Annotated in this window: 48 protein-coding genes, 1 other RNA gene and 1 pseudogene (1 of these 50 running past the window's edge); 5 read left to right on the top strand and 45 right to left on the bottom strand. The window is 45.6% G+C overall.

Features of this window, described 5'->3' with window-relative positions; all coding sequences use genetic code 11:
* Together L6I86_RS12410 and L6I86_RS12405 are read right to left on the bottom strand one after the other, a co-directional pair.
* On the bottom strand, positions 1–442 hold the 5' end (the start) of the coding sequence (locus L6I86_RS12410; protein WP_236287501.1) for a glycoside hydrolase family 15 protein. Its footprint begins 653 nt before the window's first position; only the first 442 of its 1095 coding nucleotides appear in the window; its start codon is at positions 440–442; the stop codon falls past the left edge of the window.
* Between the two features lie 73 nt (positions 443–515).
* A pseudogene (locus L6I86_RS12405) lies at positions 516–1017 on the bottom strand (YpuI family protein).
* Between the two features lie 180 nt (positions 1018–1197).
* Between L6I86_RS12405 and L6I86_RS12400 the strand changes: the two are divergent.
* On the top strand, positions 1198–3117 hold the full coding sequence (locus L6I86_RS12400) for a S8 family peptidase (RefSeq protein WP_236287499.1): 1920 nt from the start codon (positions 1198–1200) through the stop codon (positions 3115–3117).
* A gap of 118 nt (positions 3118–3235) precedes the next feature.
* Here the strand turns inward: L6I86_RS12400 and rnpB are convergent.
* The 25 genes from rnpB to rsgA all read right to left on the bottom strand — a co-directional run bounded on the left by rnpB (position 3236) and on the right by rsgA (position 24254).
* Positions 3236–3650, bottom strand: an RNA gene (gene rnpB, locus L6I86_RS12395) — RNase P RNA component class A.
* An 86-nt stretch (positions 3651–3736) separates the two neighbouring features.
* A complete protein-coding gene (locus L6I86_RS12390; protein WP_236287497.1) occupies positions 3737–4846 on the bottom strand; it encodes a Nif3-like dinuclear metal center hexameric protein in 1110 nt (369 codons plus the stop codon).
* Complete coding sequence (locus tag L6I86_RS12385) at positions 4822–5586, bottom strand: tRNA (adenine(22)-N(1))-methyltransferase (RefSeq protein ID WP_236287494.1); 765 nt, start codon at positions 5584–5586, stop codon at positions 4822–4824. The genes L6I86_RS12390 and L6I86_RS12385 overlap by 25 nt, the downstream gene beginning before the upstream one ends.
* 3 nt (positions 5587–5589) lie before the next feature.
* Positions 5590–6420 (bottom strand): hypothetical protein, encoded by an 831-nt coding sequence (locus tag L6I86_RS12380; protein WP_236287491.1) that lies wholly within the window; start codon positions 6418–6420, stop codon positions 5590–5592.
* Between the two features lie 122 nt (positions 6421–6542).
* Positions 6543–7658, bottom strand: a complete 1116-nt coding sequence (gene rpoD, locus L6I86_RS12375; RefSeq protein WP_028558036.1) for an RNA polymerase sigma factor RpoD — start codon at positions 7656–7658, stop codon at positions 6543–6545.
* A 37-nt stretch (positions 7659–7695) separates the two neighbouring features.
* Positions 7696–9543: a DNA primase gene (gene dnaG, locus L6I86_RS12370; protein WP_236287489.1), complete on the bottom strand. Its 1848-nt coding sequence runs from the start codon at positions 9541–9543 to the stop codon at positions 7696–7698.
* Between the two features lie 48 nt (positions 9544–9591).
* Positions 9592–10056 carry a YaiI/YqxD family protein gene (locus L6I86_RS12365; RefSeq protein ID WP_236287487.1) on the bottom strand — a complete coding sequence of 155 codons (465 nt, stop codon included), beginning with the start codon at positions 10054–10056 and terminating at the stop codon, positions 9592–9594.
* A 91-nt stretch (positions 10057–10147) separates the two neighbouring features.
* On the bottom strand, positions 10148–10960 hold the full coding sequence (locus L6I86_RS12360; RefSeq protein ID WP_236287486.1) for a pyruvate, water dikinase regulatory protein: 813 nt from the start codon (positions 10958–10960) through the stop codon (positions 10148–10150).
* 177 nt (positions 10961–11137) lie between these two features.
* On the bottom strand, positions 11138–11887 hold the full coding sequence (recO, locus tag L6I86_RS12355) for a DNA repair protein RecO (protein ID WP_236287484.1): 750 nt from the start codon (positions 11885–11887) through the stop codon (positions 11138–11140).
* Positions 11888–11935: 48 nt separating this feature from the next.
* A complete protein-coding gene (locus L6I86_RS12350; protein ID WP_082593664.1) occupies positions 11936–12088 on the bottom strand; it encodes a YqzL family protein in 153 nt (50 codons plus the stop codon).
* Positions 12089–12180: 92 nt separating this feature from the next.
* Positions 12181–13080: a GTPase Era gene (gene era / locus L6I86_RS12345; RefSeq protein ID WP_056609724.1), complete on the bottom strand. Its 900-nt coding sequence runs from the start codon at positions 13078–13080 to the stop codon at positions 12181–12183.
* A 6-nt stretch (positions 13081–13086) separates the two neighbouring features.
* The gene (gene cdd / locus L6I86_RS12340; RefSeq protein WP_056609726.1) at positions 13087–13500 is read right to left on the bottom strand and encodes a cytidine deaminase; all 414 of its coding nucleotides are present in this window, start codon (positions 13498–13500) and stop codon (positions 13087–13089) included.
* A 32-nt stretch (positions 13501–13532) separates the two neighbouring features.
* Positions 13533–14237, bottom strand: a complete 705-nt coding sequence (locus L6I86_RS12335) for a diacylglycerol kinase (RefSeq protein ID WP_056609727.1) — start codon at positions 14235–14237, stop codon at positions 13533–13535.
* The gene (gene ybeY, locus L6I86_RS12330; RefSeq protein WP_171635240.1) at positions 14237–14773 is read right to left on the bottom strand and encodes an rRNA maturation RNase YbeY; all 537 of its coding nucleotides are present in this window, start codon (positions 14771–14773) and stop codon (positions 14237–14239) included. Before ybeY ends, L6I86_RS12335 begins: the two co-directional genes overlap by 1 nt.
* 18 nt (positions 14774–14791) lie before the next feature.
* Complete coding sequence (locus L6I86_RS12325; protein WP_236287479.1) at positions 14792–17020, bottom strand: HD family phosphohydrolase; 2229 nt, start codon at positions 17018–17020, stop codon at positions 14792–14794.
* A 39-nt stretch (positions 17021–17059) separates the two neighbouring features.
* Positions 17060–18025, bottom strand: coding sequence for a PhoH family protein (locus L6I86_RS12320; RefSeq protein WP_056609732.1), 966 nt, complete (start codon positions 18023–18025; stop codon positions 17060–17062).
* 7 nt (positions 18026–18032) lie between these two features.
* Entirely contained in the window at positions 18033–19226 is a 1194-nt protein-coding gene (yqfD, locus tag L6I86_RS12315; protein WP_236287476.1) for a sporulation protein YqfD, read from the bottom strand.
* 37 nt (positions 19227–19263) lie between these two features.
* Complete coding sequence (yqfC, locus tag L6I86_RS12310) at positions 19264–19542, bottom strand: sporulation protein YqfC (RefSeq protein ID WP_056609736.1); 279 nt, start codon at positions 19540–19542, stop codon at positions 19264–19266.
* Between the two features lie 154 nt (positions 19543–19696).
* A complete protein-coding gene (locus L6I86_RS12305) occupies positions 19697–20158 on the bottom strand; it encodes a hypothetical protein (RefSeq protein ID WP_236287474.1) in 462 nt (153 codons plus the stop codon).
* An 18-nt stretch (positions 20159–20176) separates the two neighbouring features.
* Complete coding sequence (gene floA / locus L6I86_RS12300) at positions 20177–21166, bottom strand: flotillin-like protein FloA (protein WP_216626290.1); 990 nt, start codon at positions 21164–21166, stop codon at positions 20177–20179.
* 14 nt (positions 21167–21180) lie between these two features.
* Entirely contained in the window at positions 21181–21846 is a 666-nt protein-coding gene (locus tag L6I86_RS12295) for an NfeD family protein (protein WP_236287472.1), read from the bottom strand.
* Positions 21847–22008: 162 nt separating this feature from the next.
* On the bottom strand, positions 22009–22452 hold the full coding sequence (locus L6I86_RS12290) for a GatB/YqeY domain-containing protein (RefSeq protein ID WP_171635233.1): 444 nt from the start codon (positions 22450–22452) through the stop codon (positions 22009–22011).
* A gap of 8 nt (positions 22453–22460) precedes the next feature.
* Complete coding sequence (rpsU, locus tag L6I86_RS12285; RefSeq protein ID WP_028558020.1) at positions 22461–22634, bottom strand: 30S ribosomal protein S21; 174 nt, start codon at positions 22632–22634, stop codon at positions 22461–22463.
* 114 nt (positions 22635–22748) lie between these two features.
* Positions 22749–23099 (bottom strand): histidine triad nucleotide-binding protein, encoded by a 351-nt coding sequence (locus L6I86_RS12280; protein ID WP_236287470.1) that lies wholly within the window; start codon positions 23097–23099, stop codon positions 22749–22751.
* A 90-nt stretch (positions 23100–23189) separates the two neighbouring features.
* Entirely contained in the window at positions 23190–24254 is a 1065-nt protein-coding gene (gene rsgA, locus L6I86_RS12275) for a ribosome small subunit-dependent GTPase A (protein ID WP_236287468.1), read from the bottom strand.
* 190 nt (positions 24255–24444) lie between these two features.
* On the opposite strand from rsgA, the gene L6I86_RS12270 reads away from it, so the two are divergent.
* On the top strand, positions 24445–26367 hold the full coding sequence (locus L6I86_RS12270; protein ID WP_236287466.1) for an FAD-dependent oxidoreductase: 1923 nt from the start codon (positions 24445–24447) through the stop codon (positions 26365–26367).
* 83 nt (positions 26368–26450) lie between these two features.
* Here L6I86_RS12270 and L6I86_RS12265 read toward each other — a convergent pair whose 3' ends face one another.
* Entirely contained in the window at positions 26451–28388 is a 1938-nt protein-coding gene (locus L6I86_RS12265; protein WP_236287796.1) for a stalk domain-containing protein, read from the bottom strand.
* Positions 28389–28774: 386 nt separating this feature from the next.
* On the opposite strand from L6I86_RS12265, the gene L6I86_RS12260 reads away from it, so the two are divergent.
* Positions 28775–29872 carry a CapA family protein gene (locus tag L6I86_RS12260; RefSeq protein ID WP_236287464.1) on the top strand — a complete coding sequence of 366 codons (1098 nt, stop codon included), beginning with the start codon at positions 28775–28777 and terminating at the stop codon, positions 29870–29872.
* A gap of 115 nt (positions 29873–29987) precedes the next feature.
* Here L6I86_RS12260 and L6I86_RS12255 read toward each other — a convergent pair whose 3' ends face one another.
* The 6 genes from L6I86_RS12255 to L6I86_RS12230 form a co-directional block, all read right to left on the bottom strand.
* The gene (locus L6I86_RS12255) at positions 29988–31091 is read right to left on the bottom strand and encodes a chymotrypsin family serine protease (protein WP_236287462.1); all 1104 of its coding nucleotides are present in this window, start codon (positions 31089–31091) and stop codon (positions 29988–29990) included.
* A gap of 220 nt (positions 31092–31311) precedes the next feature.
* Entirely contained in the window at positions 31312–34794 is a 3483-nt protein-coding gene (locus L6I86_RS12250; RefSeq protein WP_236287460.1) for an AAA family ATPase, read from the bottom strand.
* 103 nt (positions 34795–34897) lie between these two features.
* Positions 34898–36079: an exonuclease SbcCD subunit D gene (locus L6I86_RS12245; protein WP_236287458.1), complete on the bottom strand. Its 1182-nt coding sequence runs from the start codon at positions 36077–36079 to the stop codon at positions 34898–34900.
* A 45-nt stretch (positions 36080–36124) separates the two neighbouring features.
* Positions 36125–40096: a helicase-exonuclease AddAB subunit AddA gene (gene addA, locus L6I86_RS12240; RefSeq protein WP_236287455.1), complete on the bottom strand. Its 3972-nt coding sequence runs from the start codon at positions 40094–40096 to the stop codon at positions 36125–36127.
* Between the two features lie 21 nt (positions 40097–40117).
* On the bottom strand, positions 40118–43648 hold the full coding sequence (addB, locus tag L6I86_RS12235; RefSeq protein ID WP_236287454.1) for a helicase-exonuclease AddAB subunit AddB: 3531 nt from the start codon (positions 43646–43648) through the stop codon (positions 40118–40120).
* A 358-nt stretch (positions 43649–44006) separates the two neighbouring features.
* Entirely contained in the window at positions 44007–45380 is a 1374-nt protein-coding gene (locus tag L6I86_RS12230; protein WP_236287452.1) for a class I SAM-dependent rRNA methyltransferase, read from the bottom strand.
* A 120-nt stretch (positions 45381–45500) separates the two neighbouring features.
* Here L6I86_RS12230 and L6I86_RS12225 point away from each other — a divergent pair, with 120 nt between their 5' ends.
* Entirely contained in the window at positions 45501–46532 is a 1032-nt protein-coding gene (locus L6I86_RS12225; RefSeq protein ID WP_236287450.1) for a Na/Pi cotransporter family protein, read from the top strand.
* On the opposite strand, the gene deoC is transcribed toward L6I86_RS12225, so the two are convergent.
* The 5 genes from deoC to prmA form a co-directional block, all read right to left on the bottom strand.
* The gene (gene deoC, locus L6I86_RS12220) at positions 46495–47175 is read right to left on the bottom strand and encodes a deoxyribose-phosphate aldolase (protein ID WP_236287448.1); all 681 of its coding nucleotides are present in this window, start codon (positions 47173–47175) and stop codon (positions 46495–46497) included. The two genes, L6I86_RS12225 and deoC, sit on opposite strands and share 38 nt — an antisense overlap.
* 246 nt (positions 47176–47421) lie before the next feature.
* Positions 47422–48756, bottom strand: coding sequence for a tRNA (N(6)-L-threonylcarbamoyladenosine(37)-C(2))-methylthiotransferase MtaB (gene mtaB / locus L6I86_RS12215; protein ID WP_236287446.1), 1335 nt, complete (start codon positions 48754–48756; stop codon positions 47422–47424).
* A 6-nt stretch (positions 48757–48762) separates the two neighbouring features.
* The gene (locus L6I86_RS12210; protein ID WP_236287444.1) at positions 48763–49530 is read right to left on the bottom strand and encodes a 16S rRNA (uracil(1498)-N(3))-methyltransferase; all 768 of its coding nucleotides are present in this window, start codon (positions 49528–49530) and stop codon (positions 48763–48765) included.
* A 125-nt stretch (positions 49531–49655) separates the two neighbouring features.
* Positions 49656–50327 (bottom strand): site-2 protease family protein, encoded by a 672-nt coding sequence (locus tag L6I86_RS12205; RefSeq protein WP_236287442.1) that lies wholly within the window; start codon positions 50325–50327, stop codon positions 49656–49658.
* Positions 50328–50337: 10 nt separating this feature from the next.
* Positions 50338–51312 (bottom strand): 50S ribosomal protein L11 methyltransferase, encoded by a 975-nt coding sequence (gene prmA, locus L6I86_RS12200; RefSeq protein WP_236287440.1) that lies wholly within the window; start codon positions 51310–51312, stop codon positions 50338–50340.
* A gap of 207 nt (positions 51313–51519) precedes the next feature.
* On the opposite strand from prmA, the gene L6I86_RS12195 reads away from it, so the two are divergent.
* Positions 51520–52326 (top strand): glycerophosphodiester phosphodiesterase, encoded by an 807-nt coding sequence (locus L6I86_RS12195; RefSeq protein WP_236287438.1) that lies wholly within the window; start codon positions 51520–51522, stop codon positions 52324–52326.
* An 81-nt stretch (positions 52327–52407) separates the two neighbouring features.
* Here the strand turns inward: L6I86_RS12195 and L6I86_RS12190 are convergent, their stop codons facing one another.
* The 6 genes from L6I86_RS12190 to L6I86_RS12165 all read right to left on the bottom strand — a co-directional run bounded on the left by L6I86_RS12190 (position 52408) and on the right by L6I86_RS12165 (position 57425).
* On the bottom strand, positions 52408–52683 hold the full coding sequence (locus tag L6I86_RS12190; protein WP_236287436.1) for a hypothetical protein: 276 nt from the start codon (positions 52681–52683) through the stop codon (positions 52408–52410).
* The gene (locus L6I86_RS12185) at positions 52683–52832 is read right to left on the bottom strand and encodes a YfhD family protein (RefSeq protein ID WP_236287435.1); all 150 of its coding nucleotides are present in this window, start codon (positions 52830–52832) and stop codon (positions 52683–52685) included. The genes L6I86_RS12190 and L6I86_RS12185 overlap by 1 nt, the downstream gene beginning before the upstream one ends.
* 94 nt (positions 52833–52926) lie before the next feature.
* The gene (locus tag L6I86_RS12180) at positions 52927–53718 is read right to left on the bottom strand and encodes a hypothetical protein (RefSeq protein WP_236287433.1); all 792 of its coding nucleotides are present in this window, start codon (positions 53716–53718) and stop codon (positions 52927–52929) included.
* Positions 53719–53730: 12 nt separating this feature from the next.
* Positions 53731–54939 carry an ABC transporter permease gene (locus tag L6I86_RS12175; RefSeq protein ID WP_236287432.1) on the bottom strand — a complete coding sequence of 403 codons (1209 nt, stop codon included), beginning with the start codon at positions 54937–54939 and terminating at the stop codon, positions 53731–53733.
* Positions 54936–55613 (bottom strand): ABC transporter ATP-binding protein, encoded by a 678-nt coding sequence (locus L6I86_RS12170; protein ID WP_236287430.1) that lies wholly within the window; start codon positions 55611–55613, stop codon positions 54936–54938. Before L6I86_RS12170 ends, L6I86_RS12175 begins: the two co-directional genes overlap by 4 nt.
* An 81-nt stretch (positions 55614–55694) precedes the next feature.
* Positions 55695–57425, bottom strand: coding sequence for an alkaline phosphatase (locus L6I86_RS12165; protein ID WP_236287428.1), 1731 nt, complete (start codon positions 57423–57425; stop codon positions 55695–55697).
* Positions 57426–57671 lie beyond the last annotated feature (246 nt).

Genomic DNA, 57671 nt, shown 5'->3' with positions numbered 1-57671 from the left:
CTGTTATCTCAATGCTTTCCCTGAACTCTTCCAGAAGTGTCGTATGACCAGTTATGCGAATATGTTCGACAAGCCCCCAGATCCAAGCGCCGTAACCATCCAACTGAAAGTGACCCCATTCAGAATGATCATCCCGCCCATCCAAGTGATACCTTGTCCCCAAAAACTCGGAACGATCAATCCATTCCCTATTCTCGTGTTTTCGCAATAGCTCCGTTAGCCGCGGACGTTTGTCTTTCAGAACACGATGCACCCAGCGATAGAATTGTTCCGCACTTTTCGTTTCTCCTACACGATCCATCGCATTTGCTATAAAAGTACCATCACGAAGCCAACTATAGGAATAGGTTGAAAAAAGAGGAGAAGCTACGTAACCTCCGCTAGGATGTTGATTCAGCTTAATGATGTCCTTGCTAACGCTGACTAAATGTTCTAGCTTCATAAGATTTCCTCCCTTTTTATATGAAAAGGGATGCGTTGTGGCCGCATCCCTTTGTAGGTTTCTTTGTAATTGATTAAACTTTTTCGCCTTGCATACGGCGTTGTGTAATGTAATCTGTTTCATAATAAGCAAGATCTTCACGAAGCTCTTCGAACACCTTGGACAATTCGATCGTTAAATCACGTACTTCACGTGATGGTTTCTTGCGGAAACGAATCGCATCTTGTCCTGTGTAAGCGTAACGACCATCTTCGGAGTAGCACTCGTTCTTAGGATAGAAAAAGGTATTAACACATGTATGGTATACCTCATAGAGCACTTTTTCCGAAAAATCAACATTACAAAGTAGGACGTCTTAAGCTAACGCCCAATTTCTCATATGCCACTTCACAAAAAACTAGAAGATGACGAGTATCTTGTAAATACCCGCGGTAAAATTCATCCATTGCTGGATCATTTTCCACATTTAACAGTGAGAGGGAATGTTGATTAAGAAACAGTTCCATTTTGGCCGTCGTTTCTTTGAGTTTCGTACGCGTGGAATCACAAACATTTTTCACATTAAAAACAGCCATGTTAGAAGACCTCCTATAATTGCGCTACTTCTATCCTACCATAATTTATCCCGAAGTGGTATATGTAAAACACCAGTTACCATGCATAAAAGATACCCGCTCGCCTAACCCTACTCTTAGATAATATGTTTTTCATTAACGAGTTGACCTTTTTCTACAAACAAAAAGGAGGGCATGATCATGTGGCGTTATCTCTCCACCATTGCGGTTGTTCTGGGATTAGGAGTTATCCTCTTCCCTCATCAGCCGGGGCAACGTGCTAAACCTGGTCCTGAGGTTTACAGTGCCAAGTATGAAACAACGTCCAAGCTTGCGCTATTAGAACAAGATGTAAAGCTTACAGATGAACTCTGCAGAAGTCAATGCGCTATCGATTATACGACCATGCTCAGTCAGATCGAGAGCGGTGAACCTGTAACCAATGTGTTAAAAAACATGCGAACTCACCATGAGAAAATGGATGTGCTTGTGTGGTCAAAGCGCGGCCAAACTTGGGAGCAAGGCATCAAATCGGGCGAACTCCCCACTGCTTATACTGACCAGGCCGCAAACTTTTTGAAGGAAGCGAAAGCTGCGGTAGATGGGGGCAAACATTACCAATCACCTAAATTCGGTGCTGGACATAACGTTTACTTCGTCCAAGGTACTCCTTCAACAAATGGTCAGGATTCACTTATTGGGGTCATACATCAAGATGTACTCGCACAAGTCACCGATCATCAGATGAAAAATTTAAGACTTGAACCTTATCCCAACGAGAACCGTTGGAAAGTAAAAGCCGTTGAAACGAATACACTAAATGAGAAGATTGTCGATCATCCCGAAGATAATCAAGGGACTAGCCACTATCAACAGAATGAAGTCGTCGTCCGTTTCAAAAATGATCCAACAGAAGATGAGCTCAATCAAATCAAGAAGGAAATCCATGCAACATCTGCGCAAAAATTAGGCTATACCTACGTTTTCCGCACGAATGATAGAGACGCCAAATCATTGATCGCTTATTTCGGTAAATGGAATGTTGTTTATGTTGAACCACACTTTCTTTATATGACCAATGATTACTATGACGATCAAGAACATAAAGATTCAAACCCATCCAGCACCAATTCAAATAGCAATCAAACACCAGTCTCTACAAACTTCATACCCAATGATAATTTATATCAAAAATATCAATGGAATCTGCCGCTGATCGAAACTTTACAAGGCTGGCAGCTAAACCGCGGCGCTGATAATGTCATTGTAGCCGTTGTGGATACGGGTGTAGATCTGGCACATCCAGACCTTCAAGGACAATTATTACCTGGTTACAATGTCATCAGTGGCAATGATAATCCACAAGATGATGTTGGACATGGTACACATGTCACAGGCGTCATTTCAGCTCTTGTCAACAATCAGCTAGGCGTTGCGGGGATGACTTGGTTTAACAAAGTGTTACCCGTTAAAGTACTGGATCAGACAGGTGCAGGCAGCACTTATTCGGTAGCTCAAGGGATCATTTGGGCAACGGATCACGGTGCAAAAGTCATGAATCTCAGTCTAGGCAATTACGCAGATTCAGGATTTCTCCATGACGCTATTCAATATGCCTATGATAAGGATGTCGCACTCATCGCGGCTAGCGGAAATGACAATACCGAACAGCCTGGCTATCCAGCCGCTTATCCTGAAGTATTTGCAGTTGCCGCTATAGATTCACAGAATGAGAAAGCACCATTCTCGAATTATGGCGACTATATTGATGTGACTGCGCCTGGTGTTACCATCGCCAGTACGTATCCGAACAATCAATATGCTGCCTTATCAGGTACATCCATGGCTAGTCCCCATGTGACAGCACTCGCAGCCTTGATTCGATCTGCAAATCCCAATCTAAAAAATACGGACGTCTATGAAATTATGAGGCAGTCCGCTCAAGATCTAGGCGACAAAGGTCATGACAAATACTTTGGTTATGGGGTCATTGATGTCGTCAAAGCACTTGAAATGGCAAAGCAGGATACATCACCTTTGTCCTACTGGCCACAGGAACTAGCGCGCCAATTACATCTTGTACCGAAGAAGTATGCGGGCAGCTTGGGGCTTGAGAAATAGAACACTCACCACCTTCCATGCACAGTTAAAAACCTTCAAACCCTAGTGGGATTGAAGGTTTTATTCATTTTAAAATTAAAATACCCGCAAAGCCGAAGCCTTGCGGGTAACCGACTGAGTGGAAAGTTTGCCGTAAGCCGGGTTCTGTACTTCCAGTGGTCGTAACGGGCGTCTGCTCCCCTGCCACTATTGAAGCGACAATCATCTATCTAGGCTGTACATTGCTGCACAGCTCAAGCGACCAACCCGAACGCGTCTCAGGCTAAGACTGCTGCCTCGAAAGCAGCTAGTGTTCCATTAGGTCTTGCTCCAAGTGGGGTTTACCAGGATCTATGTCACCATAGAACCTCGTGGTCTCTTACACCACGGTTCCACCCTTGCCTGTGCTATATTTCAAGCCATCGGCGGTCCATTTCTGTGGCCCTATCCTTCAACTCGCGTTGACTGGACGTTATCCAGCACCCTGCCTTATGAAGCCCGGACTTTCCTCTCGCTATGGCTTACCCATAGCCAGCGATTGTCTGTCAAACTTTCCATTGCATAGGCTAGTATACTAGGAATACCTTCGAATTACAACACATGATCGTTTCCTTTCTTTCCAGAAGCAGCCGTAAGCTGCCTAGACGAATTGAAACGGCTCCGTGTTAATCGCGGATGCGAGCACCTGCGTATCTGTCTTGGAAAGCTGCGCGGCGAGATAATCCGCGACGCCGCGCTTCATAATCTTCTCGACGTTATGCCCAACGTCGAGGAGGGCTAACCCTGCCGCGAGAGCATCGTGTGCGGTGTGGTAGTCGATGTCCCCGGTGACCAGCACATCGGCGCCGGCAAACATGGCGTGCCGCATGTAGCGGCCGCCAGAGCCACCCAGCACGGCCACCTTGCGGATCGGCCGTGATAGATCGCCGACGACGCGCACCGTCGGCACGTCGAACACAACCTTCGCGTGCTCCGTGAGCTCGCGAAGTGTCATTGCCGCGGGCAGCTTGCCCACGCGGCCCAAACCGAACACTCTACCCTTGAGGTCCATCGGGTAGAGGTCATAGGCCACCTCCTCGTAGGGGTGGGCCTTCAGCATGGCAGTAACCGCTTTGCGCTGCACGCTAGCGGTTACGATCGTCTCTACGCGTACCTCTTGTACACGTTCCAGCTTTCCAACTTCCCCGATAAACGGAGTTGCCCCTTCCTGCGGCAGGAACGTACCCGTCCCGGGGATATTGAAGCTGCAGGAGCTGTATTGGCCAATACCGCCTGCCCCAGCCTTAAATAGAGCATCCAACACGACTTGATGATGCGTCTCAGGTACGAAGACTACAAGCTTCTGCAGCTTCTCTGTGTGCACATCTTCCAAGTGCGTCATTTCGGTTAGGCCAAGTTGTTCCGAAAGCAAGTCATTAACGCCGCCTTCTGCCACATCAAGGTTCGTATGGGCTATATAAACGGCGATATCATTCTTAATTAATTTTTCATATAAACGACCTGCTGGTGTTTCTGTCTGCAGATGAGCCAAAGGTCTAAAAATAATCGCATGATGCGCAATGATAAGGTTGGCCCCAACTTCAATAGCCTCATCAACAACGGCATCTGTCACATCAAGTGCAACAAGCACTTTCGTGATCTCTTTTTGAAGTGAGCCTAGCTGTAGGCCGATCTTATCATCTGCCATCGCGTAATGCTTCGGAGCCAGCTGTTCAAACAACTGGATTACGGTTTGACCTTTTGCAAGCACGCAAGTACCTCCTTTATTTCATGCATTTCTTGGCTAACTTGCTCTGTTTTTGCAATAGATGCTTCTGCTGTGGACAGCTTTAACTGATCTACGATCATGGCAAGTTTCTTCAGTTCACTTTCCCACTTCATAAACCAGACCTCAGGCGCCTCATTAATTAAATAAGGCCCCATCTGCTGCAAGCGTTCCTTCGAAACAGTAACACCACCTGGAAGAAGGCGCTCCTCATAAAGCGCTTCTAAAGTTCCGCGTTCCTCTGTATCAGCGGTCACCGCCGTTAATATCTCATAGATTTTGCCGTCTTCTTCAAGAATAGTCTCTGATTCCAACTTCCAACCATTAGCCAGAAGCCAACGGCGCACATGATCTTCACCCACATTCGGCTGTAAAATCAAATGCTGAACACCCGGAAGCTTTGATTTACCTGCCTCTAGAATGCTCGCCATCAAGCTTCCGCCCATGCCAGCGATTGTAATGACATTCACTTCGCCAGCCTCAATTACGGCAAGACCATCACCCGATCTAACTTGAATGATCTTAGATAAACCACTTTCGAGCACCTGTTTTTGCGCTGCCTCGAAAGGTCCAGGGTTTACTTCCCCTGCTACCGCAGCTACAATAATCCCCTGCTGCGCCAAATATGTCGGCAATAAAGCATGATCCGATCCAATGTCGGCTACTTTCGAACCCACTGGCACGCGGTCAGCAATCATTTGAAGTCTTTTCGATAATTTAACCATATGCTACATTACCCACTCTACCCATTTTTTTCGCAGCAAAAATAATGCTACGCCTACTGAAACTAATTTGGCCGTAAATGATATTTGAATGAGACGCGAGCTCATTTCTATATCCACAAGGAAGGTCATCGCCTCAGGAATAAACCAAACCAAGCCTCCTACTAGCATGAGCACGCTAGCCGCTTGTTTATTCGTGTGATGCGCAAGCCAAGCCATCCATATGAGTACAATACTCACAGGAACCCAGCTTAATTCTAATGAAAACCAAGCAGGATGCTCTAATTTTTGTATCAACAACCAACTATAAGTCCCTACAAGCCCTAGCCATCCACAAATTTGGAAAATCGCCATTCGACCAATCAAGCCATTGAATAACCAAATACAACTGCAAAATGCCAAATAACCAATATACGTAGTTGACGTATGAATACCCGACAAATCCATTATATGTAGCCCCAAAAGCAACATAGCAATAGATGCAATGCCGCACAAGACATAAGCAATGACAGGCGTACGACTAAATTGTCTGTATGCGACTGCATAACAAATGATGACAAAAAGTGTGGAAATACCAATTTGCATTGGCAATCCAAAAGAGTTAAAATTAAGAGCAGATAAGGCAAGAGCGGCAATTACCGCTAATGCGAACAACCATATTTTCCAATTACTGTTTGTTACAGCCGTAGCCGAAACACCTAAAAGTGAAGCAGGTTTAGGGGTCATATCATCCACATACAAATTCATTAGAAAATCGCAATAATGCTCGGGAAGCAACTTGCTCCGGCGCCAATGATCGATTTCTCTTACTATTACTTTTCTTCTCTCAGCATCCATCTATTCGCTCACCTTCCTAGCTACTTTATCGGTGATTCAATGCTCAGATTTTAGTAAATTTTTTATGGAAAATCCGCAAAAAAAGACCCCGCCGAATTTGGCAGGGCCCACTCCAAGCGATTTTATTCCAAAAAGTCTTTCAAACGTTTGCTACGGCTTGGATGTCTTAATTTCCGCAAAGCTTTTGCTTCAATCTGACGGATCCGTTCCCTTGTAACACCGAATACTTTACCGACTTCTTCTAATGTTCGTGTACGTCCATCATCAAGTCCGAAACGCAAGCGAAGCACATTCTCTTCTCTTTCAGTTAACGTATCCAGTACGTCTTCAAGCTGTTCTTTCAGAAGCTCGTATGCCGCTGCATCCGCTGGCGCTAGCGCCTCTTGATCCTCGATAAAATCCCCTAAGTGTGAATCATCTTCTTCACCGATCGGTGTTTCTAAAGAAACAGGCTCTTGTGCAATTTTCATGATTTCACGAACTTTATCCGTGCTTAAATCCATCTCTTTAGCAATTTCTTCTGGCGTAGGTTCGCGCCCCAATTCTTGCAGCAATTGACGAGAAACACGAATCAATTTGTTAATCGTTTCAACCATATGTACCGGAATCCGAATCGTTCTCGCTTGATCCGCAATGGCGCGAGTAATCGCTTGACGAATCCACCAGGTCGCATAGGTACTGAATTTGTAACCTTTGGTATGGTCGAACTTCTCCACAGCCTTAATAAGACCCATATTACCTTCTTGAATCAAATCAAGGAACAACATGCCGCGGCCTACATAACGTTTGGCGATACTTACAACGAGTCGAAGGTTAGCTTCTGCTAAACGACGCTTCGCTTCCTCATCCCCATTTTCAATACGTTTTGCCAACCCCACTTCGTCTTCCGCGGAAAGAAGCGGTACGCGACCAATTTCTTTCAAATACATCCGAACTGGATCATTAATTTTAATCCCCGGCGGCAAAGCCAGATCATCATCGAAGTTAAATTCATCGCGCTCATTTTCTTCAGGATTCATCGAATCTTCGTCCGATTCATTCCCCACATCAATACCTTGCTCGGAAAGTTGTTCAAAGAACTCATCGATTTGCTCAGGATCCTGATCGAAGGGAGCTAATTTCTCCATGATATCCTTGTAAGTTAGTGAGGACCGTTTTTTCCCCTGTTCTATAAGTTGGTCTTTCACCTGGTCCAGGGTCAATTCTGTCTCTAATTCTGTACGCTGATCATTCGCCATGGTACGGACTCCCTCCTCCCTAGTCATGTCAGTTTAGCTAAGATGACTTCAACCGTTTTTCTAGGGCAATAATTTCAATTGCAATTTGTGCAGCTCTAAGATGGTCTCCCTCGCGTACTGCGCGAGCTTGTTCTTCTTTCTTGCGTTCAACTTCTTCTTGCATTGGAACTTTGCGAATTTGGCGAATATAGTCGTCAATCACTTGTTCGTTTAGTCCATGACCAGCTCCCATCATAACGATGGAACTAGCCAAGCTCTCCAGCTGTTCGTCTTGCAGCATGGCAATGTATCGGCTTGCATCGGGCTCTAAATACTGAGCGTAGTAAGCATATAAATAAGCAGCTAAGACTGCGTGAGCTTCAACATTAAACTGGTCACCCAATTGCGCTTCAACATGAGCGCATACATCACGATCGTGCATCATTACAGCTAAAATTAAACGCTCTGCATTATGATATGCGGGTAGTAGCGAGGGCGTTTTTTTCTTTGTTCGTTCCGCTGGTCTCCCATTATTCATAACATTATTCCACAGAATTGGTTTATTATCCCCATCTGGTCGGTTTTTTTCCGATTGTAATAAGATTTCATGGAGATCTAACTTCATGGCTTCATAAGAAGAATCCGGAAACTCTGAGGCTAACTGTTTGAGATAATGTTCACGTTCCATTGGAGAATGCAACTGGCTAATTAATTTCACAGCGGATTGCAGATAACGTAATCGTTCACCGTCCTCATGCAATTTAAAATTTTTGCGGATATATAAGAGCTTATATTTCATCGATGGCACGGAAGCTCCAATAATCTCCCTTGCGAATCGGTCAAACCCATATTGACGAATATAATCATCAGGATCTTTGCCATCTGGCAGCATCGCAACACTGACTCGGCTTCCGGTGTCTTCCAATAAAGGAATACTCTTGAAAGCTGCAGATTGTCCTGCATTATCACCATCATAGCAAATGACGATTTCATCCGCGTTGCGGTTCAGTAAGGCAGCATGCTCTTTGGTTAATGCCGTGCCCATCGTCGCAACACCATTGGTAATCCCCGCTTCCCACGCTTTGATCAAATCCACATACCCTTCGAAAATAACGGCTTGTTGAAGTTTTCGCATATTCGGCCGGGAAAGGTGTAGATTGTACAAAGTTCTGCTTTTATTGAAAAGGATGGATTCGGGACTATTTAAATATTTGGGTTGCGCATCCCCCATGGCTCTGCCAGCAAATGCGATGACCTTGCCTGTAGAGTCGCAAATAGGGAACATGATACGTTCACGGAATTTGTCCACGTACCCATGACCTTCATGTTTGGCGGAAATCAAACCGCCTTTTTCCATTAGAGCTAAATCAAATCCTCGTTTGTCCAATTGTTGAACAAGCGTGTCCCACATTAACGGTGCGTAACCAATCTGAAACGTATCAATCAACTTATCTGAGATTCCTCTAGAGGTCAGATAGCCTTTCGCCGCTTTACCTTGATCGGTATTACCCACGACATAATGATAGAATTTGGCCGCAAATTCATAGGCCTTTAAAAGGGTGGCTTTTTCTTGCTGCTGCTCATTCTGCTCGTCAGATACTTCTTCCCAAGTTATTGGGATATCTGCGTCTTCTGCAAGCTTCGTGATTGCTTCTGCAAAGCTTAAGCCCTCGATTTCCATAATGAAACGAATTAAGTTCCCGCCTGCCTGGCAACCAAAGCAACGATAAATCTGTTTCTCTGGTGTAACCGTAAACGAAGGACTTTTCTCCGAGTGGAAAGGACATAATCCCTTCATATAATGCCCTTGTTTGCTTAAATGTACGTGCCTGCCGATGACATCTACGATATCATGGCGCTTCAGTACAGCCTCAATAACCTCTTCAGGTATGCGTCCGTACCTCATTTCAATCCACCTACAATTCAGGTCGCTTTTCCGACTAATTACTATTCGCTACTTGTTATCGATTTCCTGCAAATTTTTTAAAAGATTTGTCAAACCATGTAGAAAATTTTTACGATCCGTCTCTGTAAAGGGTTTTGGCCCTTTCGTATGCTTACCATTTCTTCGCATTTTGGCGGAGGCATGGCGGCGTTCTAACAGATAATCAATCGAACTATCGGTATATTCCTGCCCCCGATTCGTCAAACAAATCGAACCCTTCGCTAAACCTAACGCGGCGAGTCCAAAGTCTTGTGTTACCAGAATATCACCTGACCGAATCTGATTGGCAATATATAAATCGACAGATTGATCGGAACGATCTACTTGAACTACCTTCACACCTGGATTTTCCTTCATCTTATGATCGAATGAAGCAACTAGAACAACTTGTACGCCAAACTGTCTACCTGCCTGTTCGATTTCCGACTTTACAGGACAAGCGTCGGCATCAACGATAATACTTCTTGCACTCAAGTGTCAGCCCCTGCCTTCAGAAGAAATCTCACCGTATTATTATATACGATGGACTTGCAAAAAATCCTGCAAGCCAGAACATAAAAGCTTACTAGATATGTTCAATGTGATCCATAATTAAACTGGCTGTTTCTTCAACCGCGCGATTTGAGACATCAAAGATGACACACCCGATTTTACTCATAATTTTATCAGCAAAATCCAGTTCTATTTTAATACGTTCTACATTCGCATAGGTTGCATTTTCTGCAAGACCAAGTGTACGAAGTCGTTCCTGACGGATCACATTTAACTTATCAGGATCAATACGCAGCCCAATAATCTTATCTTTTGGCACGGTATAAATGGCTGCAGGCGGCTGCATTTCCGGTACTAATGGCACATTCGCCACTTTCAATCTTTTGTGCGCTAAATACATGGATAACGGTGTTTTGGACGTACGCGATACACCTAATAGAATGATATCGGCTTTCTGAATGCCGCTAAAATCGCGACCATCATCATATTTAACCGCAAATTCAACGGCTTCAACCTTCTTGAAATAATCTTCATCCAATGGATGGATCATTCCAGGTTGTCTACGTGGTTCTTGACGTAATGCTTTCCCTAGCGTCGTCACAACGGGTCCAAGCAAATCGATATAGGGAATATTATATTGTATCGCTTTCGTTATCAAATCATCACGCAACTCGGGGATAACTAACGTAAAAACAACGATTCCTCCATGCGTTCGAATCCCATTGATCACTTTATCAATACCCTCGAAATCGTGAATAAAAGGAGCACGTACGATTTCAACAGGCACTGGATGAAATTGCATAGCAGCTGCCCGAACGACAGATTCTCCTGTTTCACCCACAGAATCAGAAACAACATAAACACGAGTAGGTTGTGGATGTTCCATCTTCCTAACCCCTTTCAGCAGGGACAGACCCTACACTAGCATTTGTATGTAAAGAACATTAGAACAGAACGACAGCATGAGAAAAACCTCACCGATATGCGGACAGCACAAGGGCGAGGTGTTTTCAACCACATCATATCAAAGGGAGAAACACATGTCAATTGAATCCATCGTCACTTAAATATTGTATTTCTCCATTTGTTCAATGAAACCTCTTGATTTCCACTGTACACCAATATGAACGTCCATGTAGGCACGCATGCATTGCTTAAGCTGCTCTTTCGTCTCGGCTTTCACTTGAACAGTACCCAGTCTGCGCATATCCATTCTTGGAAAAAGTCTAAGCAGTTTCTGCGCTCCTTCACCAATTGCAATCGCAGAAGGATCTTTAAACCGACACCGACTACATAATGTACCGCCCATATTAGGACCGAAAGTCGTTATTCCTGTAGTTTCACCACAGGCGACACAGGCATCCGTTATTGGTAAATAGCCAGCTAAATCAAACATTTTCATTTCATATAAATGGGTGACAATTTGCATATCCTTATTTTCTTCAATTGCCATTAAACCAGCCTTGAGCTGTTCAAATATGTAGTTATTTCCCTCTTCATCACCCAGCATGCGATCCGTCATCTCAGCTAAATACGAAGCATAGGCCGATTTATGTAAGTCTTCTCGCAGAGCATGATGAGCTTCAATAATTTCGGCCCCGTTAAGAGAACCCATCTGACCTCGTTGTTTGAAAAAAACAAAATCGCCGTACGTAAACAGCTGCGTAACGGCGCCATGTTTGCTTTTCAGTTTCTTCGCACCGCGAGCCATGACTCCCACTTTCCCCAGCTCGGGGGTGAATAAACGAATAATTTTGTTGCCTTCTCCGTAGTCCATACTACGAATGACAATTCCTTCAACGCTATGCAGCAAATAGCTTCCCCCATGAATGCCGCTCTCTGAATACATGAATTCTTACTTTCACATATTCAGACCATCAAGCGGCTCTTCGTTACTTTGATCCTCTTCTTGCACTTCCGAATCCATACCAGGTTCTCCCGTTACTTGTTTGTACAGCAGATAGGCGTCCACATCACCGGTCTTTGAAAAATACGTCCACGAAAAATCTTTCATGTTCAGCATCCTCCCCATCGAACGTGATGTTCATAGGATGTGCATTGGGCGCCTCAGTATGCGATGTAAAAACTGGTACTCTTAGGAAAAATTTACTCGTGGCGGAAACCGAGATCACGAAGGACTCTGTCTTGGTTTCTCCAGTCTTTCTTTACCTTTACCCATAATTCTAAAAATGTTTTGGAACCTAGTAGTGTTTCAATATCTCGACGGGCTTGTCGCCCAATTTCCTTCAGCAACGCACCTTGTTTACCAATGACGATCCCTTTTTGCGACTCACGCTCCACAAAAATGACCGCGGAGATATGAACGATCCCATTCGGTTCGACACGCATATCTTCAATCTGTACGGCAATAGAGTGTGGAATTTCTTCCCGTGTCATATGCAATATTTTCTCACGTACAAGCTCCGCACATACGAATTGCTCGGGGTGATCTGTAATCTGATCCGCAGGATAGTATTGAGGTCCTTCCGGCAAGTAGCGAATAATTTGCTCTAGAAGCGTCGTTACATTGTTCCCTTTTAACGCAGATACAGGTACGATTTCAGCGAAATTATACAGGTCTTTGTAATTCGTAATAATGGCAAGCAGCGCCTCAGGCTGAACGAGGTCGATTTTATTCAAAACCAAAATTACAGGCGTTTCAATATGCTTTAATTGCTCGATAATATAACGGTCTCCACCACCTATACCATCTGCAACGTCTACCAAAAATAACACAGCATCTACTTCACCAAGTGTCCCATGAGCAACTTTACTCATATAATCGCCAAGCTTAGACGTAGGTTTATGGATCCCTGGTGTGTCTAGAAATACAATTTGCCCATTATCCGATGTATATACACCATGGATCTTATTTCTAGTTGTTTGAGGCTTATCTGACATGATCGCAATCTTTTGTCCGATAATTTGGTTCATTAGTGTTGATTTCCCGACATTTGGGCGTCCAATAATCGCGACAAACCCTGATTTAAATTCTTTTTTGGCCACTTCTACTTATCCTCCATTTGTGTGCAAATCTTTCGTTGTAAAAGCGCCTGGCAATAAAGCAGCCACCGTCGTTTGAACGAAAGCTCCTTTGAGATTACTCAAATAAACAGGCATTTCCGGTTCGCACAATTCAATTAATACTTGTCGACATACGCCACATGGCGAAATCGGCCCTTCCGTATCTCCAGTTACCGCGATTGCTTGAAAGGATCCCCTCGGATGCCCATCTGCAATAGCACGGAATAACGCAGTTCTCTCGGCACAATTCGTCGGTCCATAGGCTGCATTTTCGACATTACACCCTAAATGCACGTGTCCATTCGCATCCAATAATGCGGCACCGACCTGAAAGTTAGAATAAGGCGTATAGGCTCGCTTCATCGCTTCTTTAGCGAATTCAATGAGTTCTTGCGGATTCATAGCCATCCACCCTTTATTAAGTAATAGTTAAGTTATAGCATGTTTAAGCAGGAAAAAGCGAGGATCGTCACTACAATACCAATCATTGCTCCCAAAAAGAGTGCTGGGAATGGCCTTGTTTTCTTATCATACAAGACAATAAGGATAATTATAGACAGCGTATACCCAAGTAACGCGGCGATCGTTTCGGTGACTAATACCAATATGACAGTAGCAATCGCAAAGGCGATAGCTGTTAATAAACTTGGTCTAACTAGTTTCCCTTTGTCCGAGAACCTTGTCTCAATCACGATAACTGTTAGCATGACTAATGCAATCAAGATCCATATCGCACCCGCTGACATCGGTGTTTCTTCGAGTCTGGCGTGCCGTAACAATCGATCGACTGGCTCATAGAAAACAACTAACCCGACAACGATTGCAAACATAGCAGACACCAATACGGACGCCGCGGCGACGTCCTTCGCAATTTTGGCTAGCGGATGGCGGTCTGGCATAGCAAGATCCACCGTTTTCTCGACAGCCGTATTAATTAATTCCGTGACAATCATAAGTGTGACGGCCAACAAAATAAACAAAATATCGGTCTTGGATAAATGAATAAAAAGAGCTGCTAATAACACAAGAAACGCAACGGAAAAATGAAATTTCATATTTCGCTGCGTATCTAGTGCATATTTGATTCCTTCATAGGCATACCGAAAGCTTCTGCGCCATTTACGGAAGCCGCCTGACATTAGCGTGTCAAGCCTGCCTTCTGCAAAATGTCCTCCTGTTTAGCGAACATCACTTTCTCTTCTTCTTCACTCTGGTGATCATATCCAATCAGATGCAAGAAGCCATGGACAAATAAGAATCCAAGCTCACGTTCAACGGAATGACCATACTCTTCCGCTTGCGCAATCGCACGTGGTACTGAAATAATAATATCGCCAAGCGGCTCGATGAACGCCTCTGATACGGTTTCACCTTCTTCTAGCTCTCCCTCAGAATCGTCACCATCATCTTCATAGTTAATTTGAATCTCGTCATCCCCAAATTCACTCATTGCAAAGGATAGGACATCTGTAGGCTTGTCTAAATTGCGGTATTGCTTGTTCAAATCCTGGATCGTCTCATCATCAACGAATGTGAGGGCAACCTCACCTTCTGATACACCTTCAATCTCACCTGCAAGCTTGAGAAGCTCCTCGAGCTTTTCAATGAACGCAGGCGAGATTTCTTTCTCTTCTTGTTCACTGCTCCATGCTAATGTCAAATCTACACTTGCCATAGGGATAAGCCCTCCTTCTTATGCTCCTGGCTTCTTAGCCGTTAATTCACTTGGATATTCAATGCGAGAATGGAAGATGCCTAACAAAGTTTCATTCAATGTTTTAGCGATCTTATCAAGCTCCTTCAAAGTTAGGTCACATTCGTTGAATTGACCATCGTCCAAGCGTGATTTAATAATTTTGGTTACCATGGAATCGATTTGTTCAAGGGTTGGATTACGCAATGAACGTACCGCCGCCTCCACACTATCTGCAATTCCGACAATTGCCGCTTCCTTCGATTGTGCTTTAGGCCCAGGATAACGGAAATCTTCTTCACGTATCCCTTTCTCACTATTCTCTTCTTCAGCTTGCTTCTTCGCTTTATGATAGAAAAAGTGCAATAGTGTTGTTCCATGATGCTGTTCAGCGATATCGCGGATCGGTTTAGGCATTTTATAATCCTTCAGCATATCAACACCATCGCGCGGATGCGCAATAATAATGGACTTGCTAAGATTTGGATCTATTCGATCATGCGGATTCTCGATATTCGTTTGATTTTCAATAAAGTAGCTAGGCCGCTTGGTTTTACCAATATCATGATAATACGAACCTACCCGGCACAAAAGACCATCTGCACCAATGGATTCAGCAGCAGCTTCGGACAGATTGCCCACCATCACGCTGTGATGATACGTCCCTGGTGTTTCCGTTAGCAGCTTGCGGAGCAGTGGATGATTCGGATTTGAAAGCTCTACCAGCTTAAGCGGAGATAGAATTCCGAAAGAAGCTTCAAAAAACGGAAGCAGTCCGATAACGAAAACGACCGTTACAAGTCCTCCTGCTGTAGCGAAAGACAAGGACATCAGTGCTTCTCTTTGTTGAAAGTGGTCTTCCATCAACAGCATCGCCGTAATCGTTAACATGGAGAAAAAGGCGATCATTAAGCCCGCTTTCAAAATAGTCGCACGCTGACTAGCACGTTGAATCGTAAATACACCGCTAAAACATATCACTAAGCTAACTAAGCCAAACCGAAAATCGAATAACGCATCATGCTCTGTATTAAAAATAATACTTGCAATGATTGAGAATAAAACTGATGAAATAAAAGCAAGCGGAGCATCCAGTAATATAGCAATCAATATGCTGCCGAGTGCTGTCGGAGCCAAATACCCGATAAAGGGATAATCAAAATTCTGGAGCAGTGAAATGATCTTCATTCCTGCAATATTCATCACGAAGATGAGAACAAGCATTACCAGTTGTAAATTATTGTATTTGACCTGTAAGTTACTCTGTCTAACAAATATAAAGATCACAAAGGACAAGAGTGCACATAGGATACCAAGACCGAGTTGAGGCAAATGATTCGCTTTATCCTTTAGCAGCTTCAGCTTTTCCAACCGCGTATATATTTCTTCCGTAATGACATCTCCAGCTTTAACCAGGACATCATTCTTATTAATATAAACGGTCTTCATGTTGCCCCTAGCTTGTCCTTTCGCATCATCGGTACCTTTTTGATCAAAAAACTTATTCGGGGTAATCAACGCTCTGGCAATCTCGGTTACCATCTCACGGGATGTATTCTTCGATAGCGTAGACGTATTCACAACCTCTGCTACCTTCGCCCGCGCTGTCTGTGCGTCGAGAATCTGATCATTCATAAGCTTAGTCACGATTTCTTTCGTCACGGGACGCATGTCAGCAAGGTCTTCCTTGGTCAACCGTGGCAGTTTAAAATAAATTTCCTCTGGCAGCGGATATTTCTGATCCGATAGACCGAGTTGGATTTGTTCCAGTAACAAATCATTATATTGCCCACTATTGCGCAATGTTTTGATAGCATCATTCGTTAGGTCACTAATCAACTGCGGAATGACACGACGGTAAATGCTAACTTTATCATCGAACTTCACTTCATCATCGGCGTTGATCTGAGATAACTTATCAAAAATAGCATCACTAATGACTTCATTTTTGAGATTAACGATCTTATAGACAGGCTGAACGCGTTTTGCAGCGTCTTCTTTGGCTTGTTCCGTCGCGACAGCGTTCTCAATCTGCTCTGGCGCATAAATCGTCTTCTCACTCTTCATACCTAAGGTAATATCAAATACTTGTGGAACGAGCTTAGCATACAGGGTGAAATAGAATATCAATCCCAATATGAGAAACAAGAGTATTCTTAAGCCTGTATTGTATTTCCATCCGCTCAGCCGGTAATGAAATTTGCCCTTCATTTGCACTTCATTTTTCATTACGGAGGTCATTCCTCTCTATCTATCCAACCTACATCATTACTTATTCATTTCAGCGTTATAGGCAACAATTATTTTCTGAACAAGCGAATGACGTACAACATCACCTTCATCAAAATAAATAAAGCCTAGTTCTTCAATACCACTTAGAATACGGGACGCTTCAACCAATCCAGAAGATTTCCCTCTAGGTAAATCAATCTGTGTCACATCGCCTGTAATGACCATTTTGGAACCGAAACCAAGCCTAGTTAGAAACATTTTCATTTGCTCTGGCGTCGTGTTCTGTGCCTCATCCAGAATGATGAAGGAATCGTCCAACGTACGCCCTCTCATATAGGCTAATGGGGCGATTTCGATGAGTCCGCGCTCTAGTGACTTCGCAACTTGCTCAGGCCCAAGGACGTCATTAAGAGCATCATACAATGGGCGTAAATAAGGGTCAACTTTTTCCTGTAAGTCCCCTGGCAGAAACCCTAAACTTTCCCCTGCTTCGACGGCTGGACGTGTGAGAACAATACGTTTGACAGCCCCTTCTTTCAATCGCGTCACGGCAAGAACTACTGCTAAATAGGTCTTACCTGTTCCTGCTGGACCTATCCCAAAGACAATATCTTTCTTCTTGATTGTGTCCACATACTTCTTCTGCCCAATCGTTTTGACACGAATCGGCTTTCCTTTATGTGTGGATGTAATTTCACCTTTGAACAGATCTAATAATTGCTCTGCTTTCATTTGCTTCGCTAACTCAACAGCATATAGAACATCTCGCTCAGTTACCGTGTAATTATTGCGAATCAGCTGCAGCAGAACTTCAAAAAGCTGCTGAAGTGAGTTCACTTCCGCAGCTCTGCCCTGAATTGTTATTTCGGCTTCGCGCGTAAAGATTTGAGCTTCAATTTCTCGTTCGATGACATGTAAGAATTTATCCTGCGGACCAAACAAAGCTAGTCCTTCATTTGGATTTTTCAATGTAATTTTTACAGATTGCGCATTTTCTATCAACAGGGCCTCATTCTCCTTGTGTCACTATTGGTTGTTCTTCAGCAATATTCTCTTCGACCTCAAAATGAACGTCTATATAAATTTTACCATTCTCTGTTTTTTCATGCAAAATTTTTTCTCCAACGATCCTCGAATCCTCACCTGCAGAAGCCAATAATTTAGCTCTTGCTTGCTCGATTCCCACCTTTTTCGCGTTCGCCGCTTCCACAGGCTCTTCAACGACATGTACCTCCATTATTTTCTCATGTAGCCAACCTAGTGGGATTGAAAATGAGCGCCAAGCTAGTGTTTTGCGATCAGGTATCGTTTCAAATTGTTCGAATGCTGTCTTCCCATAGCCGGTAAGTTGCAACGCTCTAGAACCTACTACAAGATAACTTCGATGTTCTGTTTCCCCTGTGAAGACCTTATATTGTTTCGTAAGCGGAGCTTCAATTCGGGAGGTATACCAGACCACTCCTCTTATCTTACCATCTGCGACCACGATTTGACTATTTTGCTCGTCACCAATCGTACCCGAGATCAAAACAGTCCCTTTGCGGACATAGGTATTCGGTTTAACCATCGGCTTTCCTTTTACCGATTGTATTTCCGTTACGAGCGCACTTTTGGAAGCCACAATGTTTCTCGGATTTTTCAATGGATCTTTTCCTGGGATGGTCGCCTCAACAACCTTAATTGTGATGTGCGTCCCTCGAATTTCGACACCAACCCACGCTGCACTAGGTAATTGCTGCTGAATAGCCCTTGAGAGATCCTCGGTCTTGTCCAACTTAAATTTCCACTGAAACTTATGTATGCCTTGCTTGGATGCGGCCTGCAAAATGTCCGACGATGCAATACGGTCATTGCCGTCCACACTCACTTGCCACACCAAAGACGTGAGCATATAGAGACTAATAATGAAAGCAGCAATGCCGCCAAATAATACTTTTCTCCGTCCAATTTTATCCATAAAAAATGGCAGCCCAAACCGCTCTACCACATGCATTCTGCAGCCTGTCCGTTTCAAAAGCGGCCGAAGTCGGAAGAAATCTTTGATAAGGATGTACAGCTCCAGCTTCCCATCTTTGCCAGTTTGAATATCCCAAATGGAGAAGCCCCCCTCCACCATGGGACGAATCAACCTTTCGCAGTCCTTGCCTCTAATTTGTATGCGTACATAGCCACGCAAACGGGCAATGAATAGGGATTGTTTCATGACTCAGCCTCCAGTTCTCATTCGCACTACCACTACATTAAGGCATATATTTCACATGATCGATGATGCCTTCAATGAATACCTCTTCTGAAAGAATCGCTCTTATGACCAATTGTTGGCCGCATACTTCCAGCGTTCCTTTCGCTAACTCCAGTTTCAGAATTTCACTGGAAAAATGCAGTACGCCCCGGTGATTCTCAACATAAAGCTGTACGTTGCCGATCATCGTGATTCGCGGCAAATCCTGTACAACATCTTGGGGAAGATCAAGGATCTTGGCCGTGAACTGGTTCCATTTGCGGGTCAAGCGACGCATAGCTGGGCAGTACCCCCTCTAACTAGAAGATCGAGAATGCAGAAAAGGCGCATAGACTTTCTACCAAATTATGCGACAGTAGCCGCTTTTATGAAAAAGAGGCATAAAAAAAACGTCTCCTCGCATTAGCAAGAGGACGTTCATGAAATGGTCGTCATCGACGGTATGGCTTTTTGGCACGTGGCGGGCCTAATATCTCTGCCCAAACAACGCCTTGAAGCACTTGATCCCGATTCGGTTGATCTGGAAATTGGCTTGCAGTTGAGATCTCATCAGAATAAATAGGTGAAGTTACTGTTGTTCCACTTTTCACAACTGGCGTGAAGGGTGAGGGCTTCTGCTTCTGAGCACTTGCGGTTGATCTACCAAGCCCAGACTGATTAAATTCGTCTCGTGTGCGCTCTGGACGACTAGATGGAGCCATATGAGCTGGTTGTACTTTCTTGGCTTCTGCAGACCTTCTAGCGTCGCCTGGGCCGTTGCCAAAGGTTGGCATCCCCTTCCTTTGCGCACTCTGCTCAGCTCGCTTGCGTCTGCTTTGTATTTGATAGAAGAAGGTTAACGCTATAATGACCAAATACCAGTTCTTAAATAAAAATGCGATAAGCTGTTCCATTTGATCACCTCACAAACCTTATTCTTTTTCATTTTTTCCATCGTTTACTTTACCTAAAGATGAACGCATTTGCGTATCGGATTCAATATTTTTGAGATTCATGTAATCCATTACGCCTAATTGACCATTTCTCAGAGCTTCAGCCATGGCAAGAGGTACTTGTGACTCTGACTCAACAACCTTAGCACGCATTTCAACAACTCGTGCTTTCATTTCCTGTTCTGCTGCAACGGCCATTGCGCGGCGTTCCTCTGCTTTCGCCTGAGCAATACGTTTGTCTGCCTCCGCTTGCTCTGTTTGCAAATGAGCACCAATATTTTTACCAACATCCACATCCGCAATATCAATAGACAGAATTTCAAAAGCTGTCCCCGCATCCAAGCCTTTACCTAAAACAGTACGTGAGATCATGTCTGGATTTTCTAGGACATCCTTATGAGATTCACTGGAACCTACGGTTGTCACAATCCCCTCTCCGACACGGGCAATAATTGTCTCTTCGCCGGCTCCACCTACGAGTCGATCAATGTTCGCACGAACCGTAACTCTCGCAATAACCTTTACCTCAATTCCGTTCTTCGCGACGGCTGAAACATTCGGCGTTTCAATAACACGCGGATTTACACTCATCTGAACAGCTAACAACACATCACGACCCGCCAAGTCAATGGCCGCCGCGCGCTCAAACTCCAAATGAATTTTGGCACGATGTGCAGCAATTAATGCATTCACAACTCGGTCAACGTTTCCGCCTGCTAGATAGTGACTTTCCAGTTGGTTCACACTGAGATCAATACCTGCTTTGGTTGCTTTAATCATTGGGTTTACTATGCGACTTGGGGTTACCCGACGTAGTCTCATAGCAATCAAAGTAATAATGCTGATTCTTACACCGGAAGCCAGCGCAGAAATCCATAGCATAACTGGTACAACACTTAGTAAAATCGATAACACGATGATAATGATGGCTGCAAGCAGCACTAAGTATAAGCCTGGTTCAATCGTCATTTGTTTGTATCCTCCTAATGATTAGGTTGGTCATCCGCGGCTTTCACCACAACACGAACCCCTTCAACTTCCACAACGATAATTGCTTTATTTACGGAAATAAAACTACCATGCGTGACAACATCAACACGTTCTCCTTGAATCAACGCCGTACCTGCAGGTCGCAATGGCGTTATAGCTTCCCCCGTCAAACCCACTAAATTAGATCGATCTGGACTCGACGTAAAACCCTTGCTCATGGTTAGCTGCTCCTTGAGAATGAAACGGTTCCAAATGCCGCGATGTTTAAACGTTCTAATTGCTGCAATGACAACCACAATGGCGACTAGCAATGCAATAACTAACATGAACGCCGCTTCCTTAGGATCTGAAGAAGCCATCAGTACACCGCCGAATAGGCAAATTGCCCCAAGAACACTTAGAATACCGAAACTTGGCACAACCAATTCTAAAATCAAGAGAACCAAACCAAGTCCCAAGACGGCTAAGTCTCCAAAACTCGCAAAGCCAGCTAAGTAAAAACCTAAGAAATATAAACCAAAGCCAGCAACCCCCGCCAAAGCCAACAATCCACTACTAAAAAAAAGCAGCTCCAGCGCTATACCAATAATCCCAACCATCAATAATACAGTACCTGTCACAGGGTGAGTCAGAAACGCGGATAGATTATCAAGAAACATCGTCGTTCACTCCTTCCCTTCAAACTTCCTACTCAATAGGTATGTACGTATTAACTTATGAACTGTTTCGGAAATTAGTAGAAATTTTGAAAAAGCTTCTGATTATGTAGAAAAAAGACCAAATGGAATAATCCACTTGGTCTTCACGAAACATATTTGGTATTAACCTAATAATTGTTGAACTAACTGATTGATTAGTTTACCATCAGCGCGTCCTTTAACCTGAGGCATCAATGCCGTCATCACTTTGCCCATATCCGCTTTGGAAGAAGCACCAATTTGCTGGATGGTCTGCTGTACAATGGCTTTCACTTCTTCCTCAGAAAGCTGTTGCGGCATGTACTCAGCTAGAATAACAAGTTCCGCCTTCAGGTTGTCGGCTAGATCGTCACGACCTGCCTTGCTAAATTCTTGGAGGGAATCCTTACGCTGTTTGATCTCACGAGTTAGAACATCAAGCACTTCATTGTCGTCTAAGGGTCTTTTCAGATCAATCTCAGAATTCTTAATCGTAGAACGTACCATTCGAATTACAGAGAGCTTAAACTTGTCCTGACTCTTCATCGCTTGTTTCATATCTTCGTTCAATCGATCGCTTAAGCTCATGTTGCCTCCTAGAACTTTCTTTTACGAGCAGCCTCAGATTTAAGCTTACGCTTAACGCTAGGCTTGTCATAATGCTTACGTTTCTTAACTTCTGCAAGAACGCCATCCTTAGCGATGGAACGCTTAAAGCGACGAAGTGCAGCATCTATAGTTTCGTTCTTACGAACTCGAGTTTCTGACAACAGTTTTCCCTCCCTCCGAACAGACCATCTAAGACAAAACGGTTCATCAAATCTCATTATAGGTGATAGTAATTAGGGTGTCAATCGCAAAACTGATCTTTCCTACTAGAAAGATTAGTTATGGACCCCAAGCGGTGCCAATCTAGCACCTGCCATCAAATGATAATGCAAATGGTGAACAATTTGACCAGCGTTTGCTCCAATGTTCGTGATCACACGATAACCGGAATCTTCTACTTCTAGCTCTCTAGCAATTTGCGCAGCCACACGCTGCATTTGCCCCACGACTGCCCAATCTTCCGGCTGTCCTGCCGATAGTGAAGCAAAGTGTTTCTTCGGAATGATAAGGACGTGAATCGGTGCTGCAGGCTGAATATCATGAAAAGCTAGAATCTGATCATCTTCATAGACTTTCTTAGAGGGAAGCTCCCCCGCAATGATTTTACAAAAGATACAATCACTCATTGACCCATTCGTCCTCCCGACATTGTTATCCTACTTACTTATAAGTTTATCGGAAAGCTCTCAAAAAATCCAATCCAAATCTTATCGAAATTAGCGATGAGGTTGACTTTTGAGGGATTGGTGGATCTTCTTCCATTTCGCTTTCTCAGCAGCTTGAAGTCCTTTGTCCTCTTTGCGAGCCAAATAAGCCAGCTCCTTCTGTAATTTCAAATAATTCTGAAAACGCTCCGCGGACAAAGCTCCCGAGTCTAACGCGGATTTTACCGCACATTTGGGTTCATTCTCATGCTTACAATCTTGAAAGAAGCATTGCTCAGCATATTCCTCAATATCCTGGAAGGATGTACTCAACCCATCGGAAGCGCTCCAAAGCTGCAGTTCTCTCATTCCTGGTGTATCGATTAAAATACCGCCATCCGGCAGTAAAATCAGCTCACGATGCGTTGTCGTATGCTTTCCTTTGTCATCCCCAGATCGAATGTCTCCCGTGTTCAAAATATCTCTGCCATAAATTCGATTCACTAAGGTTGATTTCCCTACCCCTGATGAGCCTAGCAGCGCAACCGTCTGTCCGCGAGTCATATACCCAGCAAGTTCATCAAAGCCGCGATTTTCGGCAGAGCTAATAATATGAATGGGTACGCCAATGGCAACAGCCGCCACTTCCGCTGCCAACTCATCTGGGTTCTCGCACAGATCAGACTTGCTTAATACGATGACGGGATTAGCGCCGCTCTCCCAGGCTAGGACTAAGTAGCGCTCAATTCGACGAACATTAAAATCTTGGTTCAAAGCGTTTACCAGAAAAACGGTATCTACATTGGTCGCAACAATTTGCTCTTCTGTGACTTGTCCAGCCACTTTACGGGAAAACTTACTTCGACGAGGAAGCACGGCATGGACCACAGCACGTTGCTCTCCTTCACGGATTGATATCACTACCCAATCCCCTACTGCTGGGTAATCCTCGCGACGTAGAGCTTGGTGACGCATTTTGCCAGAAACTTCAGCTAACACTTCGCCAACTTCCGTCTGAACGCGATACATATGTTTATGTTCTAAGGAGACGCGGCCTGCGACAAATCCTTCTTCGTTAAGAAAGGGTTCAAATGCTTTTTCGAAACTTACATGCCATCCTAAATCTGCTTTATTCAAGTGGTTATTTCATCCTCTCAAGGGGTTCTAATGTGAAGTATATACCGATCTGATGAGCTCGACACGGGAAAGAATGAGTTAGATTATTTAATCCGCAGATCGTTTTGGACACCGGTCAATTCACTTGTAGACTGTAAGTCTATTTTTGCATATAATAAGTGTAAATGGATTGTTTGAATGGAGTGAGCGGATGAGTCAATTCATGAGAGCCTCGACCCGCAAAAAACGTGATGTAATGATGGAAGTTGCTTTAACGATGTTCATGGAGAAAGGCTACGAGAACGTATCTGTCGATGATATTATCGCAGCAACCAGCACCTCCAAAGGAACCTTTTATCATTATTTCAAAAGTAAAGATGCCATTATTTCAGCATTATACAGTAAACAAACGCAGCTGATTCAGGATTGGGTGAAACAGCCCCCCTCAAAGGTACAATCGCTAGAAGGTCATATTAATCGTCTATTTTTAGACTTATCGTCGAATATTCAAATGTCACCACGACTAATTCGTAGTTTACAGGCACTTTCTTTACAAAATGACACGGTAAAATCAGAAGAACTTCAGCAATTGAAAGTCCTGACTCAAAGCTTAATGCACTGGCTCCCGGAGCCTAAAAAGATTGAACTGCTTGTATGCATGTATACCGGAACGATTCTCACTTGGTGCAATCAAGATGATGCCGACCTGCTCTCCATGATGAAAAACAACTTAGCCTGGCTTTGGGTAGGACTTCGTTCTGAAGAACCTTACGCATCGTTGCAGGTAGAACCCGTCCCCAAGGAGGAAAAGCGAATGAAAGTAGCCATTATCGGCGGAGGTTTAGCTGGTTTAACAGCAGCCGCGTATTTATCAGAAAATCCACACGTAGAAGGTATTCTATTTGAACGCAGTCCACAGCTGGGAGGGCGAGCATTTACGTATGAAAAAGCAGGTTTCACGCTCAACTACGGTGCGCATGCCATCTACGGAATTGATCGTCATACACTGACTACGATGGAACGTGAACTTGGTCTTTCCTTCTCCTCTAAACAAGTAGATAAACGAAAAGTCGTCTATGCGAAGCACAATCAACTTACAACCGCGCCGCTGGATGCCATTAATTTACTCAAAACTGATTTGCTAAGCACGATTCAAAAAGTTCGCTTTGTAGGCGAAATCGCGGCCATTATTGCTAATATCCACAATATCAAGAACTACGCTACCTTAGCCGACTATCTTGCCGAATCTAACGCAGATGAAGATGTTAAAGAACTATGGGAGCATTTGGTTTGCTCCAACTTCTTCATTACGCCTGAGGATGCTCGCAACGTGTCCGGCGCTGTAATCAGCGAGTATTATCACAACTTGTTCTTGTCTAGTAAGCCTGTTAATTATGTCTTGGGCAGCTGGGCTGTTATCACAAATCAGCTCAAACAAAAGTTGACCACTTCTGGCAAATGGGAAATCGCCTTACAGGAAGGTGTCGACGGACTTCGTTATGAGGATCGTAAATTTGTATTAAAAACAAAAACGCGTGAAATGGCATTTGATAAAGTGATCTTCGCAATGCCTGTTCAACAAGTAGTAAAACTGCTTAAAGGTTCGGCATGGGAACCGTTCTTAGCACCCTATGAATCCAACACAGCAACCGAAGTTATGGTTTATGACATTGGATTAAGCCGCGTCGTCGCTAGACCATTTAGTTACATTAGCGACATGGATAATAAACTATTCATCAGCGATGTTTCTGCAACAGACCATACACTAGTCCCAGAGGGTGGACAATTGCTCCAAGGTATCGCTTACCTAAGTGATAAATTCGATACCGACGATGAACGCAAGATCTATTTGGACAATAAAACCTCTCAAATGGAAGCCCTATTCGACATGCATTACCCGGGCTGGCGCGATGTCACTGCGGTTAAGCGTGTTTCCAAGAAAGCGATGGTTTCCAGTGTGAAAAATATTGCAACCAATCGACTTTTGCCAACTCGCGTGGAAAATATTCCGTTCTACTTCTGTGGAGACGGCTGCACAGGGAAAGGCGAGCTTGCTGAACGCGCATTCTCGAGTGCGCGCAGCGCGGCTTTATCCATCGTACAGGAAGTGGAGCAGGCCTTGCAGAACGTATAATTTTGCACAAATGAAACAATAAACAAAAAGCTGCTCAAGATCTGACTTGTCGTCAGAAATTGAAGCAGCTTTTTATTTACGAACTATTTGCTGGTAATGGACACCGTTCTAGTTGCCCCATCCCAGTTGACGATCCCGCCAAAAGTTTCACCTACGAATCTAGCAGGCGCAAGTGTGTAGCCATTGACTAGTCTGGCTGGTTCTTCCAATTCAATCGGTTTGCCATTCACATAGACCGTTTTTTGGTCAAGTGTCAGCTTTACGGTAGTGTTCCCTTTGATTGCAGTGACGGATCGGGTAGCCGCTTCATAATCAACTTTAGCTCCCATTGCTTCGAAAATGGCTCGAAGTGGCGTAAATGTCGATCCATTTACAATAGCAGGGGCTTGTTCAAACTGCTGTACATTACCATTGATATTCACGGAAACTTGTGATGAAATTCCAAACGTGCGGAACGCCACTTGTTGACCGGATTTATTCAAGACACGCAGCTGTAGAACAGAGCCTTCTGGCACCTCGCCAGCTTTAAGATCTAGTCCGTAAGGTAAACTCGTTTGAGAAGCAATAACTCGACCATTCAGAAGATACTCCACTTTACCAATGTACACTTCAGGTATTTTGATAAAAGGAATGATTCTCGTCTGCTTCGTAAATGCTTGGTGATCAGCATCGATCGGCACATAACCTACACGGTCAGTTGGTTTAGCTGCGTCTTTCACTTCAGAAAGCAGATAAGGATTCGCGATCAACTGGCTGTAATAAGTTTGAATATCAGAGGAAGTCGATAACGAGTAGTCATTCTTCGCATTATTCATTTGTTGATCCACATTAAAATACGTAATAGCTTTCAATCTTGGATACTTGTAAGGCATAATTTCATACAAACGCTGTAGATTCAACTTCGCCCATTCCGTGTAATCTTCACCAGCCGAATGTGAGTAATGTGGAACACCAGTCTCACTCAGCATCAAAGGTTTACGGTCCGCATAGGTGTTGTACAATCTTGTAAGTCTTTCAACGTTGCTTGTCGCAAGCATGGAGGGTAGTGATGGATCTCCATTTTCGTAAGGCTCGATGTATAAACTGACACCAACCCAGTCCACATAAGCATCTCCTGGATAGTAAGGATCGATATCGTTAGCCGGTACATCTCCCGGACTCCACACCATAGCCACATTCGGCGCATCCGTAGCAAATACATCATGAAGCATTCTAAACTTCGCGATATACTGCGCAGGATTCCCATGCCATTTCACCCAAGCGCCATTCATTTCCCCAGCAAATCGTAAAAAAATAGGAATTCCAGCAGCTTTCGCCTCTTTGGCCCAGCTCCGTAAATAGGCTCCATCTGTAACAGGATCTAGTCCATTGTCTGGCTCCCATGCGATTTGCAAGGCACCGCCAGCGTCTTTGGCACGCTTTGCATAGGAGGATGGAAAACCTTGACCCCAGTGAGCATAGGCTAAGTAAATCGCATGCTTTTTGCCATAGACGGATTGCATTTTTGTAAATGTATTACCGACTTTAGGGTCTTGCTCGGAATACATACCTAAATATGTCCCGTAGGCTGGTTCAAACTTAGCTAAGCGCGAGCCGACTGATTGGGAACGCTCCTGAACGATGCTCTCGATATTTTCTTCCCGATACAATTCAACGGTTGTCCGAATTTGATCCGCACGCTGCAATTTAACAGCGCCCCAATCCTTGCCTGCATTAACCCAATATTGATTCTCCTGTTCATAATAACGAATCGCTTGATCATAATCACCGATATCGTCAAAATACTTGTCTAATTTGCCACTGAAAAGGGCCGCGTTCTCCCAGTCCCCCGCACTCGCATAATGGTCAGCCAGATATATCCAATGGGGAACTGCTGCTTTAGAATTTCCAGACGCTTGCAACGTCTCTGCTTGTGTCCAATGATCCCATACAACATCCGCACGTGTAGGTGCAGGAGATCCCGCGATACCCGCTGCAAGAATACTAACAGCCAGTGATAGAATTCCTATTTGTTTATTCATTTTCAAGAGATACATACTCCCTTTCAAGGTGTTCTAAAATATTCACTTGTACTTGATACGTTATCAGAAGGGGAAAAGTAGCATATTCCTCAAAAAAATTACAAAATCCCCTACCTTTCAGATAAAGTTGGCTCGAATTTCATGATTTCAACACGAGGGTTCGATCCCTTTTGCAATTAACCATTGTTAAAATATAGAAAAAGAGAGTGCGAAAGGGTTTGCATCGTATGAAAAATAAAGGGGTAGTTCTCCTGTTGGCAGTTTGTATAAGTTCATTATTTGTTGGTTGTGAAGCCACACTTAACCCCTTGTCCATTGGAATGAAGTCCATCCCTATTGAATCAAGATCATCTGAATCTGCACAGGAAGTAAACATCGAACACGTTTTGGAACCCTTACCAACGACAAAACCGACAGGATCCATTGAAGAAATTAGCCAAACACCACTCTCTATTCTCGGTACAATCGATACGGACAGTTCCCCAAGTGTCGTATATGTACAACCAACACCAACCAATTATGATAGACCAGAACCCTTGCATATTCTCTATGCCGGCGATGCGATGTTCGATTGGTCAGTCAAAGAAGCGATTAACCGATATGGCCCCGATTATCCCTTCTTACATATTCAATCCGAAATTGAACAGGCTGATTTCTCTTTCGTCAATCTTGAAACGGCAGTAACCCTGGAGAATGAAAAGGATACCAATCAGATCTATAATTTTAAATCGAATCCCGAATCCCTTACTGGTTTGAAGAATGCTGGTTTTGATATGGTATCCGTTGCCAATAATCATTCCATGGATTTCTTGCAGAAGGGTTTTCTCGACACACTTACCCATCTAGATACAGCTGGCCTGCTTTATGTGGGAGGTGGTCTGAATGCACAAGAAGCGTACCGAGCAAAGAGTGTTAATGTGAAAGGAAAAACAGTGAAATTTCTCGCCTTCTCTCGGTTCATCCCAACCGGAGATTGGTTTGCAGGTAAGAACAAGCCTGGTATTGCTCAGGCCTATGATCGAAAGCCAGTGCTTGATGCAATCGCTCGGGAACGCGAGAGTGCCGATTACGTTCTCGTCTATTTACATTGGGGAGTGGAGATGAATAATCGCCCTGAGGCATGGCAGCGTGAATTCGCCAAACAAATGATAGATGCAGGTGCAGATGCCATCATCGGGAGTCATGTGCATGTGTTGCAAGGTTTTGAATATTACAAAGGCAAGCCCATTGCCTATTCAATCGGTAATTTCCTATTCCCTGACTATGTCACTGGTCCCAAAGCGGACACGGGTCTGCTCCATTTGAAGCTCGATGAAGAGCAAATCGAGATGTCATTTCAACCTTTATACATTGAAAAAAATCAAATCGTTCCCAAAGGTTCCGTGTATGAAGAAAAGCAATTGGCTTATTTGAAATCTATCTCTTATGGGGTGGCACTAGAGGGGCAGACGATTCTACCAGAGATCGGGATCGCCAGCAAATGATTGAGTCGTGGACATATGTAAATGGAACTGCCGATGGCTATGAAACAGAAACAAGGATTGCGATCACCTCGTTTTATGTGAATAGCCATCGGAATTCCAGTTCTAACTACTTATTTCATTTATGGGATTTTACTAAAATAGCTCTAGTACGCTTCCGTTGTTGCGCTGTTAGAGGCTGTACATAAGAGGCATCACCGTGAGGTGCAGCACCTTTTATTTTACCTGCCGTATATGTGCCACCTGCAGCTGGAATAGCCGTACGTACCCCATATGATGCCATAACAACACCGATCGGATTACTAATCGAACGTGAACCATCCGCTGGACCAGCGAAATTAAGTGCTACCGCATAACGATCGCTGGAACGGAGCCATACAGAGCCTGAATCACCCGGAAGTGATACGGGACCCGAAGTTCCTACAATGACAGTCTGATTGCGAAACAACAGCGTACCTAAGCTGCCTCCATAAGAAACACGCACATCCACATTATTAGACTCCACAGTTCCTCTTACAGCACCTGATGTACGACCAGATTTAAACACTTGAAGCCCAACAGGATAACTTAGAAGATGGCCTGGCACTATAATTAAATCGCCCGATGCACTGCGTAAATATCTTGGGTTTAATAGACTATTTGAGGTTGGAAGGGCAATAGACGAATCCTGAAAATTAACTTCACCAGGACGTAACGGAACAAATTGATACGCTCTCCCTACACGATCAGCCCCCGATGTCCCCCCATCTGCCGGACCAGGTTGGACCGTTTCAGAGAATGCAGAAGAATTATTTCTGATCAGTACATGGTTGTTACTTAGAATGTAAAGTTGGTTATTTTTGATTACGATTAAGCCAGCAGTCCCTGTCGAGGAAGGATTCGTTTTACCAACGCTCACCCCGCCAGGCACTGGACGATTTCTACTTTGAAAAGTAGTTGCCCTGTACACTTTGGGTTTAGGAGCCTTTAACACATGTGCTTTGAAAGAATCCGCAGAGAGAAAACGCACAGGAACAGACGAACCTAATCTAGAAGCAACGCTCTTCAAACTATTTAATCCTGATGGCATGATTTTTTGATGGGTGTACACAATGACGCTCGCACCCGCGGTTGGTTTTTTGGGATCTGCGTATCCGACGCCGACACCCATAACCTCTGCCCTTTTCAATAATACAGGCGAGAGACGATTCTTATGTTTCAGTGCTTCATGAAATGTTGCCATTCACATTCCCCTTTTCGTCATGTTGGTGCAGTGTATGCCAACTTGTACGATTCGGCATGATGCCTTTACCTAAGGAGCAGGCAGGAAACAAAAAAAGGCTATTGACCGATAGTGGGTCATTCGCCTTCATGTGGGTGATAGAAAAAAGGAGCGCAGCGTAATGAAAGCTGTGCTCCTTCAACTATTCCGTGTTCAAAAATAGACTTATTGAACAATCCATTTAAAGTTCTTCAAGTGAAATGCGACTCCCGCGTCCAGATGGTTCTGCAGGTTGAACAATTAATTTACGTACGAGTCGTGCGCGGAGTTCCGGCACGTGAGAGATGACACCTACAGCTAATCGATCTGTATGCAGCTTCTCTAGTGCACCTATAACCATGTCTAGCAACTCTTGGTCCAGTGTGCCGAAGCCTTCATCGAGGAAGAAAAACTCTAAAGGATATTCGCCTTTCAGCTGAATCTGAGCGGACAAGGCTAACGCTAATGCTAACGAGGTAAGGAAGGTTTCCCCACCAGAAAGTGTGCCAACTGGTCGCTTCACCCCACCATTCGCATCGTCACGAATGACGAAGCCACCGCCAGAATCGACCTCAATCCCATATCGTCGACGCGTTAACTCACCCAGTCTCTCAGATGCCGCGCGGCTTACTTGCATTAACTGCTCTTCGGCAAGGTACTCGACGAAGGCATTCGCCTTGAGAACGGCTTGCAGCTTGCCAAGCCGTTCTAGCAGCGTCGCCTGCTCAGCGCGCTGCGCTTCGAGCTCGCACCAGCGCAAGTGCCGCGCAGCGAGCTCGCTGGCGCCCTGCGCCGCCTTAGCGCGCGCCTCCAGCGCGGCCTCGGCGGCGGCCTTCGCATCGCTCAGCTGCGCCTGCGACTGCGCCCACTCGGCCGCGCTCAGCACGCGGCCCTGCAGCTTCGCTGCCAGCTGCGCCAGCTGGGCGCGCAGCGCCTGCTCGCGCTCGCGGTGCTCCGCCGCGAGCTGAGCCCATTGGCGGCGCTGCTCAGGCGCCAGCGCCGCGGCCTCTGCGGCTTCGCGCGATGCGAAGCCGCCTTTCTCGAGCGCGCTGGCCAGCGCGCGCTCGGTCTGCGCCAGCTGCCGCGCCGCGGCGGCAGCGGCTTCGGCGGCGGCGCTGTAGCGCTGCGCCGCCAGGGACTGCTCGCGCTGCGCAGCAGCGTGCGCGAGCTTGGTCTGCTGCGCGAGCTGCCGCAGCTGCGCTAGCGCGGAGGTTGCCTCCGCGATGAGCTGCGGCACCGCCGCGCCAGGCGCGCGCAGTGCGAGCTGCCGCGACTTGTCAGCGGCGAGCAGCGAGAGCCCTTGCAGCCGCTCATGGAGCTGCAAGGCTGTACGCTCACGTTCCTGAGCAGCAAGCTGTAGCTTCTCGATGTTGACGAGCAGCTCCTCGAGGAAAGGGATGCTTTTCTCAATGCGGCCACGCAGTTCATCCGCTATCCGCTCATGATCAAGGATCTGTTGGAGTTGTTCTTCAACAATTTCCCAGCTCAGCTCTGCGAATCGCTCTTGCCACTGGAGAACTTGATCTTGGATGGCAGCCGTCAGGCCACTTAATCTAGCTTCAGCTTCCACAACCAAGCTAGCAGCCGCTTGCGCTTGCGCTCCAAAGACTAGATCTTGTTGTGTCAATTGTACATGTTCTTTGAGCAAATTCTCATAAACCCTCTCAGACGCTTCCACTTGAGTAGCAACTGATTGAGAAGCTGAGTTCACACTATCCCATGCCTTATGCCAATCCTCCAAGCTCATGAGCATAAACGAGCTAGATGAACTTAGCTGAGCACCAATTTCTTGACCTGCGGCAGCTTCTTGAAGTGCAAGATTGCGTCCAGCAAATACATCTATTCGCTTACTTATCGTTTCATCAGGGAACTTCAATTCAGCGGCCTGATTATGTTGATCCGTCATTCTACGAATGAGTTGCAACCCTTGATACTGGCTTTCTTTCGCTTGCTGCAAGAAGGGCTCAATCTGATACAGTAGACTTTCAGAGACACTTGTCGTGTCCGGATCCACTGCCTTCCCGCTGCTCTTATGCAGCGCAGGATGCTCTAGCGCTCCACACACAGGGCATGATTCACCCATTTCCAATTCTGCAGCCAACAGAGCAGCCAACGCATGACGCTCTTGATGCTTCAATTGCTTTCTTTGCTCCTCCAACCACCCTTGCAGGCCGGTCGAGAAAGCTGTAAATAAGCCTTGTTGTTTCTGCAATTGCCGTTCACACGAAGCACTAGCTTCAAACCAACTTATAAGCTGAGAATACAACACTCTCTGTTTGTCCAAAATCAAAGCTCTCGACTGTTCCACAGTCTTACATGCCCTTATTTTGTCATCTTTATTTCTTTGTGCTTCTAGCTCTTGAGTCTGTAAAAGAAGTATGGCCTTTTTCTCCTGCACAGCAAGTTGCAATTGTTGCCTCTTCGCAGCATCCGTTTCAACTAGTTTTAATTGAGCTTTCAGTTCTGTTTGTTTGGCAACCGCTTTTTGTTTCGTTTCATGCGCTTTAGACATCTCCGCTTGCAAACTCAATAATGCTGATTTAACCTCAGCTTCTTGTGTTTGAGCCATTTGAATTTGAGACTGCACTTGTTCGAGCTCTTGCCCAATCACAAGCGCTTGTTCTAATTGATCCAAACGCAGCAATAATGGCCCTTCTTGTGCGACTAGCTCCTGCCCCGCTTTGTCAAAAGCGAGGGACGCTTGCTGGAAATCAGTTTCCGAGCTAGCAAGGGATGACGTTGCCGTTTCAAGAAGTGCTTGGCTTGATAACACATCTTTAGCAGCTAATTTATGTTGATCCAAGTAGGGAATAACCCGCTCCGCTTGTTCAGCCAGCTTTAGGATCTGTTCTTTTTCAGCAATGTACCCTTCTTGTTCATGATGCTTTTGCTGCTCCTGTTCAAGACCTTCCGATTCCTTTATCCATTGATAGACTTGTTTGTTTTCTTCGTAGGCCTTCTCCTGCTGCTCCAAATGAAGTCGACTTCGTACCGCTTCTTGTTCCGTTTCAAGAAGTCTTCTATTCGCTTCCTCCAAAGCAGCTGTGGTCGCATCGCCCAAGCCCTGCTGTTCGGCAGCAAGTTGTTTAACAGCACTGTCCGTTTCCTTTACTTTAGAGCTGACCTTTGCGCTTAATTGGTCACCATAGGTTTCAAGATGGAAAAGCCGCTGGAGCATTTGCCTGCGATCTTTGCCTGTCAAAGTCAGGAACTCTGCGAACTTCCCTTGCGGGAGTACGACTGCTCTTGTAAAATCCTGCATGGACAGACCGAGTATATTCTGGACTTGTTGATTGACTTCGCCTGCCTTATCCGCCAGCACAATCGTTTCGTTATCGCGTATATGTAAGAGACGTGAAATTGTTCCGTTGATGGACATTTCAGCTCCTCGCTTGAATTGCCGCTCAACTCGGTAGCGCGCTGTGCTCGATGCGTTAGTCAGCTCAAATGTAAAAGAAACGAACAGCGTTTGCTCCGCATGATTCATGATCGCTTGTGTGCCACCGCTTGCCCTTTCTACTTTGCCGTAGAGGGATAGCGTTATCGCATCTAAGATCGATGATTTCCCGCTGCCCGTTGGTCCAAAAATACCAAACACACCCGCATCCACGAGTTGGCTAAAATCAATCGTTTGCAGCTCTCGATAGCTTTGCAAACCAGACATCTGTAACTGAATTGGACGCAATGTATTCCCTCCTTTCATACACACCGAAAAGTTATCCACAAGTGTTAATTGGGGAAAACATTTACTATCAACTTCTCACCTAATAACATCCATCCCCGCTCAATTACTCGGTGCCAGTGGAATCCCCAACATCTCTCTCTTGCAGCAGCTCCAAAAATAATTGAACTAATGCAGGCTCAGGCTGTGCGCCTCCCGTTTGGCGCGCATAGAAGCGCGTGAAATGCTCTTCCATCGAGAATGCTGCTCTCGGCATTGCCGAACGTACAACTTCCATTTCTGGATAGATGGGGCGAATGTGAATGAATCCCTCATACGCTTTTCGTAACGATTGTATTTGTTCAATGGACATAGCCGATGTCATCGTGATCTCTAAATCAATCCATGCCGTGCTATCCCGTTGCTCATCTAACCATTGATGAACCTGTCCAATGCCTTCCTTCGCCTTCCAGCTCACAAGTGGACGACCGGAGGTCAAGAAAATCTCCTTGGGCTCAGCTACCTGGCCTGGGGCAAGATCAAGAACAGTCACCGATTTGGCTTGACCCGCTTCCGAAAAGCTGTAGGCTAACGGTGATCCACTATATCGAATGGGTGATACTGCCTTCACATTTTGAGGACGATGCAAATGGCCTAGCGCAACGTATTGTGCTCCCGCTGTCAAAGCTGTTGTATCAACTGTATAAGCGCCACCAACCTGGATAGGTCGTTCAGATTCCGTTTCATGCCCTCCAAGGACATACAGATGACTCATAATCAAATTCACTGTGTTAGCCTCGAAGGATGCAGCTTGTTTGCGAATGAGTGCACCAACTCGCTCCGAATATTTGCTGCGCAGCACTTCTTCCTCCGCAACCTCGGACAACAACTCCTTCAATCGTGACTCTGATGGATACGGTAAAGCGATTAGTCGTGCAAGCTCACCTGTACGCGCAATTCCAATCGACTGAATTTCTTGAATTGGCAAACCTATCAAGGTGATTCCTTGCGTTGCTGCTAGTGGACCCGAAGCTGCAAGCCGATCCGGATGATCATGATTTCCTGAAATAATCGCCACATGCCTTTTGCCGCCATTAGCCAATCTAGCAATGCCCTCATAAAACAGCTGCTCCGCTGCAGCAGGAGGATTCACACTGTCATAAATATCTCCTGCAATCAACACTAGATCAATTGCTTGATCTTCTACGATGCGCACAAGTTCATCCATAAACGCGATTTGTTCATCCATCCGACTTTGACCTTCCAAGGCTCGTCCAAAATGCCAATCCGCTGTGTGTAAAATTCGCATGTCTCATCTCCTTCCTACCCCTAGTTTGGCTTTCGTTTTCTATGACTACATTTCTACCAACTTCGCTCCATCAAAGAAATAGAGGAATTTTCCATGTATCGGACGTTTCCATATATGTTCCACAGCTCGTGCGTACAAACCTATTTGCTTCTCATAGCGTAGCTGAAGTTCTGATTCCGTGCTTCCTCTAACAGCATCTGTTTTATAATCTACGAGAACGAGTCCCAGTTCATCTTCAAATAGACAGTCTATGACCCCTTGAATAAGCACTGTCTCACCAAGCGTTGATGGATCCGTCTCCGAATAAACCTCATCTGCAGGAAGTCCATAGCTAAATGGAACCTCACGCTGAACATGATGTGACTGAATCATTCTTTTGCCTACCGACGTCTCAAAAAACTTCAATATGACAGGAATATCTACCACATCACGCTGCTCTTGCGTCATGGTTTGTTTGTCCAACATCTCCTGGAGTGTCGATTGGATACTTGCCTCAGTAGGCAATTCCGATAGGGACATGTTTTGCATAACAGCATGAACGACAGTCCCTTTCTCTGCCGCAGTCAGCTTCTTCTCTTCCATAAATCTCGGTCTACGCCAAATCGAAGGAGCTGGTTGACTGGTTACTGACGCAGGCCCCATTATAGATGTGGTATCCACAGAGTTCGGTGACTCCAACTCATCTGCGATTCGGTTGATTTCAGATAATCGTTTCATCTCCGAAACTGTGGTTTTGGCAAAATGTTTAGGTGCATCTGGAAAATCATATTGCCAGGATAAACGCTCATTTAAAGTATCTTTCCATTTCCCCGATGTAGTGACAACCTCTCGTTGCTGTATTGCCATAAATCGATCTTGATCTGGCTCGAAAGCCGCATCTTCTAAAACATCCAATTGCTGCAAGCTTTCTGGCGTAATGACAGATAGTTTCCATTGCGAAGAATCACGCAGCAAACGTACACCTGAAGACATCTCACTAAGGCCAAGTCTTTCTCGCCACAAGACTGCATCAGGATGACGAAGCAGCGCCGGTCCTACCCAATCCAGATAGCTCTTCGCTTTTGCTAACTCAAAATCAGGCAAGTACCAAGCCTCTCTTGATAAGTGACGTCCCCATCCGCGCAGAAGTTTATCAAGAGATTTCACAGTGCCTAATAGGTACAACTTCTCTCGCGCTCTCGTAAGAGCTACATATAGAACACGCATTTCTTCAGCTAGAAGCTCTAGTTTCAGCCTCTTCTTAATAGCAAGAGAAGGTAACGTCGGGTAACTGACACGAAGCGTCGTATCTACAAATCTCGGTCCAAAGCCAAGCTCTTTATGCAATAAAAATGCTTCATTCAAATCGCGTTGATTAAACATTTTCGCCATTCCCGCCACGAAAACCACAGGAAATTCCAAACCCTTACTCTTATGAATGGACATAATTCGTACGACGTCTTCCTGTTCACCTAGCGCACGTGCGGTTCCAAGATCGCCTCCGCTTTCTTTCATCCGCTCAATAAATCGTAAAAAGCGGAATAATCCACGCAAGGATGTACTCTCGTATTGTCTAGCTCTATCATAAAGCGCCCTTAAATTGGCTTGTCTTTGCATGCCGCCAGGCAAACCGCCAGCGAAATCATAATAGCCGGTTTGTCTAAAAATACCCCAGATCAAGTCAGCAAGAGAGCCCTGCCTCGCATCATTTCGCCATTGTTCTAATTGTTCAAGAAATACTGTCAATTTCATGGGCAACTGGTCATTCTCATTCTCATTCTCATTAAAGGTATTTTGCTTAGCTGTGCGCAGTACAGACTCATAGAAAGCTACGGATTTATCCGCAACTCGAATTTGTGCTAAATGCTCAGCAGTCAGACCCACCATAGGTGATCGCAAAACAGCAGCCAAAGGTACGTCCTGATAAGGGTTGTCTATGACCTTCAATAGGGAGAGCATCGTCTCGACTTCTGTTGCCGAGAAGTACCCTGTACTGAGCTCAGCATATGCAGGTATTCCCTGTTTCTTCAGCTCGTCGATCAAAATGGGAGACCACGCTTGAGTAGCCCTCAGTAAAATCACGATATCCCTGTAGGTTGCCGGCCGATTACCGCCCGTTCTTTTATCAAACACCTGAAATGATTCTTGATTCTCAGCACCTAATAAACCCCTGATTTGACGAGCAATAGTACGTGCTTCCAGCTGCGCAGTTTCCAGCTCTTCTGCTTCCAAGGCAGGATCAGTCCCGCTTTCAGCACTGTCGCCGTTCGATTCGTCCCCATTTTCATCCGATTCTTCCACGAATGTATCGCTTTTGTCGGCTCCATCTTTCGCCCGGTCTATGATCAGCATTTCCACAGAACAATCGGATGCAGAAGGCGGATACCCAGCCCCATACACCAGTTCTGCACGCTCATCGTAAGCAATTTCACCGACAGTTTCATTCATCATTTGTTTGAAAATAAAGTTAACCGCGTCGACGACTTGAAGACGACTACGGAAATTTCTGGCTAAGTCAATTCTTCCACCGTTCATTTCACGCTCAGACACTTCATCTTTGTTCGAACGATACGCTTTGTATTTTTCTAGAAATAACCCTGGCTCTGCCAATCGAAACCGATAAATACTTTGTTTCACATCGCCGACCATAAACCGATTACCAGGCTTTGCTGTCGAAATCAACTCAACAATAGCTTCTTGGACACGATTCGTATCCTGATATTCATCAAGAAGCACTTCGGCAAATTGTTTCCGATACGCCTGTGCAGCTTCCGAAGGATATAATTCGCCAGGCATGGACCCAGGTGCACTAAGAATTTGCAAGCAGTAATGCTCCAAATCAGCAAAGTCAATCAGACCCTTCGCCGCCTTAGCTGCTTGGTATCTTTCGCCAAAATCAACGATGAGATCGACAAGGACGTGTAGCAAAGGAGCCATGACTGCAATTTCTTGATGAAATTGCTCTGGTGTCCGGCCGAACAATTCTTCTTTTAATTTGTTAATTTGCTCCTTCGCCTTGTTCCGTATTTCTTTAACTTCTTCTTGCAGTCCTTTGTCATAATCATCGCCTTTACATGCTTTGAGCTTGCCGAACTCGACGGTTTGAAAACCAAGATACAAGACGGACCAGGGGTATGTCGTTGTTTCCAGTAAATTCTGAACGAGCAGCAAATCATCGCGTAAATTATCGATATACGGTGCAGGTCCTCCCGGGGATTCTGCGATATAGATGGCTTGTCCCAGCAAGTCCGCTGCTCCCTCTAATTCAAGGGAAAGATCACGAATAAGACTTTGCTCCCATAGTGAATAATCCACAGATGCAGATGCCGCGGCAACATAAGGCAAAGCTTCTTCGAATGCAACTGTTGCTTCATCCACAAATTGGTCCTCTTGACGTGCTGGTGGCCCGAACATAGAAGCTGTCCCTCTAAGCCAATGCTCTGGCCAAGGATGACTGCGCGATACATCGTAAAGCTTCTGAATAAGCTGCATAATCGCGTTATCATTACGCTCACCACTGAAGGAGTCAACTAATCGCCAAAAGGCGCTATTCTCATCACTTGCTGCATAGTACTCTTCTAGCATCTCGCCAAGCAGATCTTGACGAAGTAAATCCGCTTCCGTTTCATTCGCAATGCGAAAGCCAGGATCTAATTGAATTAGACTAAAATACCGTTGTACAACCTCTAAACAAAATGAGTGCAGCGTGGTAATGGATGCTTTCCCCATTAGTGCTAGCTGCTTACGCAAATGTTGGGAATGGGGCTGTTTCATGAGTTCTTTCTCCAGCGCTTCTCGAATCCGATGCTTCATTTCAGATGCTGCCGCCTTCGTAAAGGTAGCAACTAGTAAACGGTCTACATCGATTGGCTCCCACTCGTTAGAGATCCGTCGAATGATACGTTCAACAAGCACGGCTGTCTTACCAGATCCCGCAGCTGCGGCAACTAACATATTCTGACCTTTGAGGGTTATTGCGTCCCATTGATCGTCCGTCCATGTACTACCGATAGGTTTAGGTTCTTGCTGATGCCTCACCTTGTAAGCTCCTTTCTACCTTCACGTATGGCCTACTTGCGCAGCCAACTCCGTCCATACTTGATCCTTCGCACGTGGTCGAAAGACTTGTATGTCATTCCCTTCGAATAAGGGATCTATTTGACAAATCGACGTATACGAGCAATGCTGACAGGCAGATTTTTTCCCTAACCGATAAGGAGCAATATCAACGTGCCCGTCCGTAATGTTCGTGCCAATTTGCTTTACTTGTTTGCGTACATAGGTCCGCAGCGTATCCCACTGCTCGTCCGTCGCTACCGATGAAGTCGAGTAAAAACTCCCATCTTTCTTTAAAGCAACAGGGATGAGCTGTGAATGCCCCGAGCTATGGATAAGCTCATCATCCATCAATCCAGCTATCTCAGCATCAGCCGTAATCAAACCCTTCATTTTGAAACGTTTACGCAGCTCCTTTTCGACAGAGGCAGGATCAAGAGCATTCTTTTGTTGGAGCATCGGATTATGTACATGGAAATAAAGCACACCTGCCGGCTTCGCTTTGGCGCCAAGCCATGTCTCTGCATGTGTAAGTATTACGTCCAAGTAAGTCAGCATCTGTAGGGATAATCCGTAGTACACTTCTGAGAGCTGCAAAGCTGTTTGACTGGATTTGTAATCAATTACTCGTAAAAGCACACCGTTCTCACCATCCGCTCGATCCACACGGTCGATTCGGCCGATAATCTCCATCGTACAACCGTTTTCCAATTCAAACGTTAACGACGGCAAATCCTTGCCTGGTCCAAAATCAATCTCCAATCCTAGTGGCTGAAATTGACCATGTCTGGCGTGTTCGCCGAGAATAACAGCCCCCCTACCAACCACTTGTTTAAGTTTCCGAGCTATATAAGCGTAACGACTTGAACTAAGGAGAATTTCTCCTTGGAGTCTAGGTGCGAGCTCGTCCACAACTTGTGCAGACCTCTCCATACACTGCTCTGCGGAAAGCGAACCCCAGTCTAGCTGGTCCTGCTGCAGGTTCTGAACAAATTGATTCAATGCTGCGTGGAACAATTGTCCGATATCCGGAGCATCTAAGCGGTACACGCGACGTTCTTGCAACCTTAAACCATGAGAAATAAAGTGCGAGAAGGGACAGGCTACATACTTCTCCATTCGCGAAACGCTGGCTCGTAAGTGCTGCCCATATAACAGTTTGCTAGTAGAAGTGGAAAGCCCCTTCTCTTTGTTTGTATATTGCAACGCCAGAACCAGCGATTGTAGTTTCATCTGCCAAGCGGGTTGTTCCGCGTACCAATTGTACGCATCCCACCATAGTTCTGATATACGGCCACCTAGCATCCAATGCTTCATGCGTACAGCCAAATATGAGATCGCCTGTGTCGGATGCGACAGATAGGCAGCTTGCTCACTTTCAGGGGCTTCCGCTGAAGGTTCGGCAAGAAGCAGAGGTTCTTCCGTTCCTGGGAACAGCTGTCGCATCTGCCTGATCAGCTCCGAAGGCAATAAGGATTTTCCCTCTTCATCTGCTAATGGATAACTCATCCAAAGCCTCTTACCTGGCACAGTCAACGATGTATAAACGATAAATTGCTCATCTAACAGCTTACGACGGCTTCCATCCGCCATTGGTAATCCGGAGTCCATTAGAACACTACGTTCCGCTTCTGTGAGCACACCTTTCTCAGCCATCTGCGCAGGAATAACCCCGTCATTCACACCTAATATATACGCATACCGAATCCCGCTTGAGCGAGTTCGATCCATACTTCCGATCAGCAATTGATCCATCGATGGCGGAACTAACCCCAGCTTCATACTTTCCATCCCTGTTTCAATCAGTCCGATAAACAGCTCTAAGGAAAGTTCATCATCGCCCATGGTTTCTACCAATTGATCAAGCATATCCATGACACTGTTCCACATTTGACCGTGCTCGCGAGCCTTTTCTGGCTTTCCATTAAGTGTTGCTTGCTGCGTCCACGCTTCTAACTTCTCTGGCGCCTGTACGGTTACCAATAACTCATAAACCGCTTCGACCTGAGCCTTTACCGTACGCGCCTGTGTAAGGCGATTGGATAACGCCAACAATGGACCAACGACCCACGATTTACTCGTATTTAAAGCTTGAAGCTCCGCGGTTTGTTCATTTATCCCCTCTTCTGCTTGCTCCAAATTGGCACGAAATTTATACGTCCATGGCTTGCCATCGGTCCATCTATAGCCTTGTATCCCGAATGCAAGCACATAATTCTCTAATTTATCAAGCTCAGTCCTTTTCGTTGTCGCGTCAGGAGGCAGCAGTAAATCTGTTTTGATACAACGGAATACGGCATCGTAATGCCAATTATGCTGTATAACCTCGAGCGCAGAGCGAATGAATTCCACGAGTGGATGATGCAGCACTGAACGCTTCTGATCGAAAAAGTGAGGGATCTCATAATCGGTAAGCACCATGTTTAACAGATCTTGATACCCTTCCATATTCCGCACCATGATGGCCATTTCACGCCAGCGTACACCATGCTCTCGAACTAACTGAAGCATGTCACGCACTGCACCTTCAACCTCTGCACGACGATGCACAGCTTCCCTAATAACGAGCTGGTCGCCAATTTTCTCTCCTGGAGAAGGCTTATATTTCGGAGCTCCGCCACCGATTCGACGGTCAAAATTCTGCTCCAAATAGGCAAGCGCAGGACTATCCTCGTATCGCGGTGAACGCTCTTGACCGAGATGAAGAACTTCAGCCGCACCAAGACCCAGCTGCCATATGATATCCTGTAAACGTACCATCGTCGTAGCTGTCGGATGAAATAAATCCAATTCATCCGGGGTATCCTCCGCCTGCAGTTCGCGATCCAGACATAATGTAATCGTTACTTGCTTACAAGTAGCAAACAGTGCACCAAGCACCTTGAACTCTTGCGGTGTAAAGCCATGAAATCCATCAATCCAGACTGTCGCTGAATGCAAATAAACCGAGTTCTGAACTTGCTCAGCGAGCAGCGTCAAGTAATCTTCTCCGTCCAAATACTGCTTCGCAAGATCAGCCTCAAATTGACGATACACCAGTTGAATATCATGCATTTTGTCCCGCAGCAAACCGTGTTCACCCAGGTTAGTGACTCGTTTATTCTCATGCGTTTCCAATTGTTCAGCCGTCACACAGTAGCGTTTCATTTCCGTAAAGAGCTGATTCAATCGGTCGATAAAGCCCATTTGCTCAGCGGAATGACCAAAGAGTCGGAGTTTATCCTTGTATTTATGTAAAATGCTCGTTAACAGCAGTTTCTTTCCTGTATCATCAATAGGCAGCCGAGCTGTCCCGCCTTTTTCTTGCATGACACGCCAAGCTAAACGGTGAAAGCTTAATACTTGTGCTCGGATCATCCCACGAATACTTGGATCCGATACCAGAGCATGCTCAGCTTGAAATGTAGCTTGTTCAGGAACAAGTAAAATCAACGGATCACCTTCGGGCGCCGATGCCAGCTGCTGTTTCATTTCCGTAAGACAGCGTTCACTCTTGCCGCTTCCGGCTCTACCAATCACGAATCGAATGGACATTTAAGGCCTCCTAACACTTTCCGTCGGAAAGCTTGCTTCGTAAGCAATTCTCGTATTCTATCTCTCTATTCTAGCATATTTTTGGTTGTGAGTCGGCGTGGTAGATGATGGAGGGGGATCTAAGGGGTTTAGTTGGTGGATCGATATACGAACATACATTCTATTAGTATAGCATGGATCGCAAAAAACAAAAAGGATACGCTATGAAAACTATCTGATACATTTGCCTTTCACAACTCAACAAAACATTATCAAGACGTAGATATCGGACTATTTGGTGCCCCCCCTCCCACCAGCACCATAAAACTCAACAAAAAAAGCAAAGCCAGATTGACTGGCTTCGCTCACTTAAATCTGTTTATTTGCTGCGCACTTCAAAAATCGCAAACTTCAAATAATGTCCTTCATCCACTCCTAGAATACGTGGGTGGTCCATGCCTGCGCCACGGAACTCAATTAAGCGTAGCAGCTTGCCTGCATCTGTTGCTGCTGCATGAATCGTTTCAAGGAATAGCTCAGGATGCATATGGTAGGAACAGCTTGCTGTGACGAGATAGCCCCCTTCATTCACAAGCTTCATGCCATGCAAATTGATGTCTTTATAGCCGCGGCAAGCTCCTTCCACAGCACTTTTGGTCTTAGCGAAGGCAGGTGGATCGAGAATGACGACGTCCCAAGTACGCCCACCAGTGCCTACAGGCTTCGAAGTATCTATCTTAGCTTGACCTGCTGCACCAGCCACAGCGCGAAGCTTGCGCTCATCCAAGCCCTTCACCTGCGTACGCAAGTACTCGAAGGCATCCGCGACGACGAATTCGACGCGATCCTCGAAGCCATTCAATGCAACGTTCGTACGTGCACTTTCAATCGCATGCTCGGAGATATCGAGGCACGTTACTTTTTTGGCTCCGAATTGACACGCGTTAAGCGTGAAGCTTCCCGTATGTGAGAAGCACTCCAGCACAGAAGCGCCATCCCACAGCGGGAACGTCACTACTTTACCATTTGCGTTCACAGGGAGCATTTGCGTTACGCCATTCTCTTCGATTTCCGTCAAGTTGATACCGCTGCGATGGCCCCAGCCCGTCATCAACGGTGCGATTGCCGCGCGATTCTCACGTTGGTCGAAGAAGTAACCCGTCTTCTGCCCTTCCTCAATATCAACGCGGATACGAAGACCATTTTCCAAAATATCAACGTGCTTTGCACAATCTCCGTACAGAAGTCCCTTCGTCTGCTTCAGACCTTCCAGTTCTCGAATGGAAACATCACTTCGCTCATAGATTCCTACTGGCTTCATAACTTGTACCAGCGCTTCCACGATATTGTCTCGGCACAGGTCCATCCCCAAAGTTAGTAGCTGAACAACCAGCGTGTTCTCGAATTTATCAACAATGAGTCCTGGCAGAAAATCAGCTTCTCCATATACCAGACGATAAGACTGCGCTCCTTTCACAAAGCGCTGACGATGTAGAAAACAACGTGTGAATCTTTCGACGAAAAACTCCTTCGTCATCGTCTCAATCGGGTTATACGATACAATACGTACCGTAAGCTGTGAAGCTTCGTTATAATAGCCGGTTGCTAGATATTTGCCAAGGTGATTCTGAACGGATACTAGCTGTCCAGGAACAATGTCCCCATCCGTGCGCTCAATTTCACTCTTATACACCCACGGATGTCCTTGCTCCAAGCGGGGTTTACGTTTCTTATGTAAAAATACTGCTGCCATTGTTTTAGCCGTCCTTTGCGTGAAACCGTTCACCTATACCATCTGGCTTGTCATGCTTGTCTTTACGGTCACATATATTGGTTGAAAAACGTCGTACGCTCACGAAAAGGAGATCCTCTCATGATTCATGCTATTATACTGCCTGTTGCTACAGGCTTTATCTTATTTCTGCTCGGGATGAAGCTAATGGAAACCTCGCTTCAAACCTGGGCAGGCCCCCGCCTCCAGCTGTGGCTGGAGCGGTTTACCCGAACGCCGGTGCGCGGCCTTATCACCGGCACCGTGCTCACCGCGGCGCTGCAGAGCAGCACCGCCATCACAGTCATCGCCATCGGCCTCGTCGGCGCTGGTGTCTTGTCCTTCCCGAGAACACTTGGCGTGATTCTCGGAACGAACATCGGCACGTGCCTCACCACTGAGCTGATCGGGCTCAGCTTGGGCGGCATCGGTGTGCCGATCCTAATCGCCAGCGCCAGTGTATGGCTCGTGAGCTGGCTGGCCGGGCCGCTGCCTCAGGCAAGCGAGCCCCGCTCCAACGCCGCGCAAGCAGGCGCGGCACTACCTCAGACCGCCGCGCATGACGGCGGCCGCCAATGGCTGCGCAGCGTCCGCTACGGCTCGCTCGCGGTGGCTGGCTTCTCTCTCGTGCTGCTCGGCATCGAGATCATGCAAACCATCGGGCCTGCGCTGCAGTCCCGCGGTCTGTTCGCCTGGTTCGTGCACCAGGCGCAAACGAGCCTGCTATGGGGCATCCTCGCAGGCTCAGCGGTGACCGCGCTCGTGCATAGCAGCGCAGCCGTCATTGCAATGGCGATGAGCCTCGCCGCCACAGGGGCTATCCCCGTCGAGCTCGGGGTTGCTATTACCATTGGTGCCAACGTTGGCACCTGTGTCACTGCAGTGATCGCAGGCATGAGCAGCTCGCGCGCTGGGCGTTATGTCGCCTGGTCACATGTGCTGCTAAATGTGGGAGGCGCAATCCTCTTTTATCCGATCATCCACTGGCTCGTCAGTCTTTCCGCTCTATTAGCAAGTGATGCCGCATCGCAAATCGCAAGGTCCCAAACCATTTTCAACATCGTAGGTTCCTTAATCGCGTTGCCTCTCTGCTATCTTAGTATGTGGAAGCGCCTTGAGTTCCGTTCACAATAGCTACACCAGAGCTAGTCCCTAGTCTCGTTGCTCCCGCTTCAATCATCGCAATCGCCGTCTCTACGTCGCGCACGCCGCCAGATGCTTTAACGCCAATCGTGCTAGACACATTTTGACGCATCAAGCGAACATCTTCCACCGTAGCTCCACCAGGTCCAAAACCAGTCGATGTTTTCACAAAATGAGCACCAGCTTCCTCCGAAAGACGACAAGCTGTTGCTTTCTGCTCATCATTCAGGAAACCCGTTTCCATGATCACTTTGACGATAGCTTTTCCTTTTACAGCATCCACGACTTGTTTAATATCCGAACGAACCGCATCCAGTTGTCCTTCCAAAAGCAATCCAATCGGCAAAACGGTATCGATTTCAGCAGCTCCGTTTTCAACAGCTTTTGCCGCTTCGAATGCTTTAACTTCACTCAAACTAGCGCCAAGCGGGAAACCAACTACAGCTGCAACCTTAACTCCAGTCCCTTCCAGAGCTTTGGCAGCAGTTGCTACAAACTGCGAATTCACACACACACTGAAAAATTGATGCTGCGCAGCTTCCTCACACAATTTGTGAATCGCCGCTGTGCTCGCATCTGCTTTCAATAACGTATGGTCAATATAACTAGCAATTTCTTTCGCGTTCAATGTCATTATGAAGCACCTCATCTAATTTAGTCATTTCATCCATTGCTGTAAGCTCCCGTGTAATCAAGAAAACCTCTATCGCATTCATTGAGAAAACCTCTATCGAGGCCATTCAATGATGAGCGACCGCGTTTAGAGGTAGGTTTTATCGCCAATATGAAATCAGTTTTCGGATACCGAAAACTGATAATTTCTTATGTGGTCGAAAGAAACGACCACGCATAGAGGTGGGGAATTGCCTTACAACTTCACTTACAAATTCACTACACCTTCAAGAATGCGTACGAGTTGTCCCTTGCTTTCATTGACACCGGCTTCCGTAACCTTCACACGGCATACTTGACCGATCATCTCTTCCGAGCCTTCAAAAACTAACTGCACATAGTTGTCAGAATAACCACTGTACAATCCGCTATCTGGAGCGCCTTTGTAGGTACGTTCCGGAATGACTTCCAGGACTTGCCCAACAAATTTCTGCGCATAGGCTAATTGCATTTTCTCAGATAGATCAATGAGTTCGTGAACACGCGCATTTTTGATTTCTTCATCCACTTGATCCTCCATCCGTGCAGCAGGCGTACCCGTCCGCTTGGAGTAAGGGAAAACGTGCATTTCAGAGAACTTCATTTGCTCCATGAACTTATACCCGTCACGGAACATTTCTTCTGTTTCACCTGGGAAACCAACAATAACATCCGTCGTGATCGCGACATCGGGCATGATTTCGTGCAGACGCTCAATTTTGCGAGCGAACTCGGCAGTCGTATATTTCCGTCGCATCCGCGCAAGCACGTGATCATCGCCCGCTTGCAGCGGGATATGCAGATGACGGCACATTTTGTCCGAAGATTTAAGAACATCAATCACTTCATCAGTAATTTGGCTTGCTTCAATGGAGGAAATTCGAATACGCTTCAAGCCTTCCACTTTATCCAAATCCTTAAGAAGCTTCGCCAAGCTGTAGTCTTCAATATCTTCGCCATAGCCCCCAGTATGAATACCTGTGAGCACAATTTCTTGATAGCCTGCTGCAACTAGTTGCTCCGCTTGTGCAATTACGCTTTGCGGTTCCCGGCTACGCATGAGACCACGTGACCACGGAATAATGCAGAAGGTACAGAAGTTGTTACAACCTTCTTGAATTTTCAGAAAAGCCCTTGTACGATCAGCAAAATCAGGCACGTCCAACTCTTCGAAAGTGCGGGTTTTCATGATGTTGCGAACGGCGTTAATCGGTTGACGATCCGATTCAAATTGCTTCACAAGCGGAATGATTTTCTCACGATCCTGTGTCCCGATGACCATATCCACACCTGGAATCGCCATAATTTCAGCTGGTGACGTTTGCGCATAACAGCCTGTTACAGCCACGATTGCTTCTGGATTACGACGAATCGCACGACGAATCATTTGGCGACTTTTCTTATCCCCTGTATTCGTAACCGTACATGTATTAATCACATAGACATCCGCTGTATTTTCGAAATCAACTTGCTCATAGCCCTCATTTTTGAAAAGCTGCCAAATTGCTTCTGTATCATAAAAGTTTACTTTACATCCTAGTGTATGAAACGCTACCGTTGCCATTTTCGCTTATCCTCCCATTTCTCCGGTTTCATAGAACAGACACGTAAGGCCGACCATCGCGGCCGTCTCCGTCCGTAAAATACGATTCCCCAGCGAAACCGAGCGAAAGCCAGCTTCTTCAGCTTGCTTAATTTCTTGCTCTGTGAATCCACCCTCGGGGCCTACCGCAATCAACACTTGCTTACCTGGTTCGATTTGCCCTGCTGCTATCGCGGACTGAATCGCAGGTTTCAGTTGTTGACCATCTTCTTTCTCATAACAAATCCAAGCGACATCCGCTTCCTTCGCCCGCTGCAGCAGTTGCTTCCACGAGTAGACGGATTCAATCTGCGGTACACGGTTGCGATGGGCTTGCTCTGCCGCTTCCTTCGCGATTTTCTGCCAGCGCTCCGTGCGCTTAGCTTCTTTCTTCGCATCGTACTGTACAATGGTTCGTTCCGATAAAAAAGGAAGAAACCGGGCTGCCCCGATCTCGGTCCCTTTTTGAATAATAAGCTCCATCTTATCGCCTTTGGGTAAGCTCTGTGCAATCCATACGTCAACTGACGCTTCCGCATCCATCGCAAGCTCTTCCACGATCTCCGCTGTAACAGCTCCCTTATCCAGGTGAGAGATCCGAACGAGCACTTCACGATCCACACCATTGCTGCAGATCACTTTATCTCCTACTTCTGCTCGCATGACGCGACCAAGATGATGCGCGTCGTCACCCTCAATGGTGACTGTTTGTGTAGCAGCATGGAACTGCTCAGGCGGGAGAAAATAACGTTGCATAGTCAAAGCCTCTCTATCTTCGTTCATGTGAACTTCATTTGAACAGCTTGTTGCGGGTGAAACTTCCACACACCATCATACCTCGTTTGAGCCTGAAAATCCATATGGAACTATCTGGTTAGCAGTTACATGCCAAGTATGCTAGTAATTACAGTGGCAAACTGGTTGATAATGCTATCACCTAAGCGTAGATAAGGATCTAACGTTACCTGACGTAGTGGTCTGATAAAGACGACTAATAGAAAAATCACAGACGCCCATTGTTCAAACTTTTGTAATGCCTCCGTATATCTCAGGTTTACTAAATCTTGAATAATTCGATACCCGTCAAGTGGTGGAATTGGGATTAAATTAAACAAAAATAAAGTAATATTAATCTTCAACATCAGCTGTAAGAATAGAATAATCGCATCTACACTGCCTTTGGACATTCCATCTAGCCAGCCATATTTCTGGAATAGCGCAAAAATAAATAAAGTAATAAAGGCCAAAATCAAGTTACTAATCGGCCCAGCGGCAGTCACGATTATCCCGAACAAGCGGGGACGCTTGAAATTCCCTCGGTTTACAGGCACCGGTTTTGCCCAACCAAAACCCGCAATTAACAACATTATCGTCCCGAATAAGTCCAAATGAACCATCGGGTTCAAGGAAACACGGCCAAATTTATAAGCCGTATCATCTCCTAATTTATAGGCGCTATACGCATGCGCCCATTCATGAATCGTAAACGAAAGCACAAGCACTAGGATTACAAAGGGTAACGTGTTCCAATCGTAAAATAATAAGCCTCCCATGAGCCAACACCTACAGCTTTCTAGCTACGATCACAACCCAATTCGAATCATAGTTTTTCTCTACGATCGTGAATTTAGCTGCAACCAGTGCTTTTTCTACATCCGCTTCTTTGTTCGTAATAATCCCTGAAGTTATGTAATAACCGCCTTGTTGCAACACCTCGTACACATCATCAACGAACATGACAATGACCTCAGCCAAAATATTCGCAACAACGAGTTGAACAGGAATGGAAACACCTAATCCCGCATCCCCTTCGGACTCGCTTTCTTTAAGTACGCCAAGAAGATCACTAAGTTTCACAGTAATTTGATCTTCGAGTTGGTTTTGCTTCGTATTATCCAACGCACTCGTAACCGCAACGGGGTCCAGATCCACAGCAAGTACATGCTTCGCACCAAGCTTAGCCGCTGCAATGGAAAGAATACCTGAGCCCGTTCCAACATCAATCACATCATCACCAGGCTGAAGAACTTTCTCCAACGTTTTCAAACAAAGTGAAGTTGTTGCATGCGTGCCTGTCCCGAACGCCATACCTGGATCGAGCTCCAAGATCAATTCGCCTGGTGAAGCCGTATATTCTTCCCAAGTAGGTTTAATAGTCAAGCGATCGGTTACACGAATTGGTTTGAAATATGTTTTCCATGCATGCGCCCAGTCTTCATCATCGACTTCAACAACCTCAAACGTCGGGTTCCCCGTATCAATATCAAAATCCGCCAATTGTTCCACAGAAGCCTTCAAATTAGCCAGAACAGGCTCCATGTCAGTGCCGTGGTAGAAGTAACCTTTGATGACAGCTCTACCTTCCGGGATATCGTTAAATGGCGTTTCGTATAATTGGCCAAACGACGTATCTCTCTCTTTATTTAAGGTACCGGATTCTTCAATGGAAACACCTCCGGCTCCCAATTCATGAACAAAGTTGGTTATCATTTCAATCGCTTCTTCTGTCGTATGTACAGTTAATTCTTGCCAAAGCATCGGTATTGCTCCTCCTGTCGGTTATTCCCTATGTAAAATGAACCTATAGGTCTATTTTCACAAAGAGTATTGTACTACACTTCGCTTCTGGGGTAAAATGAAGTCATTCATGTAAGCGCTTTTTTATTTTCTTAACACAGTTCTAACACTTAGGTGTTACATTGAATTAGTCATCATCATTATGTATCGTAAGAACGGAGACATCTTATGCGCAAAACACTCATGGTTCTTCCTATTTTCCTTGCAATGGCACTCATCGCACCACTGACTACCAAAACCATGATGGCTGATAATTATAGTCAAGTTACTGCTCATCGCGGAAGTTCAGGGAATACACCTGAGAATACACTAGCTGCGTTTCAACAAGCCATCACCGATCACGCAGGATACGCAGAGTTAGATGTGCAAGAAACTGCTGATGGTGTCGTCATGCTTATGCATGACAATAGTGCGTATAGGACGACCGGTATCAACAAAAATATGTGGGATGTCACCTCTACCGAGCTCAAACAAGCAAGTGCAGGCAGTTGGTATCATAAGGATTACAAAGATGAGCATGTTCCTACCCTAGATGAAGTCATTTCACTCGCCAAAGGTCATTTGAAGCTGAATATCGAGTTGAAAAATAATGGCCATGTAGTGGAACTTGCACAAAAGACCGTGGATATCATCCAATCGCATAATTTTGTAAAAGAATGTACGGTGACCTCTTTCGATGCGGATCTTTTGCATAAAGTAAAATCACTTAACGCCTCCATTAAGACAGGCCTCATCGTTGGTCAAAACACAGAAAATCTCGATGAACTAATGAAAAGTTCTGATTATGAAGTCATTTCTGCGGCCTACCCTCTTGTGAATGAATCTTTCATGAGACTCGCCGAGAATCGCCATAAAGAAGTTTATGTTTGGACTGTTAATGATACACGGATGATGCGACGCATGTTGGCGCTTGGTGTGACTAGCATTATTACGAATAATCCGGATAAGCTCGTCAAATTGATGAGCGTTGAATAATTTTCCACTATTTTAACAGTTAAAAAGCACCTGTCCCGTCGGCCCCGAAACTTGAGGTCCAATGGAACAGGTGCTTTTTGTTTAAATAGAGCCCCCGGCTGTTTCAATCACACGGATTGCCTGTTCATAACACTGCTCATCAATGACTGCTGCCAATACAATATCAAGTCCTACCGCATCGATCTCATGATCTTGACTAATCATACTGTCCGCCATCGACGTCTCAAATCCACTGCCGATATCATTTGTGAAGCGGTCAACCTGCACATCTACAGCGCGCAAGGCCTTCAATTTAGAAGCAACACCTTCCGCTTGTTCGGGGGAATGAAAATAGGCAAGAATCCCTCTTTCCGCCATTACTGATCTTCCTGACGATCATCCGCCGCTTGCGCGCGCTCAGCAGCCTCGAAATCGTCTCTATCCGCTACTTCCGCTGAAAATTCTACATCCTCTTGCTTAGCAACGGGTAGATCACTTTGTCCTTGATTGTTGTTCTTCTGATTCATGTTGTCATGCCTCCAATATATTCCTAAATTCTTTCATGATAGCCCCATATATCATTTGCGAACGGACATCGTTTTATGCAAAAGCCAGATCACGTTATTCCTTTATTTTCTCAAAAGAAGCATCATATAGGCGAAACATCGTTTTGTAGCCCGACTCATCAAGCTTAATCCCAACGTCAAGCCTCCCTGTGAGTTGCAAAGGGCCGGAGGTATACCTTAGTTTCATTGAATCAGGCACGTATACAATCATGATCTTATTCCAGTATGTTTCATCGCCATTATCAAATGGACACTCGGCACCAGGCTTAGGAATCAGTAGAAACCAATGTTTATCGAAGGATAACACTTCCCCCATAAAGCCTTTGATCTGTACGGTTTTTCCATTCAAATCCCAAAACTTATTAGAAGGTGTATCTTGCTTTTCCGAATCGAAAAACTCATCCCATTTCAGTTCGTTTGACAATTGCTGTTGTTTCGCTGGTAACGCTGTGACAAGCTCTGGAGGCTTAGTTGTTGCCACTGCAGTGCTCGACTTACCACCCTCTATCTGAGCCTGTGGGGAAGGCGTTGGAACTATGGAAGGGGCAGCATTGGACGATGCAGATGCAGTCACACTTTGAACAGCAGCGCTTGGGCTTGGAGTCCCTATAGGGGTTGCAATGGGAGTTGCAGCAGGTATTTCGGCAGGTATTTCTGTAGGCCCTGCGGTAGGTGTCTCCTTAGAGGAGACACTGCCGTTCGGTATCGGAGATGCCACAGACTCCACATTCGACACGATACTTCCGAATGCTTGTCCTCTGAGCTCTGCCTCCTTTTGACCACAGCCCGAAAGGATAACGAACAAGGCAAACAAGCTCAGCCCAGTGATTCTATGTCTATTTTTCATCCTCATGTCACCTCAAGAACGGAATAATTGCAATGGATCCACACGATAAGCTTGAATTGCTGGGCCTATGGACGCGACAATCGCGATCAACAACGTAACGATAACTAGCAAGGATTCCCCTGGCACGAAAGCTCCCGCCTGTATTTGTAGTCCTGTATTCGCAAAGACTGCATCACGGCTCACATATCCTCCGATATGTCCAGCAGCAAGCCCAAGCATCAAACCAATCCATGTTAAAATAACTCCTTCACCAATAAGCGAAAGCCAGATGAAGTATTTAGATTTCCCAATGAGTCGTAACAGTGCGACATCTCTCTTGCGCTCATGAACCGCAGCAGTCAGTGATAATAGAATGGATCCCGCCGCAAGCAGAATGCATATCATCGTCACGAACTTCACTGCCTGTGTCCCTTGATCAACAACATTTACAACATCGGCAATCGCCTTGCTTGTATAAACAGCTTGCACATTGTTGTATTGTGCGAACACCGTTTTAATCGACTGTGCTCCTAGGAGTGATTTCGGTTTTACGACAATCGCAGTAATCTCTTTAGCCGAATTTGGCTGACTTTCGTGAACAGCCCACGCATAGTCCAATGTCGTGAAAACAGCTCGATCATCCGATGTATGGAATGGCGGCAATATCCCCACTACCGTATAGCTGAATGCATGATGATGCTCTTCTTCCTCTCCATCTTCCTCTTCTTCCTCCAAACCTTGTATCAGCCCATGTGCTCCAGCGAAAGTGTCTCCTACATGAAGACCCAAAGTGCTTGCCACATAGGAACCAACAATGGTCTCTCCCAGTTTGCCGTAGAGCTTACCTTGTTCCATTTGTTTCGTAGCACCATAGCGAGTTAAGAAATAACCGGGTTCCATGCCGACAATCGGAAAGCCATTATAATTATCACCCGTGGTCATGGCATAAGCAGACTCGACGAATTCATTTTTGCGAACATCTTCGAGAACAGAAATAGGAATATTACCCGTCGGCGCACCAATATGGTAGTAGGTATTAAGCGCAAGCTGTGACGCACTGCCTTTCGCGCCAATCGTGACTTCAAAGGGGCCATAGCCTTTTTCAGCACCTTGCTCCACACCTTGGCTGCATAACAGTAGAAATACAACAAGCGCTGCTGTAATTGCCACAGAGCATATGGTCAAGAGTGACAAGGTTTTACGATGCCAGATGTGACTCCACAGTAAGGAAATTACTTTCATACGGAAACACTCCTAAGTAGTTCGTTCAGCTCTTGCATATACACACGTTTGGGGAACATGTCAGCGATATGCCGATCATGTGTGACTGTCAGTAAAGTCAATTGCTCATCTCTGCAAATATCAAGCAGCAATGTCATCATTTCGCTCGCTGTGTCCCAGTCCAAACTGCCCGTAGGTTCATCCGCTAATAGCAAGGGAGGCTTGGTGATTAACGCCCGAACGATGGCCGCTCTTTGCTGTTGACCGCGAGACAATTGAGATGGTAGATGATGCCCACGATCCTGCAAGCCCACACGCTCCAACCATTGGTCGAGCTTTTTCCTTCTCTCCTGCTTCGTCCCGGTGCGCGGCATGATTAGTTCAATATTTTGCCTAACAGTTAACGAAGCTATCAGATGAAAATCCTGAAAAATATAACCGATATTCTCCGCGCGGAAGTGATCTCGTTTACTTTCGGTGAGGAGATGAACGGGGCGTCCAGCCACCCAAATCTCTCCCCGATCAGCCGTTATGACCCCGCTAAGCAGATGTAAAAGTGTGCTTTTTCCACAGCCGCTCGCTCCCATCAACGCAATTCTTTCACCCTTTTGAATATGCCACTGGGTCACCTGTAAAATAGGTAATCTTTGACCATGCAGTTCGAAAGATTTCGATATTCCTTGTAGACTAATCATCTGTAGGCCCTCGCTTCCATTCGACTCCAAAAGAAAAGAGGACACAGGGAAGGAGCTCCCCATGTCCGTCTGCTCCACTGTTTAATTTTTCACAATACGCTCATTAAAGGAATCCCATGTGTACGTTTTTCCTGTCAGTTGATTAAAAGCTTCTAGTGGCAAATACAATTTGCCGTTATCCACATTACCAACCCATGCGCTTGCAGTACCATTTACTGTGATCGCACCCGATGAGACTAGAACGGAAACCTTTTGACTATCCTTTGTAAAAGTAACTGTCCCCGTCGCTTCATCCCATGCTACTTGAATTCCGATGGATTCTGCTAATGATCTTGCCGTAAACAAAGTTTTGGAGTCACGTGTTACTTTGAACATCGGGTAGAGATATTTATCTTGAAGCTCTTTCGTTGCAGCTGCTAAATCAGCGCCAATCACTTTCGCACCGCTTTTAGCAATATCCGTGTTATCTACATCACCTTTGACAAGATCAGCTATCGGACCGTAAGCCCAAACACCAACGTCAACCCCTGTATGACCATGTCCTGTCCAGCCTACAGCAAGACGCTTCGACACGACTGCATTATAACCGCCACCACGACCGTAGGATGAGCCATCACCGTTCAGAATCAATTGTACTTCCTCATCAGAAAGATCCGTGAAGCCAATGTTGTCTGCTACGATTTTGCGAATATCATCTGCGGTTTGAGCTTTTTTCAAGATGCCATCGATATATTCATACGAGTGCTTCTGTTTGTTAAACAAGTCAACATTCAATTCATACACATTGTCTCTTGCAAGAGACAAACCGCCTGTTTCATGATCTGCTGATACGACAACGGATGTATTACCATCTTTCTTAGCAAAATCCACTAACGTTTTAAATGTCGCATCCAACTCTAGCATTTCTTGAATGTTCGCAGGAAGATCGTTCGCATGACCCGAGTGGTCAATACGACCTTGCTCAACTAACAAGACGAAGCCATTTTTATTTTGTGATAAAATATCGAGTGCTTTTTGCGACAATTGTGGTAACGACGGCACCGTATCCGTACGGTCAAGTACATAAGGAATTTCGGCATCCGCGAAAAGTCCAAGCGCCTTGCCCGCGGTTACAGGGATAGCATCTAAGCCTTTTTTATCAAAAGCCGTTTGATAGCCCTTTGCTTGAAAATCAGGAATGATATTTTTGTCAGTACGCTTACCTTTGTCTTCTTTCGTTGTGAAGTTAACTTTCCCCCCGCCGAAGATAACATCAACACCACTGTTCAAATATTGCGAAGCAATCGCATTCTGGTTACTGCGTTGGCGAACATGTGACGCCCATACAGCAGGAGTTGCCCCAGTAATATTGTCAGTTGATACTAAACCAGTCGCTTTGCCTTGCTTCATCGCTGCTTCAATAACAGAAGCATACGGCTTAGCTACATCCCCATTGGATACACTGATCGCATTGTTGTATGTTTTATTGCCTGTTGAAAAAGCGGTAGCAGCTGCCGCTGAATCCGTAATCGCACCTGACTCTGTTGTGTAAGGACTTGCTTGTGAATATGTAGTCGCTTTCCCCACATAATAGCCGCCATCCAATTCCAGACGGTCTTTACCCAGGAACTTCTTCGCATAGTAACGAGCAGCTGTCACTTCAGCTGGTCCCATCCCATCGCCGATGAGTACGATCAAATTTTTAGAAGGAACTGATGACGGAGCTGTTGATGGTGTTGCTGAATCTGCAGCGGATACTGTGCCTGCTAAACTTAGAGTTAATAAAGAAACTGCCATTCCTGAACCCATTAATTGCTTTAACCCTTTTTTCAAATGTTTTCCCTCCAAAAATAGTATTTCACCTTCCTAGCATAAGGCTCATAGATTCGGAGAACGTCAAAGTCATTTGAAGATATTGTAAATTTGATAGGATTTGTTAAGAGATGATCAATGGGATGAAAGAAAGGGAAGAATTCGTTCGGTGAAGTCTGAGGCCATTAGCGTTTCTAATACCATGAAATTAAACAAATAGTGTCTTCTATGTCCGTTAGGCGGTGATAGTGGTGGGGTCTGGGGCTG

This window comes from Paenibacillus allorhizoplanae, from assembly GCF_927798215.1.
In the GTDB taxonomy this organism is placed as follows: domain Bacteria; phylum Bacillota; class Bacilli; order Paenibacillales; family NBRC-103111; genus Paenibacillus_E; species Paenibacillus_E allorhizoplanae.
This window is presented reverse-complemented; position numbering and strand designations above follow the sequence as displayed.

Bases quoted from the DNA above. Each gene is read 5' to 3' on its own strand.
- L6I86_RS12400 (WP_236287499.1), top strand. From the start codon at position 1,198: ATGTGGCGTTATCTCTCCACCATTGCGGTTGTTCTGGGATTAGGAGTT.
- L6I86_RS12385 (WP_236287494.1), bottom strand. From the start codon at position 5,586: ATGGTTAAATTATCGAAAAGACTTCAAATGATTGCTGACCGCGTGCCA.
- L6I86_RS12380 (WP_236287491.1), bottom strand. From the start codon at position 6,420: ATGGATGCTGAGAGAAGAAAAGTAATAGTAAGAGAAATCGATCATTGG.
- rpoD (WP_028558036.1), bottom strand. From the start codon at position 7,658: ATGGCGAATGATCAGCGTACAGAATTAGAGACAGAATTGACCCTGGAC.
- dnaG (WP_236287489.1), bottom strand. From the start codon at position 9,543: ATGAGGTACGGACGCATACCTGAAGAGGTTATTGAGGCTGTACTGAAG.
- L6I86_RS12360 (WP_236287486.1), bottom strand. From the start codon at position 10,960: ATGGAACATCCACAACCTACTCGTGTTTATGTTGTTTCTGATTCTGTG.
- L6I86_RS12350 (WP_082593664.1), bottom strand. From the start codon at position 12,088: ATGAAAGATTTTTCGTGGACGTATTTTTCAAAGACCGGTGATGTGGAC.
- cdd (WP_056609726.1), bottom strand. From the start codon at position 13,500: ATGAATCCGCAAGAACTCATTGAATTCGCTAAAGAAGCGATGAAGCGA.
- L6I86_RS12335 (WP_056609727.1), bottom strand. From the start codon at position 14,237: ATGTCAGGCGGCTTCCGTAAATGGCGCAGAAGCTTTCGGTATGCCTAT.
- ybeY (WP_171635240.1), bottom strand. From the start codon at position 14,773: ATGGCAAGTGTAGATTTGACATTAGCATGGAGCAGTGAACAAGAAGAG.
- L6I86_RS12325 (WP_236287479.1), bottom strand. From the start codon at position 17,020: ATGAAAAATGAAGTGCAAATGAAGGGCAAATTTCATTACCGGCTGAGC.
- yqfD (WP_236287476.1), bottom strand. From the start codon at position 19,226: ATGAAACAATCCCTATTCATTGCCCGTTTGCGTGGCTATGTACGCATA.
- yqfC (WP_056609736.1), bottom strand. From the start codon at position 19,542: ATGCGTCGCTTGACCCGCAAATGGAACCAGTTCACGGCCAAGATCCTT.
- L6I86_RS12305 (WP_236287474.1), bottom strand. From the start codon at position 20,158: ATGGAACAGCTTATCGCATTTTTATTTAAGAACTGGTATTTGGTCATT.
- floA (WP_216626290.1), bottom strand. From the start codon at position 21,166: ATGACGATTGAACCAGGCTTATACTTAGTGCTGCTTGCAGCCATCATT.
- L6I86_RS12295 (WP_236287472.1), bottom strand. From the start codon at position 21,846: ATGTTTCTTGATAATCTATCCGCGTTTCTGACTCACCCTGTGACAGGT.
- L6I86_RS12290 (WP_171635233.1), bottom strand. From the start codon at position 22,452: ATGAGCTTAAGCGATCGATTGAACGAAGATATGAAACAAGCGATGAAG.
- L6I86_RS12280 (WP_236287470.1), bottom strand. From the start codon at position 23,099: ATGAGTGATTGTATCTTTTGTAAAATCATTGCGGGGGAGCTTCCCTCT.
- L6I86_RS12270 (WP_236287466.1), top strand. From the start codon at position 24,445: ATGAGTCAATTCATGAGAGCCTCGACCCGCAAAAAACGTGATGTAATG.
- L6I86_RS12265 (WP_236287796.1), bottom strand. From the start codon at position 28,388: ATGAATAAACAAATAGGAATTCTATCACTGGCTGTTAGTATTCTTGCA.
- L6I86_RS12255 (WP_236287462.1), bottom strand. From the start codon at position 31,091: ATGGCAACATTTCATGAAGCACTGAAACATAAGAATCGTCTCTCGCCT.
- L6I86_RS12245 (WP_236287458.1), bottom strand. From the start codon at position 36,079: ATGCGAATTTTACACACAGCGGATTGGCATTTTGGACGAGCCTTGGAA.
- addB (WP_236287454.1), bottom strand. From the start codon at position 43,648: ATGTCCATTCGATTCGTGATTGGTAGAGCCGGAAGCGGCAAGAGTGAA.
- L6I86_RS12230 (WP_236287452.1), bottom strand. From the start codon at position 45,380: ATGGCAGCAGTATTTTTACATAAGAAACGTAAACCCCGCTTGGAGCAA.
- L6I86_RS12225 (WP_236287450.1), top strand. From the start codon at position 45,501: ATGATTCATGCTATTATACTGCCTGTTGCTACAGGCTTTATCTTATTT.
- deoC (WP_236287448.1), bottom strand. From the start codon at position 47,175: ATGACATTGAACGCGAAAGAAATTGCTAGTTATATTGACCATACGTTA.
- mtaB (WP_236287446.1), bottom strand. From the start codon at position 48,756: ATGGCAACGGTAGCGTTTCATACACTAGGATGTAAAGTAAACTTTTAT.
- L6I86_RS12210 (WP_236287444.1), bottom strand. From the start codon at position 49,530: ATGCAACGTTATTTTCTCCCGCCTGAGCAGTTCCATGCTGCTACACAA.
- L6I86_RS12205 (WP_236287442.1), bottom strand. From the start codon at position 50,327: ATGGGAGGCTTATTATTTTACGATTGGAACACGTTACCCTTTGTAATC.
- prmA (WP_236287440.1), bottom strand. From the start codon at position 51,312: ATGCTTTGGCAAGAATTAACTGTACATACGACAGAAGAAGCGATTGAA.
- L6I86_RS12195 (WP_236287438.1), top strand. From the start codon at position 51,520: ATGCGCAAAACACTCATGGTTCTTCCTATTTTCCTTGCAATGGCACTC.
- L6I86_RS12190 (WP_236287436.1), bottom strand. From the start codon at position 52,683: ATGGCGGAAAGAGGGATTCTTGCCTATTTTCATTCCCCCGAACAAGCG.
- L6I86_RS12185 (WP_236287435.1), bottom strand. From the start codon at position 52,832: ATGAATCAGAAGAACAACAATCAAGGACAAAGTGATCTACCCGTTGCT.
- L6I86_RS12180 (WP_236287433.1), bottom strand. From the start codon at position 53,718: ATGAAAAATAGACATAGAATCACTGGGCTGAGCTTGTTTGCCTTGTTC.
- L6I86_RS12175 (WP_236287432.1), bottom strand. From the start codon at position 54,939: ATGAAAGTAATTTCCTTACTGTGGAGTCACATCTGGCATCGTAAAACC.
- L6I86_RS12170 (WP_236287430.1), bottom strand. From the start codon at position 55,613: ATGATTAGTCTACAAGGAATATCGAAATCTTTCGAACTGCATGGTCAA.